The organism is Bordetella genomosp. 6 (assembly GCF_002119705.1).
Classification (GTDB): Bacteria; Pseudomonadota; Gammaproteobacteria; order Burkholderiales; family Burkholderiaceae_B; genus Bordetella; species Bordetella bronchiseptica_F.
This window is the reverse complement of record NZ_CP021107.1, coordinates 4,665,720-4,721,711: the sequence shown is the minus strand read 5'-3', so window position 1 is coordinate 4,721,711 and position 55,992 is coordinate 4,665,720. Positions and strand designations below refer to the sequence as shown.

51 protein-coding genes (2 of these 51 running past the window's edge) are annotated in these 55,992 nt (G+C 69.0%); 18 read left to right on the top strand and 33 right to left on the bottom strand.

Annotated features, from left to right (window positions below):
• The 7 genes from CAL11_RS22195 to CAL11_RS22165 form a co-directional block, all read left to right on the top strand.
• Window positions 1-6, top strand: partial view of a UbiX family flavin prenyltransferase gene (locus CAL11_RS22195; protein ID WP_003807624.1) — the 3' portion only. The gene continues 555 nt to the left of window position 1, outside the view; the window shows 6 of its 561 coding nt (coding positions 556-561); its start codon lies off the left edge, out of view; its stop codon occupies window positions 4-6.
• Window positions 7-244: 238 nt separating this feature from the next.
• Window positions 245-1,237 (top strand): tripartite tricarboxylate transporter substrate binding protein, encoded by a 993-nt coding sequence (locus CAL11_RS22190; protein ID WP_033465231.1) that lies wholly within the window; start codon window positions 245-247, stop codon window positions 1,235-1,237.
• A gap of 18 nt (window positions 1,238-1,255) precedes the next feature.
• Window positions 1,256-2,251: an ABC transporter substrate-binding protein gene (locus CAL11_RS22185; protein WP_033465229.1), complete on the top strand. Its 996-nt coding sequence runs from the start codon at window positions 1,256-1,258 to the stop codon at window positions 2,249-2,251.
• Window positions 2,252-2,266: 15 nt separating this feature from the next.
• Window positions 2,267-3,136, top strand: coding sequence for an FAD binding domain-containing protein (locus tag CAL11_RS22180; protein ID WP_086094292.1), 870 nt, complete (start codon window positions 2,267-2,269; stop codon window positions 3,134-3,136).
• Window positions 3,133-3,642: a (2Fe-2S)-binding protein gene (locus CAL11_RS22175; protein WP_033465224.1), complete on the top strand. Its 510-nt coding sequence runs from the start codon at window positions 3,133-3,135 to the stop codon at window positions 3,640-3,642. Before CAL11_RS22180 ends, CAL11_RS22175 begins: the two co-directional genes overlap by 4 nt.
• A complete protein-coding gene (locus CAL11_RS22170) occupies window positions 3,635-6,016 on the top strand; it encodes a xanthine dehydrogenase family protein molybdopterin-binding subunit (RefSeq protein WP_086094291.1) in 2,382 nt (793 codons plus the stop codon). Before CAL11_RS22175 ends, CAL11_RS22170 begins: the two co-directional genes overlap by 8 nt.
• Before the next feature lie 43 nt (window positions 6,017-6,059).
• Window positions 6,060-6,779: an SRPBCC family protein gene (locus CAL11_RS22165; protein ID WP_347876370.1), complete on the top strand. Its 720-nt coding sequence runs from the start codon at window positions 6,060-6,062 to the stop codon at window positions 6,777-6,779.
• Window positions 6,780-6,899: 120 nt separating this feature from the next.
• On the opposite strand, the gene CAL11_RS22160 is transcribed toward CAL11_RS22165, so the two are convergent.
• Window positions 6,900-7,973 (bottom strand): DUF6817 domain-containing protein, encoded by a 1,074-nt coding sequence (locus tag CAL11_RS22160; protein WP_086094289.1) that lies wholly within the window; start codon window positions 7,971-7,973, stop codon window positions 6,900-6,902.
• A gap of 167 nt (window positions 7,974-8,140) precedes the next feature.
• Here CAL11_RS22160 and CAL11_RS22155 point away from each other — a divergent pair, with 167 nt between their 5' ends.
• The gene (locus CAL11_RS22155) at window positions 8,141-8,935 is read left to right on the top strand and encodes a MetQ/NlpA family ABC transporter substrate-binding protein (protein WP_086094666.1); all 795 of its coding nucleotides are present in this window, start codon (window positions 8,141-8,143) and stop codon (window positions 8,933-8,935) included.
• Between the two features lie 43 nt (window positions 8,936-8,978).
• On the opposite strand, the gene CAL11_RS22150 is transcribed toward CAL11_RS22155, so the two are convergent.
• Both CAL11_RS22150 and CAL11_RS22145 read right to left on the bottom strand, forming a co-directional pair.
• On the bottom strand, window positions 8,979-9,503 hold the full coding sequence (locus CAL11_RS22150; protein ID WP_068924690.1) for a DUF934 domain-containing protein: 525 nt from the start codon (window positions 9,501-9,503) through the stop codon (window positions 8,979-8,981).
• Window positions 9,496-11,238: a nitrite/sulfite reductase gene (locus CAL11_RS22145; RefSeq protein WP_086094288.1), complete on the bottom strand. Its 1,743-nt coding sequence runs from the start codon at window positions 11,236-11,238 to the stop codon at window positions 9,496-9,498. The genes CAL11_RS22150 and CAL11_RS22145 overlap by 8 nt, the downstream gene beginning before the upstream one ends.
• 304 nt (window positions 11,239-11,542) lie before the next feature.
• On the opposite strand from CAL11_RS22145, the gene CAL11_RS22140 reads away from it, so the two are divergent.
• A complete protein-coding gene (locus CAL11_RS22140; RefSeq protein ID WP_086094287.1) occupies window positions 11,543-12,088 on the top strand; it encodes an REP-associated tyrosine transposase in 546 nt (181 codons plus the stop codon).
• Between the two features lie 105 nt (window positions 12,089-12,193).
• Here the strand turns inward: CAL11_RS22140 and CAL11_RS22135 are convergent, their stop codons facing one another.
• The 5 genes from CAL11_RS22135 to CAL11_RS22115 form a co-directional block, all read right to left on the bottom strand.
• Window positions 12,194-12,952, bottom strand: coding sequence for a branched-chain amino acid ABC transporter ATP-binding protein (locus CAL11_RS22135; protein ID WP_033465208.1), 759 nt, complete (start codon window positions 12,950-12,952; stop codon window positions 12,194-12,196).
• 2 nt (window positions 12,953-12,954) lie between these two features.
• A complete protein-coding gene (locus CAL11_RS22130; protein ID WP_086094286.1) occupies window positions 12,955-13,662 on the bottom strand; it encodes an ABC transporter ATP-binding protein in 708 nt (235 codons plus the stop codon).
• A gap of 16 nt (window positions 13,663-13,678) precedes the next feature.
• Window positions 13,679-14,560: a branched-chain amino acid ABC transporter permease gene (locus tag CAL11_RS22125; protein ID WP_014905407.1), complete on the bottom strand. Its 882-nt coding sequence runs from the start codon at window positions 14,558-14,560 to the stop codon at window positions 13,679-13,681.
• 10 nt (window positions 14,561-14,570) lie between these two features.
• A complete protein-coding gene (locus CAL11_RS22120) occupies window positions 14,571-15,560 on the bottom strand; it encodes a branched-chain amino acid ABC transporter permease (RefSeq protein WP_033465202.1) in 990 nt (329 codons plus the stop codon).
• Window positions 15,561-15,662: 102 nt separating this feature from the next.
• Complete coding sequence (locus tag CAL11_RS22115) at window positions 15,663-16,580, bottom strand: LysR family transcriptional regulator (RefSeq protein WP_033465199.1); 918 nt, start codon at window positions 16,578-16,580, stop codon at window positions 15,663-15,665.
• A gap of 121 nt (window positions 16,581-16,701) precedes the next feature.
• Here CAL11_RS22115 and CAL11_RS22110 point away from each other — a divergent pair, with 121 nt between their 5' ends.
• Complete coding sequence (locus CAL11_RS22110) at window positions 16,702-17,934, top strand: amino acid ABC transporter substrate-binding protein (protein ID WP_033465196.1); 1,233 nt, start codon at window positions 16,702-16,704, stop codon at window positions 17,932-17,934.
• Window positions 17,935-18,003: 69 nt separating this feature from the next.
• The gene (locus CAL11_RS22105; RefSeq protein ID WP_086094665.1) at window positions 18,004-19,422 is read left to right on the top strand and encodes an amidase; all 1,419 of its coding nucleotides are present in this window, start codon (window positions 18,004-18,006) and stop codon (window positions 19,420-19,422) included.
• A gap of 21 nt (window positions 19,423-19,443) precedes the next feature.
• On the opposite strand, the gene CAL11_RS22100 is transcribed toward CAL11_RS22105, so the two are convergent.
• A complete protein-coding gene (locus CAL11_RS22100; RefSeq protein WP_033465193.1) occupies window positions 19,444-20,094 on the bottom strand; it encodes a carbonic anhydrase in 651 nt (216 codons plus the stop codon).
• 133 nt (window positions 20,095-20,227) lie between these two features.
• Entirely contained in the window at window positions 20,228-20,572 is a 345-nt protein-coding gene (locus tag CAL11_RS22095; protein WP_086094664.1) for an FxLYD domain-containing protein, read from the bottom strand.
• 239 nt (window positions 20,573-20,811) lie between these two features.
• On the opposite strand from CAL11_RS22095, the gene CAL11_RS22090 reads away from it, so the two are divergent.
• Window positions 20,812-21,135, top strand: coding sequence for a PsiF family protein (locus CAL11_RS22090; RefSeq protein ID WP_033465187.1), 324 nt, complete (start codon window positions 20,812-20,814; stop codon window positions 21,133-21,135).
• Between the two features lie 165 nt (window positions 21,136-21,300).
• Here CAL11_RS22090 and CAL11_RS22085 read toward each other — a convergent pair whose 3' ends face one another.
• Genes CAL11_RS22085 through CAL11_RS22060 form a run of 6 tightly spaced genes read right to left on the bottom strand, consistent with a single transcriptional unit; the run spans window position 21,301 to window position 25,156 of the window.
• On the bottom strand, window positions 21,301-22,341 hold the full coding sequence (locus tag CAL11_RS22085; protein ID WP_167382563.1) for a cyclase family protein: 1,041 nt from the start codon (window positions 22,339-22,341) through the stop codon (window positions 21,301-21,303).
• A gap of 5 nt (window positions 22,342-22,346) precedes the next feature.
• Window positions 22,347-23,126 (bottom strand): 3-oxoadipate enol-lactonase, encoded by a 780-nt coding sequence (gene pcaD / locus CAL11_RS22080; protein ID WP_167382562.1) that lies wholly within the window; start codon window positions 23,124-23,126, stop codon window positions 22,347-22,349.
• A gap of 45 nt (window positions 23,127-23,171) precedes the next feature.
• Window positions 23,172-23,468: a YciI family protein gene (locus CAL11_RS22075; RefSeq protein ID WP_086094283.1), complete on the bottom strand. Its 297-nt coding sequence runs from the start codon at window positions 23,466-23,468 to the stop codon at window positions 23,172-23,174.
• 25 nt (window positions 23,469-23,493) lie between these two features.
• Window positions 23,494-23,769 carry a muconolactone Delta-isomerase gene (gene catC, locus CAL11_RS22070; protein ID WP_033453538.1) on the bottom strand — a complete coding sequence of 92 codons (276 nt, stop codon included), beginning with the start codon at window positions 23,767-23,769 and terminating at the stop codon, window positions 23,494-23,496.
• 56 nt (window positions 23,770-23,825) lie between these two features.
• Window positions 23,826-24,470: a 3-oxoacid CoA-transferase subunit B gene (locus tag CAL11_RS22065; protein WP_033453536.1), complete on the bottom strand. Its 645-nt coding sequence runs from the start codon at window positions 24,468-24,470 to the stop codon at window positions 23,826-23,828.
• Window positions 24,470-25,156: a 3-oxoacid CoA-transferase subunit A gene (locus CAL11_RS22060; RefSeq protein ID WP_033453534.1), complete on the bottom strand. Its 687-nt coding sequence runs from the start codon at window positions 25,154-25,156 to the stop codon at window positions 24,470-24,472. Before CAL11_RS22060 ends, CAL11_RS22065 begins: the two co-directional genes overlap by 1 nt.
• Window positions 25,157-25,354: 198 nt before the next feature.
• On the opposite strand from CAL11_RS22060, the gene CAL11_RS22055 reads away from it, so the two are divergent.
• Complete coding sequence (locus tag CAL11_RS22055; RefSeq protein ID WP_033453532.1) at window positions 25,355-26,137, top strand: IclR family transcriptional regulator; 783 nt, start codon at window positions 25,355-25,357, stop codon at window positions 26,135-26,137.
• Between the two features lie 50 nt (window positions 26,138-26,187).
• Here the strand turns inward: CAL11_RS22055 and CAL11_RS22050 are convergent, their stop codons facing one another.
• The 5 genes from CAL11_RS22050 to ppc all read right to left on the bottom strand — a co-directional run bounded on the left by CAL11_RS22050 (window position 26,188) and on the right by ppc (window position 36,099).
• Complete coding sequence (locus CAL11_RS22050) at window positions 26,188-26,913, bottom strand: SDR family NAD(P)-dependent oxidoreductase (RefSeq protein WP_086094282.1); 726 nt, start codon at window positions 26,911-26,913, stop codon at window positions 26,188-26,190.
• Between the two features lie 37 nt (window positions 26,914-26,950).
• Window positions 26,951-28,291 carry a short-chain fatty acid transporter gene (locus tag CAL11_RS22045; RefSeq protein ID WP_086094281.1) on the bottom strand — a complete coding sequence of 447 codons (1,341 nt, stop codon included), beginning with the start codon at window positions 28,289-28,291 and terminating at the stop codon, window positions 26,951-26,953.
• A 238-nt stretch (window positions 28,292-28,529) separates the two neighbouring features.
• On the bottom strand, window positions 28,530-29,462 hold the full coding sequence (locus tag CAL11_RS22040; RefSeq protein ID WP_086094280.1) for a 3-hydroxyacyl-CoA dehydrogenase family protein: 933 nt from the start codon (window positions 29,460-29,462) through the stop codon (window positions 28,530-28,532).
• A gap of 348 nt (window positions 29,463-29,810) precedes the next feature.
• Entirely contained in the window at window positions 29,811-32,546 is a 2,736-nt protein-coding gene (locus tag CAL11_RS22035; RefSeq protein ID WP_279629038.1) for a S8 family serine peptidase, read from the bottom strand.
• A gap of 604 nt (window positions 32,547-33,150) precedes the next feature.
• Window positions 33,151-36,099, bottom strand: coding sequence for a phosphoenolpyruvate carboxylase (gene ppc / locus CAL11_RS22030; protein ID WP_086094278.1), 2,949 nt, complete (start codon window positions 36,097-36,099; stop codon window positions 33,151-33,153).
• A 71-nt stretch (window positions 36,100-36,170) separates the two neighbouring features.
• Here ppc and queC point away from each other — a divergent pair, with 71 nt between their 5' ends.
• Window positions 36,171-36,890, top strand: a complete 720-nt coding sequence (queC, locus tag CAL11_RS22025; RefSeq protein ID WP_033470423.1) for a 7-cyano-7-deazaguanine synthase QueC — start codon at window positions 36,171-36,173, stop codon at window positions 36,888-36,890.
• A gap of 15 nt (window positions 36,891-36,905) precedes the next feature.
• Here queC and CAL11_RS22020 read toward each other — a convergent pair whose 3' ends face one another.
• The 6 genes from CAL11_RS22020 to CAL11_RS21995 all read right to left on the bottom strand — a co-directional run bounded on the left by CAL11_RS22020 (window position 36,906) and on the right by CAL11_RS21995 (window position 42,945).
• Window positions 36,906-38,111, bottom strand: coding sequence for an MFS transporter (locus CAL11_RS22020; RefSeq protein ID WP_033470425.1), 1,206 nt, complete (start codon window positions 38,109-38,111; stop codon window positions 36,906-36,908).
• Window positions 38,108-38,656, bottom strand: a complete 549-nt coding sequence (locus CAL11_RS22015) for a GNAT family N-acetyltransferase (RefSeq protein WP_086094277.1) — start codon at window positions 38,654-38,656, stop codon at window positions 38,108-38,110. Before CAL11_RS22015 ends, CAL11_RS22020 begins: the two co-directional genes overlap by 4 nt.
• A gap of 117 nt (window positions 38,657-38,773) precedes the next feature.
• Window positions 38,774-39,400 (bottom strand): FMN-binding negative transcriptional regulator, encoded by a 627-nt coding sequence (locus CAL11_RS22010; protein WP_033470429.1) that lies wholly within the window; start codon window positions 39,398-39,400, stop codon window positions 38,774-38,776.
• A 22-nt stretch (window positions 39,401-39,422) separates the two neighbouring features.
• Complete coding sequence (locus CAL11_RS22005) at window positions 39,423-40,349, bottom strand: 2-hydroxyacid dehydrogenase (RefSeq protein WP_086094276.1); 927 nt, start codon at window positions 40,347-40,349, stop codon at window positions 39,423-39,425.
• 8 nt (window positions 40,350-40,357) lie between these two features.
• Complete coding sequence (locus tag CAL11_RS22000) at window positions 40,358-41,944, bottom strand: ABC transporter substrate-binding protein (protein ID WP_033463067.1); 1,587 nt, start codon at window positions 41,942-41,944, stop codon at window positions 40,358-40,360.
• The gene (locus CAL11_RS21995; protein ID WP_086094275.1) at window positions 41,941-42,945 is read right to left on the bottom strand and encodes an alpha/beta hydrolase; all 1,005 of its coding nucleotides are present in this window, start codon (window positions 42,943-42,945) and stop codon (window positions 41,941-41,943) included. The genes CAL11_RS22000 and CAL11_RS21995 overlap by 4 nt, the downstream gene beginning before the upstream one ends.
• Window positions 42,946-43,144: 199 nt before the next feature.
• On the opposite strand from CAL11_RS21995, the gene CAL11_RS21990 reads away from it, so the two are divergent.
• Window positions 43,145-44,014 carry an AraC family transcriptional regulator gene (locus CAL11_RS21990; RefSeq protein WP_033463063.1) on the top strand — a complete coding sequence of 290 codons (870 nt, stop codon included), beginning with the start codon at window positions 43,145-43,147 and terminating at the stop codon, window positions 44,012-44,014.
• A gap of 31 nt (window positions 44,015-44,045) precedes the next feature.
• A complete protein-coding gene (locus tag CAL11_RS21985) occupies window positions 44,046-44,945 on the top strand; it encodes a LysR family transcriptional regulator (protein WP_086094662.1) in 900 nt (299 codons plus the stop codon).
• Between the two features lie 14 nt (window positions 44,946-44,959).
• On the opposite strand, the gene CAL11_RS21980 is transcribed toward CAL11_RS21985, so the two are convergent.
• Window positions 44,960-45,961 carry a 2-isopropylmalate synthase gene (locus CAL11_RS21980; RefSeq protein WP_086094274.1) on the bottom strand — a complete coding sequence of 334 codons (1,002 nt, stop codon included), beginning with the start codon at window positions 45,959-45,961 and terminating at the stop codon, window positions 44,960-44,962.
• Between the two features lie 70 nt (window positions 45,962-46,031).
• On the opposite strand from CAL11_RS21980, the gene CAL11_RS21975 reads away from it, so the two are divergent.
• On the top strand, window positions 46,032-46,841 hold the full coding sequence (locus CAL11_RS21975; RefSeq protein ID WP_086094273.1) for an AraC family transcriptional regulator: 810 nt from the start codon (window positions 46,032-46,034) through the stop codon (window positions 46,839-46,841).
• A 78-nt stretch (window positions 46,842-46,919) separates the two neighbouring features.
• Window positions 46,920-48,779 carry a dihydroxy-acid dehydratase gene (gene ilvD, locus CAL11_RS21970; RefSeq protein ID WP_086094272.1) on the top strand — a complete coding sequence of 620 codons (1,860 nt, stop codon included), beginning with the start codon at window positions 46,920-46,922 and terminating at the stop codon, window positions 48,777-48,779.
• A gap of 58 nt (window positions 48,780-48,837) precedes the next feature.
• Here the strand turns inward: ilvD and CAL11_RS21965 are convergent, their stop codons facing one another.
• The 5 genes from CAL11_RS21965 to CAL11_RS21945 all read right to left on the bottom strand — a co-directional run.
• The gene (locus CAL11_RS21965) at window positions 48,838-50,175 is read right to left on the bottom strand and encodes an NAD(P)H-dependent oxidoreductase (protein WP_086094271.1); all 1,338 of its coding nucleotides are present in this window, start codon (window positions 50,173-50,175) and stop codon (window positions 48,838-48,840) included.
• A gap of 129 nt (window positions 50,176-50,304) precedes the next feature.
• A complete protein-coding gene (locus CAL11_RS21960; RefSeq protein ID WP_033463053.1) occupies window positions 50,305-50,865 on the bottom strand; it encodes a 5'-3'-deoxyribonucleotidase in 561 nt (186 codons plus the stop codon).
• Window positions 50,866-50,917: 52 nt separating this feature from the next.
• Window positions 50,918-51,502: an RNA 2',3'-cyclic phosphodiesterase gene (gene thpR / locus CAL11_RS21955; RefSeq protein WP_167382629.1), complete on the bottom strand. Its 585-nt coding sequence runs from the start codon at window positions 51,500-51,502 to the stop codon at window positions 50,918-50,920.
• 48 nt (window positions 51,503-51,550) lie between these two features.
• Complete coding sequence (locus CAL11_RS21950) at window positions 51,551-53,113, bottom strand: efflux transporter outer membrane subunit (RefSeq protein ID WP_279629037.1); 1,563 nt, start codon at window positions 53,111-53,113, stop codon at window positions 51,551-51,553.
• A 14-nt stretch (window positions 53,114-53,127) separates the two neighbouring features.
• Window positions 53,128-55,992, bottom strand: partial view of an efflux RND transporter permease subunit gene (locus CAL11_RS21945; protein ID WP_086094269.1) — the 3' portion only. 321 nt of this gene lie beyond the right edge of the window; 2,865 of the gene's 3,186 nt are visible here — the last part of the coding sequence; its start codon lies beyond the right edge, outside the window; the stop codon is at window positions 53,128-53,130.

The following is a 55,992-nucleotide window of genomic DNA, read 5'->3' as shown; positions in this document are numbered from 1 at the left end:
ATGTAGCGCGCCCGCTTCCGCCCGCCTGTATCGAAGCCTGTCCCGTGGGGGCAGGCTTGCTTGCGTCCGGGCGCGCGAAGCCGCGGCAGGGAATCCCCCGATATTGACACCGGACAATTATTCAGTACTATGCGCAATTAACTCAGTGTACTGAGTAGAAGCATAGAAGCACCTGGCTGTTTGTTGTTCCGATCAAGATCCAGTCGCCCGCATTCTGCGGGCGGCGGCCACAAGGGGAATACAGATGCAACGCCGTCGTTTTCTAGCCAAAGTCGCCCACATCGCCGCCGCCGTTGGCGTCAGCGCCTGTGCCGCGACCAGTTCCTTCGCCGCCACCGGCGACTTCCCGAACAAGCCGCTCGACATCATCGTCACCTTTCCGCCTGGCGGGGGGACCGACATGCTGGCGCGCCTGATCGGCAACTATCTCACCGAGAGCCTGGGGCAGACCGCCGTGGTCGAGAACCGGCCGGGCGCCAGCGGCAACGTGGGCGCGCGCCTGGTGGCCGACCGTGCGCCGGACGGCTACTCGCTGCTGATGGTCAACAGCTCGTTCGCCGTCAACCCGGGCGTGTTCCGCAACCTGCCGTTCGACCCGAAGAAGGACTTCGCCGCCGTCATCAACGTGGCGTATGTGCCGTCGGTGTTCGTGGTGCCGGCCGGTTCCAAGTACAAGACGCTGGGCGAGCTGATGGCCGCGGCCAAGCAGACCAACACCCAGGTCACCTACGGCTCGTGCGGCAACGGCACGCCGCAGCACCTGGCCGGCGAGCTGTTGAACGTCAGCGCCAAGACGCACATGGTGCACGTGCCGTACAAGGGCTGCGGGCCGGCGCTCAATGATGTGCTGGGCAGCCAGATCGGCCTGGCCGTGGTGACCGCCTCGAGCGCGATTCCCTTCATCAAGGCAGGCAAGCTGCAGGCCCTGGCGGTGACGTCCAAGGACCGTTCGGCGCTGCTGCCCGAGGTGCCCACGGTGGCCGAGCAGGGCGTGGCCGGGTACGAACTGAACCAGTGGCACGGCCTGCTGGTGCCGGGCGCCACGCCGATGGCGGTGCGCCAGAAGCTGTATGACGGCATCGCCAAGGTGATGAAACGCGATGACGTGCAGAAGAAACTGGCCGACCTGGGCTATAGCACCGCCAGCGACGGCCCGGAAGTGTTCCAGAAAATGGTGGAAACCGATATCGACCGCTTTTCGGCGCTGACCAAGCAGATCGGCCTGAAAGTGGACTGACCCCTGGGAGATGCAAGCATGAGCAGCAAACTGAAGATCAGCCTGTCCTGCGGCGACTACGATCGCACGCGCGCCTTGTTCGACGGGCGTGCGCCCATCGAGGGCTGCGAGGTCACGGCCGTGCCGCTGGAGCCGGAGGAGGCGTTCCATCGGGCCTTCCGCTACCACGAGTACGACGTCACCGAGATCTCGATGAGCAGTCACATGATGACCACGGCTCGCGGCGACAACGAGTACATCGCGATTCCGGCGTTTCTGTCGCGCGTGTTCCGCCATTCGGGAATCTATGTGCGCACGGACCGCGGCATCGACACGCCGCAGGACCTGCGCGGCAAGACCATCGGCGTGCCCGAGTACCAGATCACCGCCAACGTGTGGATCCGCGGCATCCTGGAAGATGCCTATGGCGTCAAGCCGCAGGACATCAAGTGGCGGCGCGGCGGCATCGAAGAGCCGGGCCGCGGCGAGCGGGCGCCGATCGAGCTGCCCGACGGCATCGACCTGCAGCAGATTCCCGATGACAAGACGCTGTCTGACATGCTGGAGGCGGGCGAGATCGACGGCTACATCGGCGCGCGGGCCCCGTCGTGCTTTCTGCGCGGCGCGCCCAACGTGGGGCGGCTGTTCAACGATTACCTGAAGACCGAGCAGGACTACTTCCGCGAGACGCGCATCTTCCCCATCATGCACATGGTGGGTATTCGCAGGTCCCTGGTCGAGCAGAACCCCTGGCTGCCGGTAAGCGTCTACAAGGCCTTCATCAAGGCCAAGATGCTGGCGGTCAAGGAGCTCAACGAGATCTGCCACCTGGCGGTGACGCTGCCGTGGATGGTGCATCACTACAACGCGGCGCGCGAACTGATGGGCGACGATTACTGGCCGTACGGGCTGGATGCCAATCGCCATGTGATAGAGACCTTCGCGCGCTATCACTACGGCCAGGGCCTGTCGCGCCGCCTGGTCAAGCCCGAGGAGCTGTTCGCGGCATCTTCGCTGGACTTGTCCAAGATCTGAGGGGCCGCCCACACCATGAAAGCGCCGGCCTTGCAGTATCACGCGCCTGCTTCGTTGCCGCAGGCCCTGCAGTTGCTCAGCGAGCACGACAATGCGCGCGTGCTGGCCGGCGGCCAGTCGCTGGTGGCAATGCTGAACATGCGGTTCGCGTTCCCGGATTGCCTGATCGATATCAACCGGGTTCCCGAGCTGGCGTACATCAGCCACGAGCAGGGCGCGGTCCGCATCGGCGCGATGACGCGCCAGCGCGAGATCGAGTTCTCGCCGCTGGTGGCGCAGCACTTGCCGCTATGGCGCGAGGCGGTACTGCAGGTCGGCCATCGCCAGACCCGTAACCGGGGCACGGTGGGCGGCAGCTTGTGCCAGCTGGATCCCTCGGCGGAGATCCCGACTGTGGCGCTGGCCATGGACGCGACCCTGTCGGTGGCCAGCGTACGCGGTACGCGTACCCTGGCGATAGCGGATTTTCCGGCCGGCTACATGACGCCGGCGCTCGAGCCCGACGAAATGCTGGTCGGCCTGACGGTGACGCCATGGCCGGCCGGCCATGGCCATGCCTTCGTGGAGTTCGCGCGCCGCCATGGCGATTTCGCCATTGTGTCGGTGGCCGTGTTGCTGTTGCTCGACGACGCCGGCTGCGTGGCGCGCGCCTCGATCACCCTGGGCGGGGTGGCGGCCACGCCCGTGCGCATGGCGCAGGCCGAAGCCGCGCTGGTGGGGCAGCCGGCCGAGCCCGCGGCGCTGGCGCGGGCGGCGGCGTTGTGCGCGGCCATCGACGCCAAGGCCGACAGTTATGTGCCGTCGTGGTACCGCCAGCGGCTGGCGCGCGTGTTGACCGAGCGCGCCCTCACGCAGGCGGTGGCGCGTGCCAAGGAAAACGTATGAGCGATATCACCGAATCCACAGCGCAGCATGTTTCGTTGACGGTCAACGGGCGCGCCTGCGGCGGTTGCGCCGAGCCGCGCATGCATCTGGCCGATTTCCTGCGCGGTGAGCTGGGGCTGACCGGCACGCACATCGGTTGCGAGCACGGGGTGTGCGGCGCCTGTACCGTGCTGGTCGATGGCTATTCGACGCGCAGTTGCCTGATGCTGGCGGTGCAGGCGCAGGATAGCCGGGTCGATACCATCGAGGGCCTGGCTGGCGAAGACGACGCGCTGCATCCGATCCAGCAGGCGTTCCATGAATTGCATGCACTGCAATGCGGTTATTGCACGCCGGGCATCCTGATGTCGGTGGCCGAGCTGCTGGCGGCCAACCCCGATCCCGACGAGGCGCAGGTGCGTGACGTGCTTTCGGGCCATCTGTGCCGCTGCACCGGGTACCAGAACATCGTGGCCGCGGTGCTGCGCGCGGCGCAGCTGATGCGCGCGGAGGCCGACCATGACTGATGCGGCAAGCCCCGGACTGGGCCGCAGCGCGCCCCGTATCGAGGACGATGCGCTGCTGCGCGGCCAGGCACGCTTCCTGGACGATATCGAGGTCGAGGGCGTGCTGCATGCCTGCTTCGTGCGCAGCCCGCACGCCCATGCTCGCATTGTCTCGATGGATCTGTCTGCCGCCCGTGCGGTGCCGGGCGTGGCCGCCGTCTATGGGGCGCGCGATCTGTTCGGCCAGTTGACCTCGTGGCGCATGCCGCTGGGGTTCCCGCTGGCGGCGCTGCCCGATGACACGACGCCGTTCGTGCTGGCCGAGCACGAGGTGGCGTTCGTCGGCGAGGCCATCGCGGTGGTGGTGGCCGACAGCCGTCACATCGCCGAGGACGCGGCGGCGCGCGTGGCGATCGAATATGAAGTGCTGGGCGCGGTGGTGGATTGCCGCGACGCGTTGCGGCCGGATGCGCCGCTGGTGCGAGGCGAGCTCGCGTCGAACATTCTGCAGCAGTACACGCTGGCCTATGGCGACTGCGAGGCGGCTTTCGCGCAAGCGCACCGGGTGCTGGAGGACGATTTCTGGGTGCATCGGGGCTGCGCGCATCCCATGGAGGGGCGTGGCGTGCTGGCCCGCATGGACCGCGCCACCGATACGCTGACCGTGTGGTCATCGACCCAGATGGCCCACGAACTGCATTACACGCTGGCCCTGATGCTGGGCCAGCCCGAGGACCGCCTGCGCGTGGTGACGCCCGACGTGGGCGGCGGGTTCGGCGCCAAATTCATGATCTATCCCGAGGAAATGGCGATTCCCGCAGCCGCGCGCAAGCTGGGCCGTCCGGTCAAGTGGGTGGAGGACCGGCGCGAGCACTTCACGACCTCGATCCAGGAGCGCGACCAGTACTGGACGGTGGCGATGGCCATCGACGACCAGGGCCGCATGCTCGGCATACGCGGCAACTTCGTGCACGACAATGGCGCGTACACGCCGCAGGGCACCAATGTGCCGTACAACGCCGCCTCGTCCATGACCGGCCCCTACGTGGTGCCGGCGTTCTCGCTCGATGTGAGCGTGGCCTATACCAACAAGGTGCCGGTGGCGACGGTGCGCGGCGCGGGATATCCGCAGGCGGCCTTCGTCATGGAGCGCATGCTGGACCGCGTGGCGGCGGAACTGGGCATCGACGCGGCCGAATGCCGGCGCCGCAATCTGATCGGCCCGGCCAAGATCCCCTATACCAAGCCGTTGAAGTCGCGCGCGGGCATGCCGCTGACCATAGACAGCGGCGATTTTCCCGCCTTGCAGGCCTGCGCGCTGCGGGCGTCCGACTATGACGGCTTCGCGGTGCGGCGCGACGCGGCCCTGGCGCGCGGCCGCTGGCGCGGCATCGCGGTGGCCAACAGCGTCAAGCCCACCGGGCGCGGCCCGTTCGAGGTGGCGCGCGTGCGCGTCCAGCCGTCGGGCCAGGTGTCGGTCTACACCGGCGCCCTGGCCATGGGCCAGGGCATCAAGACGACGCTGGCGCAGATCTGCGCCGGACACCTGGGCGTGCCGGTCGCGGCGGTCGAGGTGCAGGCCGGCGATACGGCCTACGTGGGCTACGGCATGGGCGGTTTCGCCAGCCGCCAGGCCATCATGGCCGGTTCGGCGGTCGACCAGGCCGCCGTGCAGGTGCGCCGGCAGGCGCTGGAGACGGCGGCGGTGGTGCTCAAGGCTGCGGCTGAAACGCTGGAGCTGGCCGATGGCGAAGTGCGCGCGCCCGACGGCCAGTCGGTTTCGCTGGCGCGGCTTGCCATGCTGCGCAAAGGCGTGCCGGGATATGCGCTGGTCAGCCCCGGCGATCCCGGGCTGGACGCCACCGCGTACTTCCACTGCGACGCGCAGACCTACGCCGGCGCCTCGCACGTATGCGAGGTCGAGGTCGACCCCGCCACCGGGGCCATCGAGATCGTGCGCTACGTGGCGGCGCAGGACAGCGGCCGCATCATCAACCCGCAGCTGGCCGAGGGCCAGGTGCACGGCGGGGTCGTGCACGGCATCGGCAATGCCTTGTTCGAGTGGATGGGCTATGACGCCGCCGGCCAGCCGCTGAGCACCACGTTCGCCGAGTACCTGCTGCCCACCGCGCCGGAAGTGCCGCCCATCGAGGTGGTGTTCCTGCCTTCTCCCACTCCCTTGAACCCGCTGGGCGTCAAAGGCGTGGGAGAGTGCGCCACCATTCCGGTGGCCGCGGCCGTGGTCGGCGCCGTGGAGCACGCGCTGGCCCATTGCGGGGTGCGCGTGACCGAGTTTCCGCTTACGCCGGTGCGACTGCTGGAGCTGCTGACGCAAGCCGAAGCGCGCGCCGCCGCGCCTACTGATTCAGGGGAGTTCGTCGATGGAGTTCACTAACACCTTCCATGTACCGTTGCCGCTGGACGAGGCATGGCAGTTGATGCTGGATGTGCCGCGCATCATGCCCTGCCTGCCCGGCGCGCGCCTGACCGAGGTGTTGGGCCCGGACAAGTACCAGGGCTCGGTGACCGTGCGCCTGGGGCCGATCAAGCTGGGCTTCGAAGGCCAGGCCGAGCTGGTGCGCAAGGACGAAGCCACGCACACCGCGTGGCTGCAGGGCTCGGGCATGGATCCGAAAGGGCGCGGCTCGGCCAAGTCCGAGTTCAGCTTTGCGTTGACGCCGGCCGCCAATGGCGGCACCGACGTGACGGTCAATACCCAGCTGGCGCTGTCGGGGGCGGTGGCGCAGTATGGGCGCGGCAGCGGCATGATCGCCGAAGTGGCCGCGCAGATCCTGGGGCAGTTCGAGCAGAACCTGGCGCGCTCGCTCAGCGGCGAGGCGCAGCAGGAGCCGGCGCAGCCGGCCGGCGCCATGCCCGCCCGGCCCGGACCCGCGGCGCCTGTTGCCGCGGCCGCAGCCGCGGGCAGCGCAGTCAGCCCGGACGCGCAGGCCGTGCTGCTGCAGGCGCAGGCGGTATTGAGCCAGGCGCAGGCCGTGCTGGCCATGGCCCAGGCCAGCCTGGCGCGCCCCGCTCGCGGCGCACCGCCGCGGGCCGCCGCGCCCAGCGCCGAGCTCAACATGCTGGGCATAGGCATGCGCGCCATGTGGGCGCGCGTCCGCTATACCGTGGGCGGCTGGTTCGGCCGGCGCGAGAGCTGATCGCGCGGGCGCTCGTCCCATTCCGATACGCGGGGCGCCTGTCCCCGGACGGGAACTGACATCCGCGGCGAGGTGTGCCTGTCCCCACTGGGACAGGCACACTGCCGTACGCCATCGAAGCTAGCCCACCAGGCCCAGTCCGTTCAATCCGCCCAGCGTGGCCGGCCATTGGCGGGCGCGCGCGTTCTGCAGCAGGATGCGCGCCCAGGCCATCCAGCCCGACCATTCGATGCGCTTGTCCCAGCTGGTGCCCCAGGCCTGCAGGGCTGCCAGGCCGGCGGCGGCCTGCTCGAGGGCGGTGTCGTAGTCCTGCGCGGTCAGCGCCAGCTGCGCGAGCAGCAGGCGCGGCTCGGCTACCCAGGGGTTGTGGGCGATGGCGGCGTGCAGCAGATGGCGCGCGCTGTCCATTTCGGTCATGGGGTGCATGCGCGTGATCACCTGCCAGTACAGCGCCGCGGCGGCCGCCTCGTCGCCGGCGTCGAGCACGGCGGTGCAATGGCCGAAGGCGGGCGGCGTGGGGATGCCGGTGCCGGCGGGCAGCGCGGACAAGGGTTGCAGCAGGCGGGAGAGCATGCCCAGGATGCGCGCCGGAGGCTTGAGCGGGCCGGGCCACAGCGAGGCGGCCCAGTGCGTCGCGGTGTCGCGGCGCTCCTGGTGGGGATAGCCGGCGAAGATCTCGTCCTGCCAGCTATGCCACTGTTCGCCGACGTCGGCCGCCGACACCACGATGAAGGCGGCTACCTGGCGCGGCGTCAGCGTCAGCGGCTGGCCGTCGGCGCCTTGCAGCGCCAGCCCGGCGCCGCCGCGGCCTTCGCCCGCCAGGATGCGCTGCACGAACTGGGTGCGGGGCATGGCGCAGAACAGGTGCACCCATTGCTCGGCTTCTTCGCCCAGGTGCTGGCGCAAGGTGGCGCGCTCGCGTTCGCGGTCGAACAGCGTCAGGTCCACGTATTCGTTGCCATATACGCTGTGGAACAGGCCCAGCAGGCGCACTTCGCGTGGCTGGTTCCACAGCGCCAGCGTGCGGTAGACGCCCAGCAGGTGGTGCTTGAACGTGCCGGCCTTGTGCCAGTCTTCGCCGGCGCTGCGCGCAAACAGCAATTCCAGCAGGGCGGGCAGGTCGGCGTCGATGGCCGCGTAATGATCGGCCAGCAGCGCGCGGGCGTGGGGATGCAGTTCAGCAGAGGACGACATGGCAGGTACGGCGCAAGGCAAAACCGCTATTGTCGCCCGCGGCGGCCTGCATGTTAATAACCGTATGGTCTTTGGATATGCGATTTCATCGCTTTTCGTTTTGAGGGCGGCTTCGTAGAATCGGCCTCTTGCCGTCCGGCGTTTTCCCTTTCTTCGTGAGCTTTCCCATGCGTATTCGCCATCTCGTCGCCGCTTGCGCGGCCTTGTTCAGTATTGCCGCCGCGCCGGCCCTGGCGCAGGACGCCGAATTGAAGGTCGGCGTCACGGTGGGGCCGCACGCGCAGATCGGCGAAGTGGTCAAGAGCGTGGCGGCCAGGGACGGGCTGCGCGTCACGCTGGTCGAGTTCAGCGACTTCATCCAGCCCAACGCGGCGCTCGATGCCGGCGAACTGGACCTCAACATCTACCAGCACAAGCCCTTCCTGGATGCCCAGAACAAGGCGCGCGGCTACCGCCTGGCGCCGGTCGCCAGCGCGGTGGTGCAGCAGATGGGCGTGTACTCCAGGCGCTACCAGGCGCTGGACGCGCTGCCGCAGGGTGCCAAGGTGGCGATTCCCAACGACCCGACCAACGGCGCGCGCGCCTTGCTGGTGCTGCAGGCGGCCGGCCTGATCGAGCTCAAGCCGGGCGTCACGGTCAATGCCTCGTTGTTCGACATCGCCGCCAACCCCAGGAACCTGAAGTTCCTCGAGATCGACGCGGCGCAACTGCCGCACTCGCTGGCTGACGTGGATGCCGCGGCGGTGAATTCGGCGTATGCCATTCCGGCCGGGCTGTCGCCGGCGCGCGATGCACTGGCGCTGGAGAGCAAGGAAGCGCCGTTTGCCGTGGTGGTCATCGCCGCGCGCGAGGACAACAAGGACGATCCGCGCATCGCGCGCTTCGTCAAGGCGTACCAGTCCGAAGAGGTCAAGCAGTTCGTCGCCAAGCAGTTCCCCGGCGCCTACAGCACGTCCTGGTAAGCACCCTGGGCGGCGCCGCCGCGTCGTCCGCGGCGGCGCCGTCTCATGCCGCGGCCGGAGCCGGATAGGTGTGCTGGTAGTGCACGCTGAAGGTGCGGAAGGCGGCCAGCGCCCGCTGCGGATCGTGGCCGGGCTTGACCAGGAAGCTGTCGAAACCAACGCGTGCCTGGTAATGGATGGTGTCGATCATGACATCGCCCACGGCGCGCAGTTCGCCATCCCATCCGTAGCGGCGGCGCAGCAACTGCGCCAGCGAGTAGCCGCGGCCGTCCGTATAGACCGGAAAGTCGATGGCGATGAAGGACAGCGCGGTCCGGTCGAGCTCGCCGTCAGGGCCGGTGAGTTCGTCCAGCCGCGCATCCGGCGGCAGTTGCACGCCCACCGGGTGGCGCCGCGCACGCAATGTCGCGGCGGCGGCCTTCCAGGTGGCCAGCGTCACGACCCAGCCGGGTTCGTCGGGCGGCGCCTGGTCGGCGGGGCCGTCGGCCTCGGGGGTGAACAGGCGCGCATCGTCGCCCTGTAGGCGGCCGGCGCGGATCAGATGGTCGGGGTGGCTGGCTTCAGGCATGAGCGGGCTCTTGCTGCGAGGCGGGTTTGGCGACGGCCGGGTCGGCGTAGACGTCGCGCTTGAAGGGGTCGATGCCGACGCGGTCGACCACATCGATGAAGCGTTCGGCGTCGCTGTCGCGCAATTCCAGATAGGTGCGGATCAGGCGATCGACCACGTCGGGGATCTGCGTACGCGCGAACGACGGGCCGATGATGCGGCCAATGGCCGCGCCGCCGCCGCGCGGCGACTCCAGGTCGGGCAGCGGCTTGGCCGCGCCGTTCTGGCGGCCGCCCAGCGTCACCTGGTACCACTCCTCGCCGGCCTTGTCCACGCCGAGAATGCCGATGTGCCCGACGTGGTGATGCCCGCAGGAGTTGATGCAGCCCGAGATGTTCAGATCCAGCTCGCCGATCTCGAACAGGTAGTCGAGATCGTCGAAGCGGCGCTGGATGGATTCGGCCACCGGAATCGAGACAGCATTGGCCAGGGCGCAGAAGTCGCCGCCGGGACAGGCGATGATATTGGTCAGCAGCCCGATATTGGGGGTGGCCAGGTTCAGCTGCTGCAGCTCCTGCCAAAGGTCGTGGAGCCGGGCCCGGCGCACGTCGGCCAGGACCAGGTTCTGCTCGTGCGAGACGCGCAGCTCGCCGAAGCCATAGCGCTCGGACAAGTCGGCCACCGCGTCCATCTGGTCGGCGGTGATGTCGCCGGGCGGTACGCCGGTGGCTTTCAGCGACACCGTCACGGCCGCGTAGCCCGCCACTTTGTGCGCGCGCACGTTGGTGCGCAGCCAGCGCGCAAAGCGCGGGTCGGCCTGGGCCCGGGCGTCCGTCGGGTCGGGTTGGCTGGCGGCGGCGCTGTCGTAGTCGGGCCAGACGAAGCGGCCCGCGATGGTGTCCAGCTGTTCCTGGGTGATCGTATCGGGGCCGTCCTTGAGCGATTGCCACTCCTGCTCGACCTGGCGCGCGTAGACCTCGGGCGTGAGATCCTTGACCAGGATCTTGATCCGGGCCTTGAACTTGTTGTCGCGCCGGCCATGCAGGTTGTACACGCGCAAGGCCGCCTGCAGATAGGTCAGCAGATGCTGCCAGGGCACGAACGGATTGATCAGGTGGCCCACCATGGGCGTGCGCCCCAGCCCGCCGCCGACCCAGAAGCGAAAGCCCAGCTGGCCGTCGCGCTCGACCGCCTGCAGGCCGATGTCGTGCACGCCCACCGCCGCGCGATCCTCGACCGCGCCGCTGACGGCGATCTTGAACTTGCGCGGCAGGAAGGCGAACTCGGGGTGCAGGGTCGACCACTGGCGGATGATCTCGCACCACACCACCGGGTTGACCAGTTCGTCGGGGGCGACGCCGGCGAAGTGGTCGCTGGTGGTGTTGCGGATGCAATTGCCGCTGGTCTGGATCGAATGCATCTGCACCGAAGCCAGTTCGGCCAGGATGGCCGGCACGTCTTCCAGGCGCGGCCAGTTGAACTGCATGTTCTGGCGCGTCGAGAAGTGGCCGTAGCCGCGGTCCCAGGTGCGGGCGATATGCGCCAGCTTGCGCAGCTGGCGCGCGGCCAGCATGCCGTAGGGGATGGCAATGCGCAGCATGGGCGCGTGGCGCTGGATGTAAAGCCCGTTCTGCAGGCGCAGGGTGCGGAACTCGTCTTCGGTCAGCTGGCCGTCGAGAAAGCGCCGCGTCTGGTCCGAGAATTGCGCCACACGCTCTTCGACCAGCTGCTGGTCGACCGGATCGTACACGTACATGTCTTACTGCCCTTCGGGGTGCATGGCATGGCGCGGGACGAGCCCGGAAGACGCCATCCTGGATTGATGCACATAACCGTAGCAGCACAGCCAACCCGCCGTCTAAGTCATTCTGGTAATAACGGTATAGCGGGGGCGGGGAAGCGCGTTGGAGTCTGTCCCCGGATGCCTGTCCCCCTGCGGGGACAGGCGCCAACTGTGCATGCCTCGCGCGAGATTCAGTGGGGCAAAGAGATCTCGTTGCCATACGACGTTATGCGCCTGCGCGATATCCTGAGGCACATGATCTGTCCAGGAGTGCGTCGTGCCGCGACGAGCCCGCATTGTGCTGCAAGGCCATCCTCACCATGTTGTCCAACGGGCACATCGCCGCCAGTCGATATTCACCGATGACGCGGATTGCCTGCCCTATCTGAACGAACTGCAGCGCGAACGGCGGCGTTTGCAAGTGGCAGTCTACGCATGGTGCCTGATGCCCAATCACGTCCACTTGCTGCTTGCCCCTCTGCATGACTGCCGCGCGCTGTCGCAGATCATGGGCAAATTGGCGGGCGGAGCCGGCCGCAGGTTCAATCGCAGACATGGTCTGTCCGGTACGCTGTGGGAGTCCAGGTACTACTCTTCGGTTATCGAAACGGAAAAATACTTTTGGGAATGCTGCCGATACATCGAATTGAATCCGGTACGCGCAGGCATCGTGGCAAGGCCGGACCAATACCCATGGTCCAGCTATCGCGCTCGGATGTTGGATCAGGGCGGCGTTGATGCGCCTCCCGGCTACGACGCGACTTCGCCGCATGGCCGGTTCGATTTGGCCGCGTATGCCCGTTTCGTGCAGGAGGGTATGTAGCGGCGCGTCAGTCGGTGTGTTGGGGGGCGGGTGCCTGTCCCCGTGGGGACAGGCACCGGGAAGTCGGCGGATGCCTGTCCCCCTGCGGGGACAGGCACCCGGGGATCAGTCTATCTTGTAGTCCATCCACGACGCGACCATGTCGCGCAGGCCGCCGTCGTGGCCGAATTGTTCGTGGGCGCCCTCGGCCTTGTTGCGGCCGAGTTCGAGGATGTACATGTAGTCGGAGATCTCGGCGCAGCGGCGCACGTTCTGGTCGACCAGGATGACGGTCATGCCTTCGTCGGCGAAGCCGCGCACCAGGGCGTAGATTTCCTTGGAAATCTTGGGCGCCAGCATGGCGGTGGGTTCGTCGAGCAGGATGACCGAGGGCTCGATCAGCAGGGCGCGGCCGAACTCGACGAAGCGCTGCTGGCCGCCGCTCATGCTGGAGACGGGGTCATGCCGCTTCTGCGCCAGGATGGGAAAGCGCTGGTACACCGAATCGATGCGGCGGCGCACCTTGTCCTTGTCGCGGCGAAACGGCCAGCATCCCAGCACCAGGTTGTCCTCGACCGACAGCTCGCCGAACAGGCTGCGGTGCTGCGGGACGAAGGCCACGCCGCTGGCGGCGCGCTCGTGCGAGGGCTGGCGGCTGATGTCCTGGCCGCGCAGCACGATGCGGCCGCCGCGCAGCGGCAAAAAGCCGAACAGGGTCTTGAGCACGGTGGACTTGCCCGCGCCGTTGGGGCCGATGATGCCGGTGACCTGGCCGGCGCGCGCCTGTACGTTGACCCCGTTGAGAATGGTGATGTCGCCGTGGTAGGCCACGGTGACATTGTCCAGGGCGAACACCGGCTCGGTCGTTGCGGCGGAGGTCGGCATGGTCAGGCTCCCAGGTAGGCTTCGATCACGCGCGGATCGGTGCGCACGCGATCGGCGTCGCCTTCGCACAGGATCGCGCCTTCGTTCATGACGATGATGTGGTGCGACAGCTGGTAGATCGAGGTCAGGTCGTGCGAGACCAGCACCACGGAGCAGTCATGCTCGGTCGGGACGTCGCGGATGATGCCGATGAGCAGTTGCGCCAGGGCCGGGTTGACGCCGGCAAACGGCTCGTCGAGCAGGATGACCTTGGGCTGCGCCACCATGATGCGTGCCAGCTCCAGCAGCTTCTGCTGCCCGCCGGAAAGTTCCTCGGCATGGTTGTGGCGCAGGCGGTGCAATTCGACCTTGTGCAGCCAGTATTCCGACTGCGCGTAGCGCTCGTCGGCGTCGCGGCTGGTCTGCTGCTGCGCGACGTCCAGGTTGTCCAGCAGGCTGAGGTGCTGGAACACGCGCGGGACCTGGAAAGTGCGTCCCACGCCCAGGCGCGCCACCTCGTGGACTTGCCTGCCGGCGATTTCGGCGCCGTCGAGCACGATGCTGCCGGCATCGGGCACATACAGGCCGTTGATGCAGTTGAGCATGGTGGTCTTGCCCGACCCGTTCATGCCGATGATGCCGAGAATGGCGGCGCGCGGCACGTGCAGGTCGACGCCGCGCAGCGCCACCAGCCCGCCGAAGCGCTTTTGCAGATTGCTGACTTTCAACATGGGCGACGGTCTCCGATCAGCGCAGGGCGCGGTGGCCGAACAGCCCGGTGGGCCGCACGAAGATCATGGCCACCATCAGCACGAAGCCGCAGATCGTGGCGATGGAGGGGTTGAAGAACACCACCGAAACCTGTTCGGTGACGCCGAACAGCATGGCGCCGACCAGCGCGCCCACGGGGTGGCCCAGCCCACCCAGCACGATGACGATGAAGCCGATCAGGGTGTAGTCGTTGCCCATGAAGGGGGAGAACGCCGGGAACACCATGGCCACCAGCACGCCGGTGACGGCGGCCAGGCCGATGCCCAGGCCGAACGCCACGGCCGACAGCCGCTCGACGTTGATGCCGACGATGCGCACGGCGTCGCGGTTCATGATGATGGCGCGCAGGGCCTTGCCCAGCTGGGTGCGGTACAGGAACCAGGCGAGCACGGCGACCACGGCCAGCGCGATGGCCAGGGCGATCAGGCGCACGGTCGGGATCAGCACCGGCCCGATCTTGAAGAACACCGGTTCGATCTCGTAGGGCAGCGAGCGTGCGTCGGCCTCGAAGGCCAGCAGCATGATGGCTCCCAGCATGATGGACACGCCGAACATCAGCAGCAGCGAGCTGATTTCGGGGTCGTCGGCCTTGGACAGGCGCGGGATCAGCACGAAATACAGCACGTAGCCGGCCAGGAAGAAGGCGCCGAAGGCCAGCGGCAATGCCAGCAGCGGGTCGATGCCGGCGTATTCGAGCAGGTAGTAGGCAAAGTAGGCGCCCAGCACCAGGAATTCGCCGTGCGCGAAGTTCACCACGCGCAGCACGCCGAAGATCACGTTCAGCCCCACGCCGATCAGGCCGTAGATGGCGCCCAGGATCAGGCCGTTGACCAGGCCCTGGATAATCAGTCCGCTCATGTCCGGCTCCTCAGGCGATGTATTGGCGCAGTTGCGGGTAGCGCTTGAGCAGGCTGCCGACGATGCCGCGCGGCAGGAACAGCATCAGCAGCACGATCACCAGGCCCAGCAGCAGCAGGTTGAGCACCGGGAATTTCTGCCAGATCAGGTGGTCGATGCCCAGCAGCGCCAGCGTGCCGACGACCGGGCCGATGATGGTGCCGAAACCGCCGGCCATGGCGTAGATGATGCTCTTGGCGGTGATGAGGACGTGGAAGGCGTATTCCGGATCGACCACGTTGGTGTACCAGGCCTCGATGCCGCCGGCCAGGGCCGGGAACAGCGCCGCCAGCAGCCAGGCCTTCAGGCGCGTGCGCGGCACGTGGATGCCGACGCAGGCGGCCGCCGCGTCGTCGTCGCGGATGGCCTTGAGAGCCTTGCCCAGGCGCGATATCGAGAGCCAGGTCACGGTCGCCAGCGTGGCGGCCATGACGGCCAGCATGGCGTAGTAGCTGTGGGTCGGGTTGTTGGCGCTGGAGAGGATCAGCCCCATGCTGCCGCCGGTGAAGCCATCGGGCAGGTTGGAGATCAGCAGCCGCATGATGGTGGCCAGCGCCAGGCTGACGATGCCGAAGTACACGCCGCGCAGCCGCAGGGTGGGCGCGAACAGCAGCGCGATCAGCAGGCCGACTGCGCTGGCGGCGGCCAGCGAGGGCAGGATGGGCCAGCCCAGCACCTTGTAGCAGATGCCGGTGGCGTACGAACCCACGCCGTAGAACACCACGAAGCCGAATGGCAGGTAGCCGGTAAAGCCCACGCAGATGTTCATCGCGCTGGCCATGGTGACCCACAACATCAGGTAGAAGGCGAACGAGATGTTCGACGTCGCCATCGGCACGACGGCCAGGCCGAGGGCCAGGACGGCGAAGATGCCGGTGGCAATGCGGGTGCGCGTGCGTTGCGCCTGCTGGTCCTGCAGGCGGTGGGACGCGTGCGCCGAGGCGGCAAGGCTGCTGCTCATGACTCCCTCCGGGCCGGTGTGGAAAACAAGTGGCCGTCTTATCGGAGTCGATTATGAAACGTTTGGGGAGCCAAAACCATAACTACAGGTTAAGTATTAACCCTAGTCAGCCTTGGAAAACGACTCCGCAAGCACGTCGCGCAGGTGGGGGATGAACTCGGCGGCGATGCGCGACAGAGGGCGGTTGTTGGCGTGGACGGCGCTGATGTGCAGCGGGATGTCCTCGGCCAGGGGCACGATGGCGATCTCGGGCCAGATGTTCTTCATGACCGTGAATTCGTCGACGATGGCGATGCCCGCGCCGGCGTTGACCAGGGCGCAGGCCAGTTGGCTCCAGGGCACGTCGGCGCACATGCGGCAAGGCAGGCCGGCCTGCTCGAAGGCGCTTTGCACCAGCATGCCGTAGGGCATGCGCGTGCCCACCACGATATGCGGGTGGGGCGACAGGTCGGCCAGCGTGACCTGCCCGCGTTCGGCCAGCGGGTGGCTGCGCGGGATGGCGGCCACCATGCGGCCCGTATGCAGCGGCAGCGAGGTCAGGAACGGGTGGTCGGCCTGCATGACGACCAGGCCCAGCTCGGCTTCGCCGTGCAGCACGTCGTTGATGAGGTGCGGCAGGGCGGTGGCGTTCAGGCGCAGCAGGATATCGGCGTGGGTGCGCTGGAAGCGCGCCACGGCGCGCGGCACCAGGTACTGGGCCAGGCTGGGGATCGAGGTCAGCCGCAGCACGCCGGCGCCGTGGCCGGCCAGGGCGTCGGCCAGGTCGTTGACGCGCTGCATCATGCGCTGCGTCTTCTCGATTTCCTCGAAAAGAATGCGCACTTCCGGAGTGGGCTGCAGCCGGCCGCGTACGCGTTCGAACAGGTTCAGGCCCAGCTGTTTCTCGGTCTGCGCCAGCATGCGGCTGACTGCCGGCTGGCTGATGTTCTGCAGCCGGGCGGCGCCGCTGATCGAGCCGGCGGTGACGATGGCCCACAGCATTTCGGTCTGGCGGTAGCTCAGTTTATTCAAAGCGTGCACTCCATGCCTATTTGTTATACGCTATTTCTCGAATTGCTCAAAGCGTGAGCAATTCCAGCCTGTCCGCCCTGGTGCGGCAATGTCCGGTGGTTCCTATCTGTGCAATGCAAGGAGCATTTCCATGTCCAGAAAATCGTGGTTATTCCGTTTGCCCGCACTGGCGATTGCCGCCGCTGCGCTGGCGCCGGCAACGGGCGCCGCCCAGGCGTCCGACAAGATCCGCATCGGCATGACGGTGTCGTCGACCGGCAGCTTTGCGTTGGCATCCCAGTCCGGGGTGCGCGGCGTCGAGGTTTGGGTCGACGACGTGAACCGGCGCGGCGGCATCGAGATCAAGGGCAAGAAGTATCCCGTCGAGCTGGTCAAGCTGGACGACCGCAGCGACAAGCAAATGGTCACGCGCGTTTACGAACGCCTGATTGTCGATGAAAAAGTCGATCTCGTGTTCGCGCCCTTCGGCTCGACCCTGACAGCCGCGGCCGGCACGGTGACCGAACGGCTGGGCAAGTACATGATGGTGTGGTCGGCCGCCAGCGACGACCTGTACAAGCAGGGCTTCAAGTACATGGTGTCCGGCACGCAGATGCCGGTGTCGGCCATGCTGCGCGCGCCGATGGCGCTGGCCGGCAAGCTGGGCGTGAAGAAGGCGGCCATCCTGTACTCGGACGAACCGTTCCCGGCCGGCCTGGCCGATGGCGGCCGCGCGCAGGCCGCCAAGAACGGCATCGAAGTGGTGCTGTACGAAAAATATCCCAAGGGGCAGAAGGATTTCAGCACGCTGCTGCAAAAGGCCAAGGCGGCCGGCGCCGATGCGCTGGTGCCGACCTCGTACGAGGGCGACCTGATCAGCATGACGCGCCAGATGAAGCAGCTGGACATCAACTTCCCGTATACCTTCATGGTGTATGCGTCCACGCCGCAGTTCCAGGCGATCGGCGCGGACTCCAACTACATCTTCAGCCACACCAACTACCATCCCGCCATCAACTGGAAGGTCAACGCCGGCCTGACGCGCGAGCAGTTCGCCAAGGCATACGACACGCTGTTTCCCAAGGCCGAGTTTCCGCCCGATTTCCAGACGGCCCTGGCCTACGGCGCGGGCGCGCTGACCGAGGAGATCATCAAGAAGGCCGGCGCGACCGATGCCGCCGCGCTCAAGCAGGCGTCGATGGATCTCTCCGACAAGGTCACCGTCATGGCCGGGCCGTACGCCATCGACGAGACCGGCAAGCAGTTGCAGATGCCGTTCCCGGTGGTGCAATTGCTGCCGGGCAAGGGCATGTTGCCCGTGTATCCGGAGGATGTGGCGGTCGAAAAGGCGGTCTACCCGGCCCCCGCCTGGAACAAGCGCTGAGCGCGGGTGCCGCAGTGGCCGGCGCGCGCCCACGCGCGCGCCGCTTCAGGGTTGTCTTTCGAGGAAATCATGTCTGAACTTGCATTTTCCAGCCTGGCCGAATTGGCGCGGGGCCTGGAAGCGGGCCGCTACAGCGCGGTGGAACTGGCGCGTCACTACCTGGCGCGCATCGCGCGCGCCAACGAGGCCTTGCACGCGTACGTCAGCGTCGACGAGGAGGGGGCGCTGCGGCTGGCGCAGGCCGCCGACGCGCGCCGCGCCGCCGGTTATGCGCTGGGGCCGCTCGATGGCCTGCCGATCGCCATCAAGGATTTGTGCGAGATCGAAGGGCAGGTCACCACGGCGGGCTCGGCCGCCTGGCGCGAGCGCCGCAGCACGGTCACCGGGACGGCGGTTCGGCGCTTGCTGGCCGCCGGCATGGTGGTCCTGGGCAAGACGCACATGGTGGAGTTCGCGTTCGGCGGCTGGGGCACCAATCCGGTGATGGGCACGCCGCGCAACCCCTGGGACCTGTCCCACCCGCGCATCCCGGGCGGCTCGTCCAGCGGTTCGGGCGTGGCCGTGGCCGCGGGCCTGGCGCCGGCCGCGCTGGGCTCGGACACGGGCGGGTCGGTGCGGATCCCGGCCGCGCTCAACGGCATCACCGGACTGAAGACGAGCGCCGGGTTGATCAGCCTGTACGGCGCGGTGCCGCTGTCGCAGACCCTGGATTCGATCGGCCCGATGACGCGCGACGCGTACGACGCCATGCTGCTTGCGCAAGTCCTGGCCGGCCCCGATGCGGCCGATCCGGCCACGCTGGGCGTGCCGGCCTTCGCCTATGCGCCGCCGCGCGACGGCGGCCGGCCGCTGGCGGGCCGCCGCATCGCCGTCATGGCCGAGGACAACTATCCGCTGGCCGTCAGCGCCGACGCGGCGCTGGCCGTGCGGCAGGCGGCAGACACCTTGCGCGCCCTGGGCGCGGACGTGGCGACGGTGGCGACGCCTTTCGATTTCAACCAGCTGATGCACGCCAACGGCCGTATCATCGCGGCCGAGGCGTATGCGCTGCATCGCGGCTACATCGACGATGCAGCCTTGCCGCTGGGCGAGTTCGTGCGGGCCCGGGTGCAGTCGGGCCGGGCCATCGGCGCGGCCGACTATATCGCGGCCATGCGCGAACATGCCCAGGCGCGCGCGCAATGGCGCGCCTGGATGCAGGACTACGATGCGTTGCTGACGCCCAGCCTGCCCTTTGCCGCCTGCCGCCTCGACGAGGTGGACGAGCAGGGCACGCCGCTGGCGGCGTTCAGCCGCGCCGGCAACTTCCTGGGCGCCAGCGGGCTGGCCCTGCCCGCCGGCTTTTCGGCCGACGGCCTGCCGGTTGGCGTGCAATTGATGGGCAAGCCCTTCGACGACGGGCTGTTGTGTGGCCTGGGCGTGGCTTTCCAGCAGGCGAGCGACTGGCATCGGCGCACGCCGGACCTGCGCGCGGCAGGCCTGGCCTGACGCACGCGGATGCGGCGCGCCTCAGGCCGCCGCGTCCTCTTCCAGCCAGGGGGCGAACTCGCCCGTCGTGCGGTCGAGCACGTACAGCAGGCCGGTGGCCACGCCGAAGTACGTGCCGTGCAGTTCGAGTTCGCCGCGTTCCACGCGGCTGCTGATGGACGGGAAGGTCATCAGGTTCCGCAGGCTTTCCTCGACCACGGCCAGTTCCAGCCGCTTGATGTCGGTGGCGCGATCGCCGGTGGACGGGCCCAGCCGATCGGCGACCGGGGAGATCTGCGACATCCATTTGCCGATGAAGTCCATCTTCGACAGCGGCTCGCCGTCGTCGTAGAACGAGCGGATGCCGCCGCAGGAGGCGTGGCCCAGCACGACGATGTGCTTGACGTTCAGGCCGTTGACCGCGAATTCGATGGCCGCGCTGGTGCCGTGGAAGGACGACTCGGCGTCAGGTTCGCAGGGCGGCACCAGGTTGGCGACGTTGCGCACGACGAAGATCTCGCCCGGGCCGGCGTCGAAGATGACTTCGGGGGAAACGCGGGAGTCGCAACAGCCTATCAGCAGGATTTCGGGTTTCTGGCCTTTTTCGGCCAATGCTTCGTATCGACTGCGCTCGCTGTGGAAGCGGCCTTGCAGGAAGGCGTGATAGCCGTCGGTGAGTCTTTTGGGAAACATGATTCCATCCTAGAGAGTCTGGCGCGGGGGCGTCCCGGGATTGGACGCGCGGCCGGCTCGCCCGGACGGGCGAGGCTGGCGCCGACAAAAAAGGATTTTCCCATAAGTTGGGTCCGGGCACCGTCGCCAGCCGTCATTCCGCCTTGATTTCGATGGCCGAGAAGCGTTCGAAGGGTTGCGGCGTGGTGCTGCGGATCTGCCATATTTCGCCCGGGGCGATGGGACCGATGGACTGCTCCTTGACCCGCCCGATCTCGCGTCCCTGCGAGTCGTACAGCGCGAACACAACCCAGGCGCGGCCGATGCGCTTGGCGCCCTGGTTGCTGAGCGAGCCGGTAATGGTGCTGACGCCGGCGGTGGCATCGCGGGTGGCCTGCAGATTGCCCAGCGTGACGCCATACGGCAGGCTTTGCGCCAGCGCGCCGGTCGTCGCCAGAAGCAGTGCGGCGGTCAGGCTAGCGAGACGAATCTTCATCATGGTCTCCTGTAGCGGCGCTTGCGCCACTGCGGTTACACCATAAGCCGGCCCGCGACGGGCGCGCAACCCATAAAACAGCCTAGGCCGTAAACATTGGTGGCCACTTGTGCCGCGATGCTGCGGCCGGGAACTTGCGGCGCACACCGGTTTGGCAGATCATTGGAAGCCGGCCGACGGGCGCCGGCGCACAGCGTCGCCGCGGATGGCTGTACGAACCGGGCGGCTCCAGGGAGGAATCCATGATTTCCCGCGTGAGCAAGTTTGCTGCTTGTACTCTTGTGTCCCTGTTTTGTTCCGGCGCCGCCTGGGCCCAGGCCTCGGCCAGCAAGGAGCTGACGCCACAGCAAAAGCGCATGGCCGAATGCAACAAATCGGCAACCGGCAAGACCGGCGACGAGCGCAAGGCCTACATGAGCAGTTGCCTCAAGGGCGAAGAACCCGCCAACAAGCTGACCCCCCAGCAGCAGCGCATGAAAGACTGCAACTCGCGCGCCTCCGAACAGGCCCTGACGGGCGAGAAGCGCAAGGCCTACATGAGCACCTGCCTGTCGGGGAAAAGCTGAAGCATCATCCCCGCGTGCCTGTCCCCGCACGGGGACTGGCACGCGCCGACTCATCCCCGCGAGCCTGTCCCGGCGGGACAGGCACCGCCGCAGCCGTTGCCGAGATCACGGGCGGATCGCCGTCAGCGGATGCCGGTCCCCTTGCGGGGACAGGCACCCGAAGGGTCACACTGTCGCCACGGGCGTCACCGGCGAGCCGATGGCGTGGGGCAGGCGCAGCGGCGGCGCGGTCAGCATGAAGCGATGGCGGCCATTGGCGTGCAGCCATTCGGCCAGGTCCTTGAGGTACCACAGTTCGGCCAGCGGCAGGCCCAGCTTGAACAGGCAGTGGTGGTGCAGCGGCAGCATGGCGCGCGGGCCCTGGCGTTCGCGCGCGGGGTAGGCCTCGACCGCGTAGTTGTCGGCGCAGATGGCGGCGATGCCGCTGTCGGTGATCCACTGCAGCAGTTCGGCGTCGGTGCCGTCGAGCGCGGCGCCGTATTGATGCAGCACGTCGGCGTCGGGCTTGCCGTCCATGCCGACCACGGCTTCGGCGTAGCCGGTGCGCAGCACCAGCATGTCGCCCGATTCGATCTCGATGCCGTCCGCCGCCAGCGCCTGCGTCAGCGCCTCGTAGCCCACCAGGGTACGGCCGGTGCCGTAGTGGCGCGCCAGGTCCAGCAGCACGCCGCGACCCTGCACGCTGTGCTGGGCCAGGTTCTCGATGCCCAGCTTCAGCGCGGCCGAGGGGCCGCCGGTATTGCAGCCGCAGCCGGCGTGGTCGGCGTCGGCCGGCCCGACGATGTCGATGCCGGCGCGGTAGCCGTTGTAGTAGCACAGCTCGGCGCGGCCATCGCCGTCGGCGTCGAACAGCGCCCCGACGTGGGCCAGCGAATCCCATTGCGTGGAGTACTGCATCGACAGCAGCACCTGGTCGTCGCTGAGCACGTCGACCGCGTCGGGGTTGATATTGCGTAGCGGGAAGTTCACGTACGGCGTGTCCTGCAGGCGCGTGGGGCTGAGTTGCGGCGGATGGCGCCGCGGGTTGAGCACGTTGCCGCCGGGCAGGTCCAGCGGCAGCGAGAGGCAGAAGCTGCGGCCGGCGCGGATTTCCTGCGCCGCCTTGAGCACTTCGGCCGGCGTGATCAGATTCAGGCGGCCTAGTTGGTCGTCCGGGCCGAAGTCGCCCCAGTTCGAACCGGGCGGCCGTTGTTTCCAGCGTTGCATGCCGTTCACTCCGTGAGGAAGCCGGTCAGCGCGCGCGTGAACGCTTCCGGTTGCTCCCAGTTGGAAATATGCGAGGTGTCGAGCTCGACATAGCGCGCGCCGGGGATGGCGGCGGCCAGGGCCTTGCCGTCCTGGGGCGTGGCGGCCAGGTCGTGGGTGCTGCTGATGACCAGCGTGCGGGCGCGGATGGCGGCGACGCGTTCGCGCAGGTCGGCGTCGCGCAGCGCCGCGCAATTGGCCACATAGCCGGCGTCCGGGGTGCGGCGCAGCATGTCGACCAGGATCTGGGTCAGGCCCGGCTCGGCGGCGCGGTATTGCGGCGTCAGCCAGCGTTCGACCAGCCCGGGCGCCATGGCTTCCAGCCCGTCCTGGCGCACCGCCGCGATGCGCGCGCTCCAGCCCTCGGCGCTGCCGATGCGCGCCGCGGTATTGCACAGGACCAGGCGGTCGATCAGCTCGGGGCGTTCCAGCGCCAGCCACATGCCGGTGGGGCCGCCCATCGACAGGCCGCAGAAGTGCGCGCGTTCGATGCGCAGGTGTTCCAGCAGTTCGGCGACGTCGCCGCCCAGCTGCGCGAAGCTGTATTGGCCATCGGGCACGGACGATTTGCCATGGCCGCGCGTGTCGTAGCGCAGGACGCGGAAGCGGCGGCTCAGTTCGGGGATCTGGCGCGCCCACATATCGGCGCAGGTGCCCAGCGAATTGGACAGTACGAGCACGGGGGCGTCGTCGGGGCCGTCGATGACGTAATACAGGCGCGCCTGGCTGAGGTCGGCGTAAGACATGGTGATTCCTGAAGCGGGGCCTGCCCGCCTTGGGCAGGCAGGCAATTACAGATAGGAGGTGCCGTCGACGTAGGCTTTGCGCCAGCGGGTGATCGCGACCCGCTCGAACAGTCCGGCCAGGTGGAACGGGTCGGCCTGGATGAACTGTTCGGCGGCGGCGCGCGTGTCGACATCCACCACGTACAGGCCGCCGCCGAGGTCCTTGCCGTCGTCGTCCAGCTTGGCGCCGCAGGCCAGCAGCAGATGCTTGTGCTGGTCGAGGAACTGCAGGTGCGCATTGCGGTGCTGTTGGCGCACGTCCAGGCTGCCGGGCTTGTCGAAGGTCTCGATGATGTAGGGCATGGCGGTTTCCTGAGGGAGAGGTCGATCAGATCGCGGAGGGGTGGCGCGCCAGCGCGGTGACCTGGATGTCCATGTACGGGAACAGCGGCAGCGACGACAGCATCTGGTGCAGTTCGTCGTTGTCGGCGGCGTCGAAGATGCTGACGTTGGCGTAGCGGCCGGCCACGCGCCACAGGTGGCGCCACTTGCCGTCGCGCTGCATCTGCTGGGCCAGCGCCTTTTCGTCGGCCTTCAGTTTGTCGGCGCGCTCGGCGGGCATGTCGGGCGGCAGGTTGACTTGCATTTGAACCATGAACAGCATGGGGAACTCCTTCAAGCGGGAAAAGCCCCGGCCGCCGGCCGGGGCGCAATGGATGGTCAGTCGGCGAACTTCAGCGGCAGGCCGGTCAGCGCCAGCAACTGCTCGCGCGTGGTATCGCCGAACAGGTCGGTCACGGTGATCTCGCCGGCCCGCAGGTCAAAGACCGCCATGTCGGTATAGACGCGCGAGACGCAGCGCACGCCGGTCAGCGGGTAGGTGCAGGCCTGCACCAGCTTGCTCTGGCCGTCGCGGGTCTGCAGTTCCATCATGACGAAGACGTCCTTGGCGCCGATGGCCAGGTCCATGGCGCCGCCCACGGCGGGGATGGCGTCGGGCGCGCCGGTGTGCCAGTTGGCCAGGTCGCCCTGCCGCGACACCTGGAACGCGCCCAGCACGCAGATGTCGAGATGGCCGCCGCGCATCATGGCGAACGAATCGGCGTGGTGGAAGAACGAGCAGCCGGGCAGTTCGGTGACCGGCTGCTTGCCGGCGTTGATGAGGTCGTAGTCTTCCTCGCCCTTGGCCGGCGCCGGGCCCATGCCCAGCATGCCGTTCTCGGTATGCAGGATGACTTCGCGGTCGGCGGGCAGATGGTTGGCCACCAGCGTGGGCAGGCCGATGCCCAGGTTGACGTAGGCGCCTTCGGGGATATCCTGCGCGACGCGGGCGGCGATTTCGTCGCGGGTCAGCTTGCTGCTCATTACTGCTCCTTGGCGCCGCGCGGGGCGTCGATTTGCACCACTCGTTTGACGAAAATGCCGGGCGTGACGATGGCCTCGGGGTCGAGTTCCCCCAGCTCGGCCACCTGGCGCACCTGCGCCACGGCCACGCGCGCCGCGCTGGCCATGATGGGGCCGAAGTTGCGCGCCGTCTTGCGGTACACCAGGTTGCCCCAGCGGTCGCCGCGCTCGGCCTGGATCAGGGCGTAGTCGGCGTGCAGGGGGTACTCCAGTACGTACTGGCGGCCGTTGATCTCGCGGGTTTCCTTGCCATCGGCCAGTGGCGTGCCGTAGCCGGTGGGCGTGAAGAAGGCGCCGATGCCGGCGCCCGCGGCGCGGATGCGCTCGGCCAGGTTGCCCTGCGGTACCAGTTCGAGCTCCAGCTTGCCGGCGCGATACAGGCCGTCGAAAATCTGCGAGTCGATCTGGCGCGGAAACGAGCAGATGATCTTGCGCACCCGCCCGGCGCCCAGCAGCGCGGCCAGGCCGGTGGTGCCGTTACCGGCATTGTTGTTGATGATGACCAGGTCCCTGGCGCCCTGCTCGAGCAGGGCGTCGATCAGTTCCATGGGCTGGCCGGCGGTGCCGAAGCCGCCAATCATGACGGTGGCGCCGTCCTGGACGTCGGCCAGGGCGTCGGCCGCGGTAGCAACGAGCTTGGAAATCATGGGTATCTTCGATAGAGGTGGCGTGTGATAATTTGTTCTATATCAGAACAACCGTTCTTCTGAAGAACATCGTTTCATGGTGGTCAGGGGGTGTCAAGGCGCCTGGCCGCGGCGCGGCCGGCCGCCGAAACGGCCCCGCGCCCCTACAATGGCGCGCGTTCCGAGCGGCTGCATTTCCACCTTCTGCATACAGGTCCCATGGTCGAGCAAGTACCCCAGCAACCCGGCGACAGCTATGTGCAATCGTTTGCGCGTGGCCTGTCCGTGATCCGTGCCTTCGGCCCGCAGCGCCCGCAGATGACCCTGTCGGAGGTGGCCGCCGCCACGGGGCTGACGCGCGCCGGGGCGCGCCGCATCCTGCTGACGCTGGCAAGCCTGGGCTACGTCGCCCAGGAGGACCGCCGCTTCACCCTGACGCCGCGCATCCTGGAGCTGGGCTATGCCTACCTGTCGGCCACGCCGCTGTGGGACCTGGCCCTGCCCTATATGGAAGAGGTGGCCGAGACCACGCGCGAGTCGTGCTCGGTCTCGGTGCTCGATGGGGTGGACATCGTGTACATCCTGCGGCTGTCGACGCACAAGGTGATGACCATCAACCTGGCGGTGGGCAGCCGGCTGCCGGCCTGGGTGACCTCGATGGGCCGCGTGCTGCTGGCCGGGCTGCCGGAGGCCGAGCAGGATCGCCTGCTGGACGAAAGCCGGATCCATCCCTACACGCCGGCCACCGTGGTCGATCGCGCCGAGCTCAAGCGGATCCTGGCGGCGGTGCGCGCCGACGGCTACGCCTGCGTGGTGCAGGAGCTGGAGCCCGGACTGCAATCGGTGGCGGTGCCCATTGTCGACCGTGGCGGGCGCGTCATCGGCGCGATGAACGTCAGCGGCCACGCCAACCGGTACTCGCGCGAAGAGATGCTGCAGGCTTTCCTGCCGCCGCTGCGCAACGCGGCCGAGCACATCAACCAGGCGCTGCGGCGCCGCTGAGGCGGCGCGCGCGTGACGCGCGAGGGGGCGGGCAGGAGCCATGGCCGCGTTCAGACGGGCGCCACGCCCAGCGTGGTGCCGCCGCATACGTACAGCACCTGGCCCGTCACGAAGCCATTGTCCGGCGACAGGAAGAACATGGCGGCGCGCGCCACGTCCTCGGGCGTGCCCAGCCGCTTGACCACAATGCTGTCGATGATGCGCTGCGTGCGCGGCGCGCCTTCGGGGTTGCTGTTGCGAAACAGCTCGGTGGCGATGGGACCCGGGCCGATGGCGTTGACCGTGATGCCGTCGCCGCCCAGTTCCATGGCCAGGGTGCGCGTCAGGCCGATCAGCCCGGCCTTGGTCGCCGAGTAGACCACCCGTTCGGGCTTGCCCAGCGCCGCGCGCGACGACATGTTGACGATGCGGCCGAAGCCTGCCGCGCGCATGGCCGGCAGCGCCGCCTGGACCAGGATCATGGCCGTGCGCAGATGCAGCGCAACGACGTAGTCGAGATCGGCCAGGGTCGCGGTGTCGGCCGTGCCCGGCCGCGTGGCGCCGGCGTTGTTGACCAGCCCGACGATGTCATAGGCCTCGGTCACTTCGCTGGCCACGGCCCGCGTCCGCGCTTCATCCGTCAGGTCGGCCTGGTACGACACCAGGCCTTGCGGCGCATCGGCGGGCAGCCGGTAGTCGATGTTGACGACGCGGTGGCCGGCATCGAGCAGGGCGCGCGCGATGGCCGCGCCGATGCCGGACGAGGCGCCGGTGACCAGGTAGGCGGCAGGTTTCATGGCTGGGCTCCGTAAGAGAAGAAAAGGCGCGGCGGCGTCAGTGGGTCAGGTAGCCCCAGGCGAGCACCGCGGCAATGTGGATGACGCCGACCCACAGCATCATGATGACGGTATAGCCCATCACGTCGCGCAGTTTCAGCTTCGACAGCGCCAGGGCGGGCAGGATCCAGAACGGCTGCACCAGGTCGTTCCAGGCGTTGCCCAGCATCACGGCCATGGTGGTCTGGTTGAGCGCGCTGCCGATTTCCTTGGCGGCGTCGATCATGAACGGGCCCTGGATCACCCAGTGCCCGCCGGCCGAGGGCGCGAAGAAGTTGATGACGAACGAACTGATCAGGCCCCAGAACGGCAGGCTGCCCGGCGAGGCGACGTCGACGAAGACCTTGGAAATGGTGGCCACCAGCCCGGAGCCGGCCATGATGGCCATGATGCCGGCATAGAACGGGTACTGCAGGATGATGCCGGAGATGGTCTTGATGCCTTCGTTCAGCTTGGCCACATAGGCCGCGGGGGTGCCCAGCAGGATGATGCCCAGGAACAGGATGATGAAGTTGATCAGGTTCAGGTCCAGCGACTTGCCGTCCATGAAATAGAACACCACATAGGCGATGCCCAGCAGGCCGATCAGCAGGCTGAGGATGCGGCTGTTGTTCAGGCGGCTGGCCAGCGTGTTCTCGGCGGTCAGGTCGTCGGCGGCCTTGGCCGGCGCGCTGCTCTGGTCGATGGCCGGGTCCACTTCGACGACCTGCTCGCCCTGCTTGGGATGCAGCCAGGCGTTGAGCAGCGGCAGGGTGACGATGATCACCAGGCTGGTGATCAGCATGGGCAGCGAGAAAATGGTTTCCGACAGCGGAATCACGCCCATCTGGTCGGCCGTCGGATGGCCGGGCGTGGCGACCAGCACCGGGATGCTGGCCGACAGGCCCAGGCCGTACATCGTGAAGCCGCTGTAGGCGGCGGCGATGATCAGCGGGTAGTGCACGCCCTTGACCTTCAGCGCCAGTTTCTTGGCGACCACGCCGCCGATCACCAGGCCGAACCCCCAGTTCAGGTAGCTGCCGATGCCGCCGACCAGGGTCGCGACAATGATGGCGGTGCGCGGCTGGTGCACATGGCTGACGATGCGGTCGAGCAGGCGGTCGGTCAGCGGCGCGGTGGCCAGCACATAGCCCATGGCCAGGATGACGGCCATCTGGGTCGTGAAGGCCAGCAGGCTCCAGAATCCCTTGCCCCATTCGCGGGTGATCTGGTCCAGCGGCTGGCCTTCGATGCCGAAAGCCATCAGCACGGTCAACAGAGTCAACGCGATCGCGAAAACGAAAGGATCGGGCAGATACTTGCGCATCAGCTCCGTGAAAAAGGACGTGAGTTTATTCATGGTGCCTCCTACATATTCCTGGTAAGGCGATGTTGTTTGTGTGGTGTGTGGCGCGTCCCAGGGATGGGACAGATACCGTCTTTGCAGGCTGGCCGCAGTGCCTGGCCCCGCCGGGACGGGCACTCCGCTCTACGCCATGAGCGGTTGACTGCCCGGCGTGGGGGAGGGGTTGCCCTGGCGCGGGCCGACGGCGGAAAGCCTTGCCGCGCGGGCGGCAAGGCTGGATGGGGTGAGAGGGTCAATCCGGTTTCCTGCTTTCGAGCCAGGCGGCCAGCTCGGCCAGCGCCGCGCTCTTGTCGCGCAGCACGCGCTCGCGGCGTTCGGGCGGCCAGGCATAGAAACCCTGGCCGCTCTTGGCGCCCAGTTCGCCGGCCTGCACTTTGTTCTTGAGCAGGTCGGAAGGCGTGGTGCGGTTTTCGAGGTCCTGGTAGAGATAGCTGGCAATCGCGTAGTGCACGTCGATGCCGTTCATGTCGCGCTGCTCCAGCGGGCCGGACAGCGCCAGCCGGATGCCCAGGCTCCACTTGACGACTTCGTCGATGTCCTCGGCGCTCGCCACGCCTTTTTCCAGCAGCGAAATGGCTTCGCGCGCCAGGGCGTGCTGGATGCGGTTGGCGATGAAACCGGGAATATCCTTGCGCACCAGCACCGGCCGCTTGCCGCCGGCGCGCAGCATGTCCATCACCCGGGCCACGGTCTGCTCGGACGTGTCGTCGTTGCGCACCACTTCCACCAGCGGGATCACATCGGCCGGCGTGAAGAAGTGGGTGCCGACGAAGCGGTCGCGGCGCGTCACGGCCTGGGCGATGTCGTTGATCGACAGGCCGGACGTGTTGGTGGCGAAGATGGCCTGCGGATCGCATAGGGTGTCGAGCCGGGCGAAGAGGTCGCGCTTGAGGGCCAGTTTTTCCGGCACCGCCTCGATCACCAGTTGCGCCGAGCAGGCCGCCTCCAGGCCGGCGTCCATGCGGATGCGGCGCATGGCCGGCGCGATGGCGTTGGGTGCGTGCACACTGAGTTGCCGTTCGATGACCTGGGCGGCGCGCGCCAGCGCGCCTTCCATCGGGTCGATCAGCACCACGTCGAAGCCCCTGGAGGCGAACAGGGCGGCGATGCCGCTGCCCATGGCGCCCGCGCCGACGACCGCCAGATTCCGGATAGGGTTATCCATTGAATGCTCACTCGGATGGAGCCGTGGCGTGTCGGGCTGACCCGGCGGCGTCCGGCAGGCCGGGCGTCTCTTCCGTTGGGTGCCTTCCTGTGCCGCGGCCAGAAAAATCTTTGTGTTCTATATGCGAACATTTGTGCGCATATAGAATTTATCCGAGGATAGTACTAAGAATCCAGATGGCGGACAAATCGGATCGAGTGAGCGTCCATCAGGTGGGCGCGCCGCCATGCGGTCGGGGGGCGTTCCGGATCGGGCGGATGCGGCGCGCCTGTCCCGGCATGGGCACTGACATCCGCGGCATGGTGTGCCTGTCCCAACTGGGACAGGCACGCCGCGGACCTTGAGGAGTCAGTAGTGGTAAGTCAGGCTGGCGCTGAGCTGGTGGTTGCTCCAGTGGGTGGCGAGCTGGCCCGTATAGCCCAGCCCCAGCGCCAGGCCTGGCGTGAAGCGGGCCTGCAGGCCCAGCGCGCCCTGCACGCGCGTGCGCGGCACGGGCCAGTAGCCGCTGGCGCCTTGGTCCAGCGCCAGGCCGGCGAAGCCGCCGGAGGTGGCGTAGCGCCGCTCGCGCAGGTCGTGCCAGACGCCCAGTTGCAGCTGGGCCGCCATGGGCGTGGCGCCCAGCATGAAGGCATGCTCGCTGTGCAATTGCGTCCACAGCGTGGGGACGCCGCGCGTCAAGGCATTGGCGCGCAGCCCCAGGCCTTGGGCTCCGCTCTCGCTGAAGCCGTGCTGGCGCAGGTACGTGAACTGGACGCCTGCCCGAGGCGCCAGCGTGTGCCCGGCGGCGAGCGTCCATTCGCGTCCCAGGCCGGCGTCGGCCTGCCAGACTTGGCCCCGGGCGGTGGCGCCGACGGCGTGGCCGGCATGACCCAGCCAGATGTGGCGCGTGGCCTGGTTGCGGTAGTGGCTGTAGCCCAGCGCGCCCTGCATGGACCAGCCGCCGTTCCAGGCGCGGCGCGCGCCCAGCAGTATGCCGGGCGTGGTCATGGCCGCGCTGTCGCGGGCGGGCGCGCCGGACGACTCGTCCCAGTGCGTGCGGCTGTGGGTCAGCGCCGCCGCCAGGGTCAGGCCGGCCGAGACTTCCCGCGCCAGGCCCAGCATGACGCCATTGCCGCGCTGGCGGCCCTGCAGGCCATCGGGGCGCCAGCGCAGCTGGCCGTGGCGATACTCGGCAATGGCCGCCACGCGCTCGCCGCCGGCTCGGGCCAGGTGGTATTGCAGGCGATCCATCCAGCGGTTCTGCTCCAGCGTGTTGACCGCGGCGGCGTTGGCGTAGGTGGCGCCGGCCAGTGAGTACAGGTTGTCCTGCAGCACCTTGCGGCTTTGCACATGCTGGATGCGTCCGATGGCGGCGGCCGGCGCCGCGGCGTCGCGTCCGGACTCGGGCAGGGCATCGAGTTCGCGTATCGCGGCGTCGAGCCGATCGGCCGCCGCCAGCACCGACGTGCGGCGTCCGTCGTCGGCGGCGCGCTTCGCCACGGCATGGACGCGTTCGGCGCGCCGGATGCTCAGGTAGACAGTTCGGGGCTGGTAGTCCAGCCGGGCGTTGAGCAGCAGGCCCGGGCTGCGCGTCAGCGTGGCGAAGGTGCCGGACACCGCGCCGGCCTGGATGACCGGAACGCTTTTCCCGTCGCTGCCGACGTAGCCGGAGCGGATGCCGCCCACATGCAGCCGGCCGGCCAGGCTGGCCCTGCCGGATACGTCGAGCAGCGAGCCGATGTCGGTGACCAGCAGGCCCTGCGCCGTCTGCGAATAATCTCCCTTGACGTGCAGGCCGGCCTCCTTGTTGACCACCGTGCCCTGGTTGGTCACCGTGCCGACGGTGCCGATGCCGGTCAGCGTGCCGCCCGGCTCGACGGTGACGGCGGACGTGATGCTGCCAAGGACGTCGAGCGTGCCGCGCTTGATGGCGGTGTGGCCGGCATAGGTATTGGCGCCGGCCAGGACCAGCGCGCCGGGCCCGTCGACGACCAGCCCGCCGGCGCCGGAGATGTCGTTGCCGAACGTGGATGAGCCGGTGACCCGGGCGACGAAGTCGCCGAAGGCGAACTGCGCCGGGCCCTGCACGGCGCGGCCGACATCGAGCACGCCCCAGCCGTACTGCGGATCGACGCCGCGCGGGCCCTTGTCTTGCGCCGTGGTCAGCAAGGTGGTGCGCAGGTTGTCGTTGTTCATCCAGGGGAAACGCTGTTGCACCAGCACGGCCGCGCCGGTGACGTATGGCGCCGACAGGGAGGTGCCTCTCTGGACGTCAAAGGTGTGGGGGAAGGCATGGTGGTCGACGCTTGGCAGGTAGGCCGTGCTGGGAGCGGCCAGGCACCATTGCTGGGCCTGGCCGCAGCGGTTGGCCCAGCTTTCGAGCGTGCCGTACTTGCTTATCGATGTGACCACCAGCAGGCCGCGTTGCAGGTTCGGTTCGATTCTGGGCGTGCGGCCGAACGAGCCGACTTCCTGGTAGGCCCGGCCGGCGCGGTTGCCATTGCCGGCGGCGAATACGAGCAGGGCGCCGTTGCGTACCAGCCGATCCAGCTTGCCGACATAGGTGGTGCTTTTGTCGGTGGCTTGGGTGTATTCGGCGCGGTCTTTCTTGTAGAGCTCGTCGCCTTCCGGCCCGTCGGTGGAGAAACTGTTGTTGAAGATCTTGATGCCGTGCCCGAGCAGGTCGTTCCAGGCGTGAAAGGCGGCGTTATTGGCGATATGGTTCCGCCGCGTATCGCGGACGTTGGCCGAATAGAGGTCGGCATTGGGCGCCACGCCGCCGCGGAAATTCTCCGAATCCTGACCGGCCAGCACCAGGGCCACCGCCGTGCCGTGGTCGCCCTGGCGGGCGGGGTTGGGAAACTCGCGGGTGCCGTCGTCCGCGTAGTCGCCGCCGTACTTGCGCTCGACATTCAGTTGCGGGTGGTCGGCGCGCACGCCTTCGTCGACGACCGCGACCTTGACGCGGTAGCCCCGTAGCTTGTCGTCGTGCGCCGTTTTCAGGTTGATGGCGTTGAGGGCGTTGTCCTGGTCCGGGATGAAATTTCCGTCTGGCGGTGGGACGAATGCGCTGCGCGCGGGCGGCCGGTAGGCGCGGGTGGGCACGGGCGGGGCAGGGATGTCCGCGACCGGTACTTCGGGCAGCCGAGGCGGCACCACCGGAGGCGGCATGGCGGCAGGGGGCGGGGACGGCGGCGGGGCGGGCGGCGGCGGTTCCGCTGGGGCGGGCGCCGGTCGGGGCGCGGGCGCGGGTGGCGCGATGGGGCCCGGGTTGCCACCACCACCGCCACCACTGCCACCACTGCCGCCGCCGCCGCCGCCGCCGCCACACGCCGCCAGCAGCGTGCACAGCGCGAACATGGTGGGACGGGTCCATCGCAGCGATGGACGGACGGCGGGAGCCTCGCAAACCGCGGCGCGAGGAGAGCGATGGACAGGCATGGTACGCAACCAGGATGATCAAAAAGAATCATCCTAGGATGCGTCGCATCAATGCGGTGGGCGCTTTCCAGGCCTGTAGGAAGCCGTCAAGCGGGTTGCGGTGCGCACGTGGTCGTGTGCGTCATGGTGTGTTGGCGTCGCGCCGGGCAATTTGGGAAATTGGCTTGAGTAAGATTTCCGCTTTCACGACGCTTCAGCGCAATATTCAATCTCTCTTTAAGAGATTTCCATTGCGCCGAAGCGTTTCGCCCTACTTGGTGCGCAAGCGCTAACCCGAGTTGCGCAGGCCGGCGGCAATGCCGTTGATGGTCAGGTGGATGGCGCGCGGCACGCGGATGTCGGCGTCATCGCCGGCGCGGCGCTGCGCGGCGCGGTGCCGCTTGATCAGTTCGATCTGCAGGTAGTTCAGCGGGTCGATATAGGCGAAGCGTTCGCGCAGCGAGGCCATCAGCCCGGGGTTGTCGGCCAGCAGGTCGCGCCGGGTGAGCAGGCGCAGCATGGCCAGCGTGCGGCCGTGCTCGGCCGTGATGGCGCCGAACACCCGTTCGCGCAGGCCGCGGCGCGGCACCAGCTGGGCATAGCCGGCGGCGATGGCCAGATCGGATTTGGCCAGCACCATCTCCATGTTCGACAGCAGCGTGCGGAACGCCGGCCAGTCGCTGGCCATCTCGCGCAGTTGCGCCAGCCGGGCGCGGCGCGAGCGCGGCGCGCCTTGCGCACCGGTTTCCAGATAGGCTTCGATGGCCGAGCCCATGCCGTACCACCCGGTCAGCATGAGCCGGCATTGCGCCCACGAGAATCCCCACGGAATGGCGCGCAGGTCTTCGATATGCTGGCCCTTCTTGCGCGAGGCCGGGCGCGAGCCGATGTTCAGCCCGGCGATTTCGCTGATGGGGGTGGCGGCGAAGAAGTAGTCGGCGAAGCCCGGCGTGTCGTAGACCAGGCCGCGATAGGTGCGTTGCGCCAGTTCCGACATGAACGACATGGCCGGCGCGTGCTGCTGCATGTGGGCGTCTTCGGCCGAGGTGGCGGCGGCCTGCGGCGCGAGCGAGGACTCCAGCGTGGCGGCCACCAGCAGCTCCAGGTGCCAGCGGCCGACTTCGGCGTCCTTGTACTTGCTCTGGATGACCTCGCCCTGTTCGGTCAGGCGCAACTGGCCGGCCACGGTGCCCGGCGGCTGCGCCAGGATGGCGTCGTAGCTGGAGCCGCCGCCGCGGCCGACCGAGCCGCCGCGTCCGTGGAACATGCGCAGGCGCACGGAGCGGGCGCTGAACACGTCGACCAGCGCGCGCTCGGCCTGGTAGAGGGACCAGTTGGAGGTCAGGAAGCCGCCGTCCTTGTTGCTGTCGGAGTAGCCCAGCATCACTTCCTGGGTATCGCCCTGCGCCAGCCGTACGCGCTGGCGCACTTCGGGCAGGTCCAGCCAGGCCGCCATGATCTCGGGGCCGCGCTGCAGGTCGGGGATGGTTTCGAACAGCGGCACCACCATCAGGCCGTCGCCGGGCGCGATGGTTTCGCCAGGCGGCGCGATCAGCCCGGCCTCTTTCTGCAATACCAGTACTTCCAGCAGGTCGCTGAGGGTTTCGGTGTGCGAAACAATGCTCTGCAGCACGGCCTGCTTGCCGTAGCGGGCGCGCCCGGCGGCGGCGGCGCGCAGCACCGCCAGTTCGCTCGCGGTCTCGTCGCTGTAGGCGATCCAGGGCGAGGCCAGCGGCCGGGCATGCGCCAGTTCGCGGCGCAGCACGGTCACGCGGGCCGCCTCGTCCAGCGCCAGGTAGTCCACCGCCTGGCCGTCGATGCCGTCGCCGGCGCGCGCGAACAGCTCGGCCAGCACGCGCTCGTGCACGTCCGAGCTTTGGCGCAGGTCCACCGTAGCCAGGTGAAAGCCGAACACGGTGACTGCCTGTTGCAGGCCGCTCAGGCGCAGGCGGGCGATGGGCGCGCCGTGGCGCGCCGCCAGCGAGGCGGCGATGACCGCCAGGTCGGCCGCCAGGGCCTCGGGCGTATCGTACGGGGCGGCGGAGACGGTGGCGCGGCGCGCCAGCTCCTGGCCGGTCAGGTGGCGGGCGGTGGCCGCCAGCCGGGCGTAGATGCCGATCAGCGCGCGCCGGTAGGGCTCGTCGCTCCGGTGGGGCGAGTCGTCGCCGCCGGCGTCGGCCAGCGCCAGCAGCGCCGGGTCGGCCTCGACCAGCAATGTGCTGGCCGACAGTTCGGCGCCCAGCGCATGGACCTCCTGCAGATAGTGCTCGAACAGCACCGTGGCCTGCCGCAGCAGCGCGCGTTCCAGGGTGGCGGCGTCGACATTGGGATTGCCGTCGCGGTCGCCGCCGATCCAGCTGCCCATGCGCAGGAACGGTTCGAGCGGCGGGGGCGGCGGCGTGAACGGCTTGACGGGCTCGCGGTTGAGCAGCCGGGCCAGGTCGCCGTAGACGCGCGGGATGACGTTGAGGAAGGTGCTGCGGTAATAGGACAGCGCGTTCTCGATCTCGTCGGCCACCGTCAGCCGCGTGTAGCGCAGCATGCGCGTCTGCCACAGCGTGGCCACCTGGCCGATCAGGGCCAGGTCCAGCTCGGACAGTTCGTCGGCGGTCAGTTCGCGCTCGCGCTGCACCAGCAGGGAGGAGATTTCGCGGTGCACGTCCAGCGTGCTCTTGCGTTGCACCTCGGTGGGGTGGGCGGTCAGCACCGGCATCACGCAGGCCTCGCTCAGCAGGCGGCGGATGCGGGCATTGTTCACGCCCTGCGCCTTGAGCGATTCGACGGCCTGACGCAGGCTGCCGCGCTCCGGACCGGCGCCGGCCAGGGCGCGGTCGCGCTGGCGCCGGTTCTGGTCGCGATCCTCGGCGATGTTGGACAGATGCAGGAAGTAGCTGAACGCGCGCGCCACCGAGTTGGGGGCGTTGCCGCGCAATTGCTTGACGCGGGCCTGCAGCAGTTTGTCGTCGGCCGGGTCGCCGGCGCGGCGAAACCGGACGGCGGTGCGGCGCAGGGTTTCGATCGTGTCGTACACCCGCTTGCCTTCGCAAGCCTGGATGACTTCGCCCAGGCACCGGCCCAACAGCCGGATATCGTGACGTAGGGGTTCTGCGGAGTCGGACTGCTGGCGGATGGCGTTCATCTGAAAGGGATCCGTCGGGGCGCCGTGGCGCTGGGGAAAGGGAAGGATGTGGGTAAGGCGGAACTGGCGATTCGAGACCGAGGCATTGTACGCAGCGATCCTTACAGGCGCGGCCTGCGGTACAGTCAGGCCGTGGCGGCCACGCCGCGCCTCATTTGTTCCGGTGTCTTATGCAAAACCATCAACGACGCGCCCTGGTGCTGTTCTCGGGCGGACAGGATTCCACCACTTGCCTGGCCTGGGCGCTGGAGCGCTATGCCCACGTCGAGACGCTGGGTTTCGACTACGGACAGCGGCATCGCGTCGAGCTGGATGCCCGCCAGGCCGTGCTGCGCGAACTGCGCGCCAACTATCCCGACTGGGCCGGGCGGCTGGGCGACGATCACCTGCTCGACCTGGGCATCCTGGCGCAGGTGGGCGATACCGCCATGACCAGCGACCGCGAGATCGAGATGCAGGCCAATGGCCTGCCCAATACCTTCGTGCCCGGCCGCAACCTGCTGTTCCTGACCCTGGCCGCGGCGCTCGGTTATCGCCGCCAGCTCGATGTGCTGGTGGGCGGCATGTGCGAAACCGATTTTTCCGGGTATCCGGATTGCCGCGACGACACCATCAAGTCGCAGCAGGTGACGCTGGGGCTGGGGCTGGGCACGCGGGTCACCATCGAGACGCCGCTGATGTGGCTGGACAAGGCCCAGACCTGGGAGCTGGCCGACCGGCTGGGCGGGCGGGCGCTGGTCGACATGGTGATCGAACACAGCCATACCTGCTACCTGGGCGAGCGCGGCCAGCGCCACGACTGGGGCTATGGCTGTGGCCATTGCCCGGCCTGCGCCTTGCGCAAGAACGGTTGGGAGCGGTGGGTGGCCGGCGCGGCGCACGCCGACTGAGGACGCCGCGCCGCCTCAGCGGCCGCGCGGCAGGGCGGATGGCGCCCGGGCGGCGGCGCCGCGCCCGCGATAGCGGCGCGCCAGCCACAGCGAGGCCAGCAGGATGGCCAGCGCGCAGGCCGTCGACAGGGCCATCGCCGCGCGCGGGCCGCCGTACCCGATGATCCACGCATAGGCCGACGGCGCGGCTGCGGTCAGCAGGAAACCGGGCACCAGCAGCCGGCCCACCAGCGCGCCATAGCGGCGCGGCTCGAACAGCACCAGCGGCAGGGTGCCGCGGGTGATCGTGAGCAGGCCGTTGCAGGCGCCGTAGCACAGCGTGAACGCGGCCGCGGCGGCGTAATGTCCGCCCGCCAGCCCCGCCAGGAAGCACAGCGGCAGCGCCGCGCTGGTCAGCGTGTTGAGCAGCATGGGGTGCAGGCGCCGGCCGAACAGCACTTCCAGCAGGCGGGCGCCGACCTGGCCCATGCCCCACAGCGCGGCGATGCCGACGGCGGCCTGCGCGGACTGCCCCAGCCCGGTGAGCAGGGCGATCAGGTGCGTGGCGTTGCCCGCGGTCAGGAAGTTGCTCAGCATGGCGACCAGGGCGTAGAGCGCCTGGTCGACCCGGGTGCCCGGCGCGCGTGGCGGCGGCATGCCGGGCTGGGCGTCTTCAGGCCCCGGGGTGTGCGCGCGCGCCGGCAGCGCCCGGTACAGGGGGATGATGGCCAGCGCCAGCGCCGCATAGGCGCAGACCGCGCCGCGCCAGCCCCAGGCGGCGGCCATGGCCTGGCCGGCCGGCCACAGCGTGGTGGAAGCCAGGCCGCCGAACAGCGTGATCTGCGACATGGCGGTGCGTGCGCGCACCCCGCCGATGCGCGCCAGCGCGGCAAAGGCGGCGTCGTACAGGCACAGCCGCATGCCCACGCCCAGTATGGCCCAGGCGGCATAGTAGGCCGCCAGGTGGTGGCTGGCCGCCAGGCCCAGGCAGCCCAGCGACATCAGGATTGCGCCCACCGGCATGACGCGGTGGCCGCCCCAGCGGTCGATGGCGCGTCCGCCCAGGGGCGAGGCCAGCGCCATGCAGATGATGGCCCCCGAAAAGCCGCCATAGACGTCGGCGGCGCTCCAGCCCGTTTCGGCCTGGATGGCCGGGCCGAAGTTGCCGATGAGGTAGAACGAGATGCCCCAGCCGATGAGCTGGCTGATGCCCAGGCAGACGACCGCGCGGGCGGGGATCACGGACGGCTGGGCGGCGTGGCGTCGCCCTCGCCCAGCGCCCGCTGCATCAGCACGGTGTCGCGCCATTGGCCGTGCTTGTAGCCCACCGAGCGGAACGTGCCGACCATGTCGAAGCCATGGCGCGCATGCAGGGCCACCGAGGCGGTGTTGGCGCTGTCGCCCACCACCGCCAGCATCTGGCGCCAGCCGCCGGCGGCGCAGCGTTCGATCAGCGCCGCCAGCAGCTTGCCGCCGATGCCCTGGCCGGCGTGTCCGGCGCGGACATAGACCGAGTCTTCCACCGTATGGCGGTAGGCCGGGCGCGGCCGGTATGGCGTGGCATAGGCGTAGCCGACGATCGCGCCGCCGCATTCGGCCGCCAGGTAGGGCAGGCCATGCGCCAGCACCGCCGCGCGCCGTTCGCGCAGCGCGTCCGGGCCGGGCGGCTCCAGCTCGAACGACGCGGTGCCGTGCAGGACATGGTGGGCGTAGATCGCGGCGATGGCCGGCAGGTCGGCGTCGCGGCTGTCACGGATCAGGATCGCGGTGGGGGCGGGGGCGGTCATGGCGCATGGTCGAAAGAGACCGTCCTAGTGTGCGCCGTCGCAATCAATAAGGGAAGATTGTCGGTTTTATGGTTCGTATAAGAAAAATTTTGGTACTCGGAAGGCGCCCGGCCTGCGCTACGCCAGCAGCGCCTCGCGCATCATGCGCGCTACGCCGCGGCTGCCCGGGTCGCGCCGGTTCTCCAGCGCGGCCAGTACGCCGGCGCGGTCTTCCGGGGACTTGTCCTGGTTCAGCTTCACCTTGCCTTCGAGCCGGGCGATGGGAATCTCCAGCGCGATGATGGCCGACAGGCGCGGCAGGATCAGGTCTTCCGGCATGGCCTCGAACGTCCACTCGCCGCCCAGCGGCGTGTCGTAGGTCTGTACGGTGCGGGTCAGGATGGCGCGGATATGCTGCGGATCCTCGATGGCGGCGGCCTGGCCATGGGCGTGGATGGCCGCGTAATTCCAGGTGGGGAAGGTCTGCTGGTTGCGGTACCAGCTGGGCGAGATGAAAGCGTGCGGCCCCTGGAACAGCACCATCGCCTGGGCGCCGGCCTGGATGTCGGCGGCCTGCGGATTGCGCCGCGCCAGATGGCTGATCAGGGTGCCGTGCGGCCCGCGCAGCGGGTCGAGCAGGAAGGGCAGGTGCGTGGCTTGCAGGCCCTGCTCGCCATGGGTGACCAGGGTGGCGAAGCTCCAGTCGCGCATCCACGCGTGCAGTTTGTGGCGGTCCCGTTCTTCATAGGCGGGCGGGGTGTACATCCGGAATCTCCTTGCCGGCGGGTCAGTAGCCGCGCCGCGGGTCGACCAGGTTCAAGAGCGCCTCGCCGGCGTTCAGGCGGCGCAGGTTTTCCAGTATCTGCCCGGCCACGCGCTCGAACGGCGCGACCGAGGCCATGTGCGGGGTGATGACGAGGTTGGGGCAGCGCCACAGCGGGTGCCGCGGCGGCAGCGGCTCCTGCGCGTATACGTCGACCAGGGCGCCGCGCAGGCGGCCGTCGGTCAGCGCGGCCTGCAGGTCGGCCTCCACCAGGTGGGCGCCGCGGCCGCAGTGGATCAGCGCCGCGCCGGGCGGCAGGCCGGCGAAGGTGGCCGCGCACAGCAGGCCGCGGGTGGACGCGGTCAGCGGCAGCAGGTTGACCAGGATGTCGCTGGCGGCCAGGAACGGCGCCAGCCCGTCGGGGCCATGGTGGGTGGCGACGCCGTCGATGCGCTTGGCGGTGCGCGACCAGCCCGTCACCGGCAGGCCGGCGGCGCGCAGCAGCGGCAGCGCCGCCATGCCGATTGCCCCCAGGCCCATCAGGCCCACGCGCAGCGGCGGCTGGCCGTAGCGGTCGGGGCGGCGCCATTGGCCGGCCGCCTGGCTGGCGCGCGCCTGGTCGAAGCCGCGCGAGAAGTACAGCGCGCCCCACAGGATGTATTGCGCCATGCCGAGGTTCAGCTCGGCGTCGACCACACGGCACAGCGGCACGTCGGGCAGGCCGGGCGCGGCCAGTACGTTGTCCACCCCGGCCGACACGGTATGCAGCAGCCGCAGCGCCGGCATGGCGGCCAGCGCGCCGGGCGGCGGCGCCCAGCACACCGCCACTTCGGCGGCGGCGCAGCGCGGGTCGGGCCAGACCACGACGTCGATCGACGGGTCCAGGGCGCGCAGGGCGGGCGGCAGACGCAGCAGGTCGGGCGCCTGGCTGGCGATGGCAATCACGGTCATGGGCGGAATCAGCGGGCGTCGAGGTAGACCGTGTCGAAACTCTCTTTGACGCCGATGGCGCTGGTGACGAGGTTGTGCACGTTGCCCCGGTACAGCGTCGGATAGTCGATTTCCAGCAGCCAGCCCAGCGCGGCGTCGTCCACCAGGATACGCTGCAGTTCGCTGTACAGCTTCTGGCGTTCGGCCGGGTCCACGCTGCGCGCGGCCTGCTGCCACAGCGCGTCGGCCTTGGGGTTGTGGTAGCCCTGGTTGTTGCCGAACGGCGTGCCCTTGACGCGGTTGCTCGACAGGTACAGGCGCTGCACGCCCAGCACCGGGTCGCCGTATTGGTAGGGGTGGTTGAACGAGATGTCGAAGTCCCACTGGCTCATGCGGCTGGCCCAGCCGCCGGCGTCGGTGGCCTGGATGTCCACCTTGAAGCCGAGCTGCTCCAGCGTCTGCCGCGTGTATTCGCCCACGCGCTCCCAGTTGGCGCCGTACGGGAACGCCAGCAGCCGCAAGGTGCGCTGCCCGACGTCCACGCCGGACTCCTTGATCAGCGCGCGCGCCTTCTTGATGTTGTAGTCGTAGACCGGCAGGTCCTTGTCATGGAACAGCGTGGCCGAGCTGAACGGCCCGGTGGGTACGCGCCCCATGCCGAAGAAGATGTTCTTGACGATGAACTCGCGGTTCAGGGCATGCATGACGGCGCGCCGCACCAGCACGTTGTCGAACGGCGCCTCGCGCTGGTTGAGCACCATCAGCCCCATGGGGCCGAACATCTCCCAGCCCTTGGTGGTGTATTGCACGCCGGGCAGGGCGCGCAGGCGCTTGATGTCGACGCTGTCGACGTCGTCGCCGTAGACCAGGTCCACGTTGCCCTGCTCGAAGGCCACCGCGCGCGAGGCCGAGTCGGGGATGACCTGGAAGCGGATGCCGTCCAGGTAGGGCAGGCCGGGCTTCCAGTATTCGTCGTTGCGCACCAGCGCGATGTGTGAGCCGCGCACCCATTCCTTGAACTTGAACGGGCCGGTGCCCACCGGGTGCTGGTTGGCGGGGTTGTTGCGGTAATCGGTGCCCTCGTAGAGATGCTTGGGCATCATGGGCATGGTGCCGGTCTCGAACATCGAGATGAAGGGCGCGAAGGGTTCCTTCAGGCGGATCTCCACGGTGGCCGGGTCCACCGCGCGCACGCTTTCCACATAGGCGTTGAGGATCAGCTTGGTGCGCGGATGCACCTCGCGCACCAGCTTGTCGATGGAAAACACCACGTCGTCGGCGGTAAACGGCTTGCCGTCGTGCCATTTCACGTCGGGCTGCAGCTCGAAGGTATAGACCAGGCCGTCGGGCGAGATGCGCCAGGCGCGCGCCAGGCTGGGCTGCGGCTTGAGGTCCGCGTCGTAGGTCAGCAGGCCCTGGAAGATCTTGCCGCCGACGAACTGGGTGGGCGATTGCGAATTGATGGCGGTGATCAGGATGGGCGGTTCGGGATGCACGATGGCGCGCAGCGTGCCGCCGCGGGTCTGGGCCTGCGCGGGCGCGCCGGCCAGGGTGGCGACGGCGGCGCCGGCCAGCAGGAGGGCGCGCAGCGTGCCCAGGGTGTGTCGGTAGTTCATGGTTGGTGTTCCCCCGTATGGATCGCCGCCGCCATCGCATCCGGCCGCAGCACCGCGCGCAACCAGGCCGCGGTATCGTCGAAGGCGGCCGCGCTGACTTGCGCCAGCGATACCGCCTCCAGAAAACTGTGCACCGTGCCCGGATAGACCTTGGCCCGCACGTCCACGCCGGCTTCGCGCAGGCGCGCGGCCATGTCCTGGTTGGCATCGTGCAGCAGGTCGAGCTCGGTGATGGCCATGAAGGCCGGCGGCAGGCCGCGCAGGTCCGCGTGCACCGGGCTGATGCGCGGATCCCGCGGATCGTCGTCGGCGCGCAGGTAGTTCCAGTAGAACCACACCATCTGCTGGGTCGACAGCAGGTATTCGCCGCCGCCGTACTTGACGGTCGAGTCGCGAAACAGGTTGGCGTCGTATACGCCGTAGTTCAGGACCATGCCGGCCAGCGGCGCGGCGCCGCGGTCGCGCAGCGTCAGGCAGGCCGCCACCGACAGGTTGGCGCCGGCCGAGTCGCCGCCGATGCACAGTCGGGCGCGATCCACCTCCAGTCCGGCGCCGTTGGCGTCCAGCCAATCGATCACGCCGACGATTTCTTCTATCGCCCGGGGGTAGCGCGCCTCGGGCGCGCGGGTGTAGTCGACGCCGATCACGGTCAGGCCGGCGCGTTCGGCGTACTCGCGCATCAGGCGGTCGTGCGTATCCAGGCTGAACAGTACCCAGCCGCCGCCATGCACGTACAGCAGCGCCGGGCCCGGCCGGGCCGCGCGCGGCGTGTATATCCGCAGGCGTACCGGCCCGTGCGGCGTGGGTGCGTGGATTTCCCGGGTGCGGGCCATTTGCGGCCCGCCTTCGGTCCACGGGCGGCGCACCGCCTCGGAAATGGCGCGGGCCTGTTCCACCGGCACCAGGTCGCGGCGCGGGTGGGCGGCGGAATCGGCCTGCATGCGTTCGACGAAACGCTGGATCTGCGGGTCCAGGGGATATGGCAGCGCGGCGGTGGTCAACGTGGCGTCCTGTCGGCGGTGAGCGATGCCGACATGCTAGGGCGGCGGCGGGCGCCATACTGGCGCGGTCGGGCCAAGTAGTGGCGCGCGCAGGCCGAACCGGGGGCGCGGGACGGGCCGCTATAGTCGTTTACCCGCTATGGCCGCCGGGGCGGGCTGTCATATGATTTTCCGGTCCAGCCCTGTACGCCATCCGACCATGCCCGCGATCGCGAAAGACCCGTCGCCCCGCCGCGCGCGCGCCGTCCCCGCGCCGCGCCAGTTGTCGTACCTGGACCTGTTGACGCGGCAGGTGCAAAGCGCGCCCGGCGAAATGGCGGCGCTGGCCACCGATTACCCGGCCGGCACGGTCAGCTCGTTGCACCGGCACGACCGCGGCCAGCTGCTGTACGCCATGAACGGGGTCGTGACGGTGATCACCGAACTGGGCAGCTGGGTCGTCGCGCCCGGCCAGGCGCTGTGGATCGCGCCCGGCGTGCTGCACCAGACGCGCGGCTTCGAAAGCGTGGCGATCCGGTCGCTGTACATCGACCCGGCGCATGCGGACGGCTTGCCGGCTGCCTGCCAGACGATCCAGGTATCGCCGCTGCTGCAGGCGCTCATCCTGGAGGCGGTCAAGCTGCCGCCGCGGGACGCCGGCGGCGAGCGCGCCGGCCATATCCGGGCGCTGATCCTCGACGAGATGCGCCATGTGTGCGCCGCCCCGCTGTACGTGCCCATGCCGCGCGATCCGCGCCTGGTGCGCATCTGCCAGGCGCTGCTGCGCGAACCGGCCAACGCCGGCAGCCTGGACGCCTGGGCCGCCTATGGAGGGCTGAGCCGGCGCAACCTGACGCGGCTGTTCCGCGCCCAGACCGGCGCCAGCTTCAATGCCTGGCGGCAGAAGGTGCTGCTGATGGAGGCGCTGGCGCGGCTGTCGCGCGGCGAGCAGATCACCGCCGTGGCGCTGGACCTGGGCTACGGCAGCCCGGGCGCCTTCACCGCCATGTTCCGGCGCGCCCTGGGGGTGTCGCCGCGCGAATACTTCCGCTGGACCGAGGCGCCGCGCGAGGATGGCCGCGCTCTATGATGGCGGCTGTGTTTTCACGGCAGGCGCGGCGATGGGCGGATTGAACCTGGATCACTTGCGGATTTTCCTCGACGTGATCGAGCATGGCAGTTTCTCGGCCGCGGCCGAGCGCCACGGGCTGACCCAGCCGGCGGTCAGCCAGCAGGTGCGGCAGCTGGAGCGCCGCTACGGGCTGCGGCTGGCCGAGCGGGTGGGACGCCGGGTGGCGGCCACCGCCGCCGGCCTGGAGCTGATCGACCATATCCGCCGCATCGACGGCGCCGTGGCCGAGGCCGAGCAAGCCATGCAGTCGCGCCGCACCGAGGTCAGCGGGCGCGTGCGCGTCGGCACCGGCGGCACCGCCTGCGCCTACCTGCTGCCGCCCATGCTGGCGCAGCTGCGGCGGCGCTTTCCCGGACTGGACGTGGTCGTCAGCACCGGCAATACGGCCGACGTGCTGCGCGGCATCGAGCAGAACAGCGTCGACGTCGGCCTGGTCACCCTGCCGGCGCCAGGCCGCATGCTGCAGGTCACCCCCCTGCTGGATGACGAGTTCGTGGCGATCTTTGCCGCCGCCGGCGATCCGCCGCCGGCGCGCGTGACGCCGGCCGCGCTGGCGGCGCGTTCGCTGGTGCTGTTCGAGCCGGGCGCGCGCACGCGCCGGCTGGTCGATGACTGGTTCGAGCGCGCCGGGGTGCCGGTCAAGCCGGCCATGGAGCTGGGCAGCACCGAAGCCATGAAGGAAATCGTCGGCGCCGGGCTGGGCTGCGCGGTCCTGCCGCGCATGGCGGTCTCGGGCGCGGGCGCACGCGCCGCGCTGGCGGTCAAGCGCCTGTCGCCGCCGCTGCGCCGCCAGCTGGCGGTGGTGATGCGGCGCGACAAGCCCGTCGGCCGCGCCCTGCGCCAGGTGCTGGATGCCCTGCTGGCGCTGCGCGCCCGCGCCGCGCGCTGAGCGCCCGGCGCTCCTCAGTCCCGGTCGAGCCAGGCGTAGGGGTGGAACACGTCGATGGGAAGCTGGTTGCACTCGCTCACGCAGGCCCGCAACGCGGCCATGTCGCGAAAGTCCAGGCCGCTGGCGATGCCCTGGCGCTCCAGGTTGAGCGCCAGCGCCACGAGGTCCACGTTACCGGTGCGCTCGCCGTTGCCGAACAGGCAGCCCTCGATCCGTTCGGCCCCGGCCTGCACCGCCAGCTCGGCCGCGGCCACGGCGGTGCCGCGGTCATTGTGCGGATGGACGCTGAGCACGATGCTGTCGCGCCGCGCCAGGTTGCGGTGCATCCATTCGATCTGGTCGGCATAGACGTTCGCGGTGCTCGACTCCACGGTCGCCGGCAGGTTGACGATCATCTTGCGTTGCGGCGTGGGGCCCCAGATGGCGCTGACCGCGTCGCAGACCTCCTTGGCGAAGTCCAGCTCGGCCAGGCTGAACGTCTCCGGCGAATATTCATAGATCCATTCCGTGCCCGGGTTCGCGTCGGCCAGCGCGCGGATCTGGCGCGTGCCGGCCAGGGCGATCTCCTTGATCTCGGCGCGGCTCATGTCGAACACGATGCGCCGCCACTGCGGCGCGATGGGGTTGTACAGGTGCACGATGGCGCGCGGCGAGCCGGCCAGGGCTTCGAAGGTGCGTGCGATCAGGTCCGGACGCGACTGCGTCAGCACCTCGATGGTCACGTCGTGCGGGACGCGCCGCTCGTCGATCAGCTTGCGCACGAAGTCGAAATCGGTTTGCGAGGCCGACGGAAACGCGACTTCGATTTCCTTCAGACCGACGGCCACCAACTGCTCGAACAGACGCAGCTTGCGGGCGCCGTCCATGGGTTCGATCAGGGCCTGGTTGCCGTCGCGCAGGTCGGTGCTCATCCAGATCGGGGCGGCGGCCGGCCTGCGGGCGGGCCAGGTGCGCTCGGCATGATCGGCGGCGAACGGGGCGATGGGGCGGTATTTGGTTGCGGGATGGGCGAGCATGACGTCTCCGGCCTGTCAGGAAAGCCTCATGGTAGGTACACTGGATATGTCCGTCTAACGCCAGTAAGACATGAATCAGCTTGAAAAGGACATCATCGAGTCCAAGCCGCAATTGGCGCCGCACGAGTACGCCCGCGCGCCGGTGACGGCGCTGGCCATCGACTACCGCGACGGCGAGCATGTGCCGCGTCATCGCCACCGGCGCGCGCAACTGCTGTACGCGATCGCCGGGGTGATGACGGTGCAGGCCGAGGGGGGTATCTGGGTGGCGCCGCCCACCCGGGGAATATGGCTGCCGGCGGGCATGGCGCACAGCATCCGCATGCATGGCCAGCCGCGCGTGCGCACCGTTTTCGTGGCGCCGCGGGCGGCCAGCCATCTGCCGGATCGGTGCAGCGTGCTGGCCGTGGGGCCGCTGTTGCGCGAGCTGATCGTGGCCGCCACCCAGGTGCCGCCGGACTGGCGGCCGGGCGGGCGCGATGCGCGCCTGATGGCGCTGCTGCTGGACGAAATCCGGCTCGAGCCGGCGCTGCCCCTGCATCTGCCGCAACCGGACGAGCCGCGCGTGGCGCGCGTATGCCGCGACATCCTGCGCGACCCCGGCGCGGCGCGCGGGCTGGGCGAATGGGCCGCCGAGCTGGGCGTGACGGCCAAGACCGTGCAGCGCCTGTTCGTGCGCCACACCGGCATGACGTTTGGCCGCTGGCGCCAGCAGGCGTGCCTGCTGCGGGCCATGCAGCGGCTGGCCGAGGGCCAGCGGGTGGTGGACGTGGCCCTGGAATCGGGCTATGACAGTCCCAGCGCTTTCGCGGCCATGTTTCGGCGCGCCGTCGGGGAGCCGCCCAGCGCCTTCGCGGCGCGGCGCGAGCCGCCCGCCTGAGGCGCGGGCAGGGCGCCGGGCCCGGATCCGGCGTATTATCTAGCGTTTCGCGCAACCCCGAACCGTCCGAGAAAGACCATGCCGCACTATCGCTCCCGTACTTCCACCCATGGCCGCAACATGGCAGGCGCGCGCGCGCTATGGCGCGCTACCGGCATGAAGGACGGCGATTTCGGCAAGCCCATCATCGCCGTGGTGAACTCGTTCACCCAGTTCGTGCCGGGCCACGTGCACCTGCGCGACCTGGGCGCGCTGGTGGCCGGCGAGATCGAGGCCGCCGGCGGCGTGGCCAAGGAATTCAACACCATCGCGGTCGACGACGGCATCGCCATGGGCCACGGCGGGATGCTGTACTCGCTGCCCTCGCGCGAGCTGATCGCCGACTCGGTCGAGTACATGGTCAACGCGCACTGCGCCGATGCCATGGTGTGCATCTCGAACTGCGACAAGATCACCCCGGGCATGCTGATGGCCGCGATGCGCCTGAACATCCCGGTGGTGTTCGTCTCGGGCGGGCCGATGGAAGCGGGCAAGATCACCTCGCCCGTCGACGGCAAGGTCATCGCCAAGATCGACCTGGTCGACGCCATGATCAAGGCGGCCGACCCCAGCGTGTCCGACGCCGAGGCCGAACAGGTCGAGCGCAGCGCATGCCCGACCTGCGGCTCCTGTTCCGGTATGTTCACCGCCAACTCGATGAACTGCCTGACCGAGGCCATGGGCCTGGCGCTGCCGGGCAACGGCACCATCGTCGCCACGCACGCCTGGCGCAAGGGCCTGTTCGAGCAGGCCGGCCGCCTGGTGGTCGAGCTGTGCCGGCGCTACTACGAGCAGGACGACGCCTCGGTGCTGCCGCGCAGCATCGCCACCAAGAGCGCGTTCGAGAACGCCATGACGCTGGACGTGGCGATGGGCGGCTCGACCAACACGGTGCTGCACCTGCTGGCCGCGGCCCAGGAAGCCGGCGTGGACTTCACGATGGCCGACATCGACCGCATTTCGCGCCGCGTGCCCTGCCTGTGCAAGGCGGCGCCGGCCACCGACAAATACCACATCGAGGATGTGCACCGCGCCGGCGGCATCCTCGGCATCCTGGGCGAACTGGGGCGTGCCGATCTGCTCGACCTGTCGTGCGGCAACGTGCACAGCGGCACGCTGGGCGCAGCGATCAAGCAGTGGGACATCAACGGCGGCGCCGGCGAAGCCGCGCAGAAATTCTTCCGCGCCGCGCCCGGCGGCATCCCGACCACGGTGGCCTTCAGCCAGGACGCGACCTTCCTGACGCTCGACATGGACCGCCAGACCGGCTGCATCCGCGACAAGGCCCATGCCTATTCGCAGGACGGCGGCCTGGCGGTGCTGTACGGCAACCTGGCCGAGAAGGGCTGCATCGTCAAGACGGCTGGCGTGGACGAGTCGCAATGGGTCTTCACCGGCCGTGCGCGCGTGTTCGAAAGCCAGGAAGACGCCGTCGAAGGCATCCTGGGCGATCGCGTGCAGGCCGGCGATGTGGTCATCATCCGCTACGAAGGCCCCAAGGGCGGCCCCGGCATGCAGGAGATGCTCTATCCCACGTCCTACCTGAAGTCCAAGGGGCTGGGCAAGACTTGCGCATTGTTCACCGACGGCCGTTTCTCGGGCGGCTCGTCGGGCCTGGTGATCGGCCATGCCTCGCCGGAAGCGGCCGAGGGCGGCGCCATCGGCCTGGTCGAAGACGGCGACACCATCGAGATCGACATTCCCAACCGCCGCATCCACCTGGCCGTCGGCGAGGCCACGCTGGCCGAGCGCCGCGCCGCCATGCAGGCGCGTGGCGAGCAGGCCTGGCAGCCGGTCGACCGCGAGCGCGTGGTGTCCCAGGCGCTGCGCGCCTACGCGGCGCTGGCCACCTCGGCCGACCGCGGCGCCGTGCGCGACCTGTCGCAACTGAAGCGCTGACCGCCCCGGTCTTGCGTGACGGACGCGGTTTCCCGCCCCCACGGGGGCGGGAAACGCGTCAGGCGAAGGTCTGCTCCATCAGCCGGCGAAACTGCACGGCTGGCGAGCGTTCGTCGTACTCCACGTCACTCCAGCGGATCGGCTGCGATTGCCGCACCGGGTTCTTCAGCCGCACCCTGTGCGCCAGCCCCAGCGGCAGGCAGCCATCGGCCACCGAGTCGCGCGCCGGCATCAGGCGCCCATACACCGTGTATCCGCCTTCGCCGTCGAGCTCCTGGCCGGCCGGCATGTCGCGCTTGGCGGTGGCGACCACGTCGCCATGCCAGCCGGCCGGCGAGCCGGTGGGCTCGCGGCGCAGGCCGACGCTGGCCACGCTGATGCCCAGCTCCAGCCCGATCAGGTGATAGGGCTTGTACATGGCCGAATAGTTGCCGCTGGGGTCGGTGACCAGCCCGTACTCCTTGAAGCAGCGGCGCACGTAGTCGCTGTCGCCGGCCAGCGTCACGTAGACGCCCCAGCGCAGGTCGCGGAACACCGGCCGGCCATCGCGCTCCAGCGACGACACCACTTCCACCTGGCCTCGATGGTGCAGCATGCCGCCTTCCTCGCGCGGCCGCAGCACGCGCGCCAGGTCGTCCACGCCGCACGGCGGGAAGTGCAGGCCGGTGGGCGAGGGCAGCAGCCCGGTGGCGTTGGAGACGGCCGCCATTTCGATGGCGCTCTTGGTGCCGTCCAGGAAACTGTTGAACATCTGCGCGTTGAAATCGCCCGCCGCCACCATTTCGTCGGTGAAGCCGTAGTACGGCCACACCGTGTCGGGCGTGGAGGTATGGAACTCGGGCAGGTACTTGGTGCCCTTGCCGGCGGCTATGACCTCGAAGCCGCTGGCGCGCGCCCAGTCCACCATTTCGCAGATCAGCGCCGGCTGGTCGCCATAGGCCAGCGAATAGACGATGCCCGCTTCGCGCGCGCGGCGCGCCAGCAGCGGGCCGGCCAGCGCGTCGGCCTCGACGTTGACCATGATGATGTGCTTGCCGTATTCGCAGCAGGTCAGCACATGTTCGATGCCGGCGGCGGCCTGCCCGGTGGCGTCGATGACGATCTCGACTTCCGGGTCGACGATCACCGAGCGCACGTCGTCGCTGAAATACACCTTGCCGGTCTTGACGGCGTGGTGGATGGTGTCGGCGTTCAGGGCCGCGGCGGGCCAGCCCACCCGGGTCAGCGCGGCGCGCGCCCGATCGGGCGCCAGGTCGGCCACCGCCACCAGCCGCATGCCGGGGGTGCGCTGCACCTGGCTGAGAAACATCGAGCCGAACTTGCCGGCCCCGATCAGCGCCACCCGCAAGGGTTTCTGATCGGCCTCGCGTTGCTTGAGCAGACGATAAAGATTCACGACGCTACCTCCTCCTGAAACGGGTTCGGCAAGCGCAAGGCCGCGGCACGGCGGGCGCCTGTCTTTTTATTCTGTCATGCTGCGTAGACACACAGAATAGTCGTTTTCGGCCGGCGGGAGGAGAGTGGTTCAGGCGTCCGAGCGGTACAGCTCGCCCGCCAGCACATTGCGCCAATTGCGCCAGTCCAGGCGGGGCCGGTCGGTCTGGTCGCGGTTGTACGGCGCGTCGTAGATGATGTGGCGCCAGCGCGGCCGAGCCGCGCCCGTGATGACCGGCCGGTCGTCGATCAGCAGATCGCCCTGCACCAGCGTCTTGTCGCGCGTCAGGATCAGCCGTTGCGTGGCGTCGCGGCCCAGGTGGCGTTCGACCCAGAGATACTTTTCGGCCACGCAGTTCTCGAACTGCATCAGCGGCGACGAGCAGATGCGCACGTCCATGCCCAGCGCCAGCAGCTCGCGGAATGCCTCGATCGCGCCCGGCACGGGCGGCAGGTCGCGGATGAAGCCGGGCGCGGTGTAGATGGCCTCGGCCAGGCCCCGCAGCTCGGGCGCATAGTCTTCGCGGATATGGAACGACTTGCGATCCTCGAACGCCACCGGCTCGATATCGGGGTGGCGCTTGCGCCAGGCGTCGATGAAGGCGTGTTCGAAATCGGCCAGGACACCGTCCTGGTCCAGCAGTATCAGCATGTCGTCCCTGCCCGGGTGATGGGATGGGCGGATTGTGCCATGGCGCGGCCGCCTACGCGGCCGTGCGCGCCAGCACCCGGTAGCTGGCCCGTCCGAGCCGCGGCTGCGACTGCACCAGCGCGTAATGGCTGTAGCGCCACGCCACGGGCGGCGGCGGCGCGGGCGCGGCGGCATGGGCATCCACATTCCGCAGCAGCGTGACATGCGGCTGGAAGCCCTGCCGCGGCGCGGGCCAGCCCAGGGCGCGCAGCCACGTCCACAAGTCGTCGTGCAACGCCGCCAGCGCGGCGTCGGCCTGGCGCGGGCCGGCCCACACGATGCGCTGGCGTGCGAACAGCCCGTAGCGGGCAAGTTCCACCGCGGCCGGCGCGATGCGCCGTGCCGCGGTGGCGGCGCACAGTTCAGCGGCCTGCGCGGGCGTGGCCGCGCCCAGGAACGCCAGCGTCAGGTGCAGGGTATCGGTGCGCATCGCGCGTCCGCCGTAGGCACGCTGCGCATGCGCCGCCCAATCCGCCAGCCGGGCCGCCGTGGCGGGGTCCGGCCACAGGGCGAAGAACAGGCGGGGCGGCGCGATCGCCGCTTCGGTCGGTGGGTGGGCCATGCGGGCATTATCGTCCGAAGCGCAGCGGGCGAGCAGTCCGCGCCATCCCGATACGCGGCGTGTCCGCCCCCGCGGGGGAGCGTGTCAGGAGCTGGGAGCCACTCCCCCTCCGGGAACGGGCTCGCCTCGGGAGAGCTGCCCCGCCGCGGCGGGCTCCTGAGTGGACAGCCTGCCATCCGGATCGATCGCCGGAATCGGCGTGTCCCAGCCGCCGCCCAGCGCGCGTACGAGCTGCACGGCGGAGCGGGCGCGCTCGCCGTCCAGCTGCACGGCCACGCGCTGTTGCAGCAGGACGGTGCGGTCGGCCTCGATGACGTCCAGGTAGCTGATGGACCCTTCGCGGTACTGGGTGTGCGACAGCCGGGCCGCGCGCGCCGAAGCGTCCAGCGCGGCGTCCTGCGCCTGGGTCTGGTCGGCCAGGATGCGCAGGTTGGCCAGGTTGTCCTCCACTTCGCGGAACGCGTCGAGCACGGTCTGCCGGTAGTTGGCCACGTCTTCTTCGTAGACGGCGCGGGCGCGGTCCAGGCCGGCCTGGCGCCGGCCGCCGTCGAAGATGGGCAGCGACAGGGCCGCGCCCACCAGCGGCCCCAGCAGGAAGGTGCGGCTGGACCATTCGAACAGCTGGCCCAGCTCGGCCGATTCGAACCCCGCCGCGCCGGTGATGTCCAGGCGCGGGAAGAACGCCGCCCGCGCCGCGCCGATGCGGGCGTTGGCCGCGGCCATGGCGCGCTCGGCGGCGGCGATGTCGGGGCGCCGCTCCAGCAGCGAGGACGGCAGCCCGGCGGGCACGTTGACCGCCACGCGCGCCAGCGGCTGCGCCGGCATGGCGAATTCGGCCGGCGTCTTGCCCAGCAGTACGGCCAGCGCATGCTCGGCGGCGGCGCGGCGGCGCTCCACGCCCAGGGCCTCGGCGCGGGCCGATTCCAGTTCGGCGCGCGCGCGCGCCAGGTCCAGTTCGCTGATGTCGCCGGCGTCGTAGCGGCGCTGGATCAGCTTGAGCGTTTCGCCGCGCAGCTCCACCGTCTGCCGGTAGATGCGCAGCTCGGCGTCCAGCTCGCGGATCAGGAAATAGCCTTGCGCCACGTCAGCCTGCAGCGCCAGCAGTACCGAGCGGTACAGCGCCTCGCTTTGCTGCGAGTCGGCGGTGGCGGCGTCCACCGTGGCCGAGACGCGGCCGAACAGGTCGGCCTCGTAGGCGACCGACAGCTGTCCGCGCCACAGGGTCGAGGCCTGCGTCGAGGCCTCCGGCTCCAGGCCCTGCGAGGCCGGCGACGGGCGCTGGCGCGTCGGGCCGAAGCCGGCGTCCACGCGCGGAAAGCGCGCCGAGCGGGCGTCGCGCTGCAGGGCGCGCGCCTGCGCCAGCCGCGCCGCGGCCGCCTGCAGGCTGTGGTTGGTGCGCTGCGCCTCGTCTTCCAGCGCGTCGAGCGCCGGGTCGCCGAAGATCTTCCACCATTGCCCGCGCAAGGCATTCTCTGCCGGCTGGGCGGCCTGCCAGGCGCCGGCCTGGCCGGCCGGCAAGGTGGCGGCTTCCTTGTAGGCCGCCGGCACGGCGACGGCGGGCTTGTCGTACTGCGGTCCGACCGCGCAGCCGGCCAGCACCAGCAGCATGGCCAGCAGGGCGGAACCGCGTGGCAGTATGTGTTTCATGGTTGCGATTCCCATCAGTGTTCGGGGTGTGGCGCTGTCACCGGCGCCGGATGCGGGGCGGCGGCGTGCAGCCGGCGCGCGCCCAGCGCGCGCAGCAGCACGTAGAAGACCGGGGTGAGGAACAGGCCGAACAGGGTGACGCCCAGCATGCCGAAGAACACCGCCACCCCCATGGCCTGGCGCATTTCGGCGCCGGCGCCCGAGGACAGCACCAGCGGCACCACGCCCATGATGAAGGCGATCGAGGTCATCAGGATGGGCCGCAGGCGCAGCCGGCTGGCTTCGATGGCCGCCTCGCGCGGCGCCATGCCCTGCAGCTCCAGTTCGCGGGCGAACTCCACGATCAGGATGGCGTTCTTGGCCGACAGGCCGACCAGCACCATCAGGCCGATCTGCGTGAAGATGTTGTTGTCGCCGCCGGTCAGCCATACGCCGGTCAGCGCGGCCAGGATGCTCATGGGCACGATCAGGATGACCGCCAGCGGCAGGGTCAGGCTTTCGTACAGCGCGGCCAGCACCAGGAACACCAGCAGCACGCTGATCGGAAACACCCACAGGCCGGCGTTGCCCGCCAGGATCTGCTGGTAGGTCAGGTCGGTCCATTCGAACTTCACGCCGCGCGGCAGGGTTTCGGCCGCCACGCGCTCGGCCGCGGCCTGCGCCTGGTCGGACGAATAACCGGGGGCCGGGCCGCCGTTGATGTCGGCGGCCGTGTAGCCGTTGTAGCGCACCACCATCTCGGGTCCGAACGATTGGTGCACCCGCACCAGCGAGGACAGCGGCACCATGTCGCCGGCGCCGTTGCGCGTCTTCAGCTGCAGGATGTCGTCCGGGTGGGCGCGAAACGGCGCATCGGCCTGCGCGCGCACCTGGAACACCCGGCCGAAGCGGTTGAAGTCGTTGACGTAGACCGAGCCCAGGTAGATCTGCATGGTGTCGAACACGTCGGTCACCGGCACGCCCAGCTGCTTGGCCTTGACCCGGTCCAGGTCCACGTCCAGCTGCGGCACGTTGATCTGGTAGCTCGAGAACGAGGGCCCCAGCTCGGGCGTCTGCGCCGCCTTGGCCAGGAACGCCTGTGCGGCCTTGTCCAGTTCGGCGTAGCCCAGCGCGGCGCGGTCCTCCAGCTGCAGCTTGAAGCCGCCCAGCGTGCCCAGCCCCATGACCGGCGGCGGCGGGAACACCGCGATATACGCATCCTTGATGGCGCTGAATTTCTGGTTCAGGCTGGCGGCGATGGCATCGCCCGAGAGGGCCGCCTGCCTGCGTTCGTCGAAGGGCTTGAGCGTCACGAACACGATGCCCGCGCTGGAGCTGTTGGTGAACCCGTTGATCGACAGACCCGGAAACGCGATGGCGCTTTGCACCCCGGGTTCGGCCAGCGCGATGTCCGACATGCGGCGGATCACCGCGTCGGTGCGGTCCAGCGAGGCGCCGTTGGGCAGTTGCGTGAAGCCGATCAGGTACTGCTTGTCCTGCGCCGGCACGAAGCCGCCGGGCACGAGGTAGGACACGCCCACGGTCAGCGCCAGCAGCAGGGCATACACGCCCATGGCCGACGCCTTGCGGCGGATCACGCCGCTGACGCCCGTCGCGTACGCCTCGGAGGCGCGCCCGAACACACGGTTGAACCCGTTGAAGAAGCCGCCCAGCCAGCGGTTCATGCCGCGCGTCAGCCAGTCGGGCTTGTCGTGGTGGCCCTTGAGCAGCAGGGCCGACAGCGCCGGCGACAGCGTCAGCGAATTGAAGGCCGAGATCACCGTCGAGATGGCGATGGTCATGGCGAACTGCTTGTAGAATTGCCCGCTCAACCCGGTCATGAAGGCCAGCGGCACGAACACCGCGCACAGCGTCAGGGCGATGGCGATGATGGGGCCGCTCACCTCGCGCATGGCGCGGTAGGTGGCCTCGCGCGGGGTCAGCCCGGCGCTGATGTTGCGTTCCACGTTCTCGACCACCACGATGGCGTCGTCCACCACGATGCCGATGGCCAGCACCATGCCGAACAGCGACAGGGCGTTGATCGAATAGCCGAACATCAGCAGCAGCGCGAAGGTGCCCACGATGGAGACCGGCACCGCCAGCAGCGGGATGATGGAGGCGCGCCACGTCTGCAGGAACAGGATCACCACCAGCACCACCAGGGCGATGGCCTCGAGCAGGGTGTGCACCACCGCCTTGATGCTGGAGCGCACGAACTGGGTCGGGTCGTACTCGATGCGGTATTCCACGCCGGGCGGGAAGTCCTGCGCCAGCTCCTGCATGGTGGCGCGCACCTGGTCGGCCACGTCCAGGGCATTGGCGCCGGGCGCCTGCATGATGCCCATGCCGATGGCCTGGCGGTTGTCCAGCAGCGAGCGCAGTCCGTACTCCTGCGCGTCCAGTTCGACGCGCGCCACGTCGGCCAGGTAGGTGACGCCGCCATCGGGGGAGGTCTTGAGGATGATGTCGCGGAACTCCTGCTCGGTCTGCAGGCGGCCGCGCGTGTTGACGTTGAGCTGCAGGGGTACGTCGCCCTGCGTGGGCGAGGCGCCGATGACGCCGGCGGCCACCTGCACGTTCTGCTCGCGGATCGCGGCGATCACCTCGCTGGCGGTCATGCCGCGCTGGGCGACTTTCTGCGGATCCAGCCATACGCGCATGGCGTAGTTGCCCGAGCCCCATACGGCGACCTCGCCCACGCCGTTGAGGCGCGCCAGCCGGTCCTTGACGTTGATGATGGCGTAATTGCGCAGATAGGTGATGTCGTAGCGGTCATTGGGCGAGATCAGGTGCACCACCAGCGTGAGCGTGGGCGAACTCTTGATGGTGGTCACGCCCAGCCGCTGCACGTCCGGCGGCAGGCGCGGCAGCGCCTGCGACACGCGGTTCTGCACCAG

Excerpts from the sequence above, each read along its gene's own strand:
- CAL11_RS22190 (WP_033465231.1), top strand. The coding sequence starts at position 245 with ATGCAACGCCGTCGTTTTCTAGCCAAAGTCGCCCACATCGCCGCCGCC.
- CAL11_RS22185 (WP_033465229.1), top strand. The coding sequence starts at position 1,256 with ATGAGCAGCAAACTGAAGATCAGCCTGTCCTGCGGCGACTACGATCGC.
- CAL11_RS22180 (WP_086094292.1), top strand. The coding sequence starts at position 2,267 with ATGAAAGCGCCGGCCTTGCAGTATCACGCGCCTGCTTCGTTGCCGCAG.
- CAL11_RS22175 (WP_033465224.1), top strand. The coding sequence starts at position 3,133 with ATGAGCGATATCACCGAATCCACAGCGCAGCATGTTTCGTTGACGGTC.
- CAL11_RS22170 (WP_086094291.1), top strand. The coding sequence starts at position 3,635 with ATGACTGATGCGGCAAGCCCCGGACTGGGCCGCAGCGCGCCCCGTATC.
- CAL11_RS22165 (WP_347876370.1), top strand. The coding sequence starts at position 6,060 with ATGCTGGATGTGCCGCGCATCATGCCCTGCCTGCCCGGCGCGCGCCTG.
- CAL11_RS22160 (WP_086094289.1), bottom strand. The coding sequence starts at position 7,973 with ATGTCGTCCTCTGCTGAACTGCATCCCCACGCCCGCGCGCTGCTGGCC.
- CAL11_RS22155 (WP_086094666.1), top strand. The coding sequence starts at position 8,141 with ATGCGTATTCGCCATCTCGTCGCCGCTTGCGCGGCCTTGTTCAGTATT.
- CAL11_RS22150 (WP_068924690.1), bottom strand. The coding sequence starts at position 9,503 with ATGCCTGAAGCCAGCCACCCCGACCATCTGATCCGCGCCGGCCGCCTA.
- CAL11_RS22145 (WP_086094288.1), bottom strand. The coding sequence starts at position 11,238 with ATGTACGTGTACGATCCGGTCGACCAGCAGCTGGTCGAAGAGCGTGTG.
- CAL11_RS22135 (WP_033465208.1), bottom strand. The coding sequence starts at position 12,952 with ATGCCGACCTCCGCCGCAACGACCGAGCCGGTGTTCGCCCTGGACAAT.
- CAL11_RS22130 (WP_086094286.1), bottom strand. The coding sequence starts at position 13,662 with ATGTTGAAAGTCAGCAATCTGCAAAAGCGCTTCGGCGGGCTGGTGGCG.
- CAL11_RS22125 (WP_014905407.1), bottom strand. The coding sequence starts at position 14,560 with ATGAGCGGACTGATTATCCAGGGCCTGGTCAACGGCCTGATCCTGGGC.
- CAL11_RS22120 (WP_033465202.1), bottom strand. The coding sequence starts at position 15,560 with ATGAGCAGCAGCCTTGCCGCCTCGGCGCACGCGTCCCACCGCCTGCAG.
- CAL11_RS22110 (WP_033465196.1), top strand. The coding sequence starts at position 16,702 with ATGTCCAGAAAATCGTGGTTATTCCGTTTGCCCGCACTGGCGATTGCC.
- CAL11_RS22105 (WP_086094665.1), top strand. The coding sequence starts at position 18,004 with ATGTCTGAACTTGCATTTTCCAGCCTGGCCGAATTGGCGCGGGGCCTG.
- CAL11_RS22100 (WP_033465193.1), bottom strand. The coding sequence starts at position 20,094 with ATGTTTCCCAAAAGACTCACCGACGGCTATCACGCCTTCCTGCAAGGC.
- CAL11_RS22095 (WP_086094664.1), bottom strand. The coding sequence starts at position 20,572 with ATGATGAAGATTCGTCTCGCTAGCCTGACCGCCGCACTGCTTCTGGCG.
- CAL11_RS22090 (WP_033465187.1), top strand. The coding sequence starts at position 20,812 with ATGATTTCCCGCGTGAGCAAGTTTGCTGCTTGTACTCTTGTGTCCCTG.
- CAL11_RS22085 (WP_167382563.1), bottom strand. The coding sequence starts at position 22,341 with ATGCAACGCTGGAAACAACGGCCGCCCGGTTCGAACTGGGGCGACTTC.
- pcaD (WP_167382562.1), bottom strand. The coding sequence starts at position 23,126 with ATGTCTTACGCCGACCTCAGCCAGGCGCGCCTGTATTACGTCATCGAC.
- CAL11_RS22075 (WP_086094283.1), bottom strand. The coding sequence starts at position 23,468 with ATGCCCTACATCATCGAGACCTTCGACAAGCCCGGCAGCCTGGACGTG.
- catC (WP_033453538.1), bottom strand. The coding sequence starts at position 23,769 with ATGCTGTTCATGGTTCAAATGCAAGTCAACCTGCCGCCCGACATGCCC.
- CAL11_RS22065 (WP_033453536.1), bottom strand. The coding sequence starts at position 24,470 with ATGAGCAGCAAGCTGACCCGCGACGAAATCGCCGCCCGCGTCGCGCAG.
- CAL11_RS22060 (WP_033453534.1), bottom strand. The coding sequence starts at position 25,156 with ATGATTTCCAAGCTCGTTGCTACCGCGGCCGACGCCCTGGCCGACGTC.
- CAL11_RS22055 (WP_033453532.1), top strand. The coding sequence starts at position 25,355 with ATGGTCGAGCAAGTACCCCAGCAACCCGGCGACAGCTATGTGCAATCG.
- CAL11_RS22050 (WP_086094282.1), bottom strand. The coding sequence starts at position 26,913 with ATGAAACCTGCCGCCTACCTGGTCACCGGCGCCTCGTCCGGCATCGGC.
- CAL11_RS22045 (WP_086094281.1), bottom strand. The coding sequence starts at position 28,291 with ATGAATAAACTCACGTCCTTTTTCACGGAGCTGATGCGCAAGTATCTG.
- CAL11_RS22040 (WP_086094280.1), bottom strand. The coding sequence starts at position 29,462 with ATGGATAACCCTATCCGGAATCTGGCGGTCGTCGGCGCGGGCGCCATG.
- queC (WP_033470423.1), top strand. The coding sequence starts at position 36,171 with ATGCAAAACCATCAACGACGCGCCCTGGTGCTGTTCTCGGGCGGACAG.
- CAL11_RS22015 (WP_086094277.1), bottom strand. The coding sequence starts at position 38,656 with ATGACCGCCCCCGCCCCCACCGCGATCCTGATCCGTGACAGCCGCGAC.
- CAL11_RS22010 (WP_033470429.1), bottom strand. The coding sequence starts at position 39,400 with ATGTACACCCCGCCCGCCTATGAAGAACGGGACCGCCACAAACTGCAC.
- CAL11_RS22005 (WP_086094276.1), bottom strand. The coding sequence starts at position 40,349 with ATGACCGTGATTGCCATCGCCAGCCAGGCGCCCGACCTGCTGCGTCTG.
- CAL11_RS22000 (WP_033463067.1), bottom strand. The coding sequence starts at position 41,944 with ATGAACTACCGACACACCCTGGGCACGCTGCGCGCCCTCCTGCTGGCC.
- CAL11_RS21990 (WP_033463063.1), top strand. The coding sequence starts at position 43,145 with ATGCCCGCGATCGCGAAAGACCCGTCGCCCCGCCGCGCGCGCGCCGTC.
- CAL11_RS21985 (WP_086094662.1), top strand. The coding sequence starts at position 44,046 with ATGGGCGGATTGAACCTGGATCACTTGCGGATTTTCCTCGACGTGATC.
- CAL11_RS21980 (WP_086094274.1), bottom strand. The coding sequence starts at position 45,961 with ATGCTCGCCCATCCCGCAACCAAATACCGCCCCATCGCCCCGTTCGCC.
- CAL11_RS21975 (WP_086094273.1), top strand. The coding sequence starts at position 46,032 with ATGAATCAGCTTGAAAAGGACATCATCGAGTCCAAGCCGCAATTGGCG.
- ilvD (WP_086094272.1), top strand. The coding sequence starts at position 46,920 with ATGCCGCACTATCGCTCCCGTACTTCCACCCATGGCCGCAACATGGCA.
- CAL11_RS21960 (WP_033463053.1), bottom strand. The coding sequence starts at position 50,865 with ATGCTGATACTGCTGGACCAGGACGGTGTCCTGGCCGATTTCGAACAC.
- CAL11_RS21950 (WP_279629037.1), bottom strand. The coding sequence starts at position 53,113 with ATGAAACACATACTGCCACGCGGTTCCGCCCTGCTGGCCATGCTGCTG.